Source organism: Trichocoleus sp. ST-U1, from assembly GCF_039961835.1.
In the GTDB taxonomy this organism is placed as follows: Bacteria; Cyanobacteriota; Cyanobacteriia; order Cyanobacteriales; family FACHB-T130; genus FACHB-T130.
Window position 1 is genome coordinate 1 of the sequence record NZ_JAMPJZ010000022.1, and the last position, 57,671, is coordinate 57,671.

The 57,671-nt window shown below is 46.0% G+C and carries 49 protein-coding genes, 1 tRNA gene and 1 pseudogene; 17 read left to right on the top strand and 34 right to left on the bottom strand.

From position 1 onward, the window contains the following. The coding region (locus NDA06_RS10580; RefSeq protein WP_348251724.1) for an ATP-dependent metallopeptidase FtsH/Yme1/Tma family protein at positions 1 to 1,033 on the bottom strand (1,033 nt) is incomplete at its 3' end. 231 nt (positions 1,034 to 1,264) lie between these two features. Here NDA06_RS10580 and NDA06_RS10585 point away from each other — a divergent pair. The 3 genes from NDA06_RS10585 (at position 1,265) to NDA06_RS10595 (ending at position 4,330) form a co-directional block, all read left to right on the top strand. Beyond that, a complete protein-coding gene (locus NDA06_RS10585; RefSeq protein WP_190675915.1) occupies positions 1,265 to 1,459 on the top strand; it encodes a hypothetical protein in 195 nt (64 codons plus the stop codon). 183 nt (positions 1,460 to 1,642) lie between these two features. Next, a complete protein-coding gene (locus NDA06_RS10590) occupies positions 1,643 to 2,836 on the top strand; it encodes an AI-2E family transporter (protein WP_190985104.1) in 1,194 nt (397 codons plus the stop codon). A 294-nt stretch (positions 2,837 to 3,130) separates the two neighbouring features. Further along, positions 3,131 to 4,330, top strand: coding sequence for a homocysteine biosynthesis protein (locus tag NDA06_RS10595; RefSeq protein ID WP_190412013.1), 1,200 nt, complete (start codon positions 3,131 to 3,133; stop codon positions 4,328 to 4,330). A gap of 66 nt (positions 4,331 to 4,396) precedes the next feature. Here the strand turns inward: NDA06_RS10595 and NDA06_RS10600 are convergent, their stop codons facing one another. Beyond that, on the bottom strand, positions 4,397 to 5,347 hold the full coding sequence (locus NDA06_RS10600; protein WP_190528036.1) for a hypothetical protein: 951 nt from the start codon (positions 5,345 to 5,347) through the stop codon (positions 4,397 to 4,399). 192 nt (positions 5,348 to 5,539) lie between these two features. Here NDA06_RS10600 and NDA06_RS10605 point away from each other — a divergent pair, with 192 nt between their 5' ends. Beyond that, complete coding sequence (locus NDA06_RS10605; RefSeq protein ID WP_348251725.1) at positions 5,540 to 6,478, top strand: tetratricopeptide repeat protein; 939 nt, start codon at positions 5,540 to 5,542, stop codon at positions 6,476 to 6,478. Positions 6,479 to 6,546: 68 nt separating this feature from the next. Here NDA06_RS10605 and NDA06_RS10610 read toward each other — a convergent pair whose 3' ends face one another. Together NDA06_RS10610 and NDA06_RS10615 are read right to left on the bottom strand one after the other, a co-directional pair. After that, positions 6,547 to 7,164 carry a TMEM165/GDT1 family protein gene (locus NDA06_RS10610; protein ID WP_190428985.1) on the bottom strand — a complete coding sequence of 206 codons (618 nt, stop codon included), beginning with the start codon at positions 7,162 to 7,164 and terminating at the stop codon, positions 6,547 to 6,549. Positions 7,165 to 7,590: 426 nt separating this feature from the next. Next, a complete protein-coding gene (locus tag NDA06_RS10615; protein WP_190528030.1) occupies positions 7,591 to 9,318 on the bottom strand; it encodes a succinate dehydrogenase/fumarate reductase flavoprotein subunit in 1,728 nt (575 codons plus the stop codon). Positions 9,319 to 9,351: 33 nt separating this feature from the next. Here NDA06_RS10615 and NDA06_RS10620 point away from each other — a divergent pair, with 33 nt between their 5' ends. Next, positions 9,352 to 9,519, top strand: a complete 168-nt coding sequence (locus NDA06_RS10620) for a hypothetical protein (protein WP_190985105.1) — start codon at positions 9,352 to 9,354, stop codon at positions 9,517 to 9,519. 38 nt (positions 9,520 to 9,557) lie between these two features. On the opposite strand, the gene NDA06_RS10625 is transcribed toward NDA06_RS10620, so the two are convergent. Further along, positions 9,558 to 9,869, bottom strand: a complete 312-nt coding sequence (locus tag NDA06_RS10625) for a hypothetical protein (protein ID WP_190412006.1) — start codon at positions 9,867 to 9,869, stop codon at positions 9,558 to 9,560. A gap of 685 nt (positions 9,870 to 10,554) precedes the next feature. Here NDA06_RS10625 and NDA06_RS10630 point away from each other — a divergent pair. Together NDA06_RS10630 and NDA06_RS10635 are read left to right on the top strand one after the other, a co-directional pair. After that, complete coding sequence (locus NDA06_RS10630; RefSeq protein WP_190985106.1) at positions 10,555 to 14,538, top strand: PAS domain S-box protein; 3,984 nt, start codon at positions 10,555 to 10,557, stop codon at positions 14,536 to 14,538. Between the two features lie 159 nt (positions 14,539 to 14,697). Beyond that, entirely contained in the window at positions 14,698 to 15,240 is a 543-nt protein-coding gene (locus tag NDA06_RS10635) for a GAF domain-containing protein (RefSeq protein WP_190985107.1), read from the top strand. A gap of 241 nt (positions 15,241 to 15,481) precedes the next feature. Here the strand turns inward: NDA06_RS10635 and NDA06_RS10640 are convergent, their stop codons facing one another. The 5 genes from NDA06_RS10640 to NDA06_RS10660 all read right to left on the bottom strand — a co-directional run bounded on the left by NDA06_RS10640 (position 15,482) and on the right by NDA06_RS10660 (position 18,880). Then, positions 15,482 to 17,206 (bottom strand): metallophosphoesterase, encoded by a 1,725-nt coding sequence (locus NDA06_RS10640; protein ID WP_347277013.1) that lies wholly within the window; start codon positions 17,204 to 17,206, stop codon positions 15,482 to 15,484. Positions 17,207 to 17,461: 255 nt separating this feature from the next. Beyond that, positions 17,462 to 17,535, bottom strand: a tRNA-Pro gene (locus NDA06_RS10645). A 49-nt stretch (positions 17,536 to 17,584) separates the two neighbouring features. Then, positions 17,585 to 17,950, bottom strand: coding sequence for a DUF1818 family protein (locus NDA06_RS10650; protein WP_190416142.1), 366 nt, complete (start codon positions 17,948 to 17,950; stop codon positions 17,585 to 17,587). Between the two features lie 62 nt (positions 17,951 to 18,012). Next, positions 18,013 to 18,633 carry a hypothetical protein gene (locus NDA06_RS10655; RefSeq protein WP_242031395.1) on the bottom strand — a complete coding sequence of 207 codons (621 nt, stop codon included), beginning with the start codon at positions 18,631 to 18,633 and terminating at the stop codon, positions 18,013 to 18,015. A 19-nt stretch (positions 18,634 to 18,652) separates the two neighbouring features. Continuing rightward, positions 18,653 to 18,880: a DNA-directed RNA polymerase subunit omega gene (locus tag NDA06_RS10660; RefSeq protein ID WP_190416141.1), complete on the bottom strand. Its 228-nt coding sequence runs from the start codon at positions 18,878 to 18,880 to the stop codon at positions 18,653 to 18,655. Between the two features lie 230 nt (positions 18,881 to 19,110). On the opposite strand from NDA06_RS10660, the gene NDA06_RS10665 reads away from it, so the two are divergent. Then, a complete protein-coding gene (locus NDA06_RS10665) occupies positions 19,111 to 19,848 on the top strand; it encodes a GDSL-type esterase/lipase family protein (protein WP_190439564.1) in 738 nt (245 codons plus the stop codon). Here NDA06_RS10665 and NDA06_RS10670 read toward each other — a convergent pair. Together NDA06_RS10670 and NDA06_RS10675 are read right to left on the bottom strand one after the other, a co-directional pair. Then, positions 19,834 to 20,340, bottom strand: coding sequence for a pentapeptide repeat-containing protein (locus tag NDA06_RS10670; protein WP_190427732.1), 507 nt, complete (start codon positions 20,338 to 20,340; stop codon positions 19,834 to 19,836). The two genes, NDA06_RS10665 and NDA06_RS10670, sit on opposite strands and share 15 nt — an antisense overlap. 120 nt (positions 20,341 to 20,460) lie before the next feature. Further along, a complete protein-coding gene (locus NDA06_RS10675; protein WP_347277011.1) occupies positions 20,461 to 21,900 on the bottom strand; it encodes an LCP family protein in 1,440 nt (479 codons plus the stop codon). A gap of 262 nt (positions 21,901 to 22,162) precedes the next feature. Between NDA06_RS10675 and NDA06_RS10680 the strand changes: the two genes are divergently transcribed. From NDA06_RS10680 to NDA06_RS10695, 4 genes are all read left to right on the top strand, one after another. Further along, entirely contained in the window at positions 22,163 to 23,224 is a 1,062-nt protein-coding gene (locus NDA06_RS10680) for a mannose-1-phosphate guanylyltransferase (RefSeq protein ID WP_190985109.1), read from the top strand. A gap of 135 nt (positions 23,225 to 23,359) precedes the next feature. After that, positions 23,360 to 25,012 carry an AarF/ABC1/UbiB kinase family protein gene (locus tag NDA06_RS10685; RefSeq protein ID WP_347277012.1) on the top strand — a complete coding sequence of 551 codons (1,653 nt, stop codon included), beginning with the start codon at positions 23,360 to 23,362 and terminating at the stop codon, positions 25,010 to 25,012. Between the two features lie 239 nt (positions 25,013 to 25,251). Next, positions 25,252 to 27,375: a glycosyltransferase family 39 protein gene (locus tag NDA06_RS10690; protein WP_199324010.1), complete on the top strand. Its 2,124-nt coding sequence runs from the start codon at positions 25,252 to 25,254 to the stop codon at positions 27,373 to 27,375. Between the two features lie 291 nt (positions 27,376 to 27,666). After that, positions 27,667 to 29,139: a glycosyltransferase family 39 protein gene (locus NDA06_RS10695; protein ID WP_190985110.1), complete on the top strand. Its 1,473-nt coding sequence runs from the start codon at positions 27,667 to 27,669 to the stop codon at positions 29,137 to 29,139. Here the strand turns inward: NDA06_RS10695 and NDA06_RS10700 are convergent. Both NDA06_RS10700 and NDA06_RS10705 read right to left on the bottom strand, forming a co-directional pair. Beyond that, positions 29,119 to 29,370: a glutathione S-transferase N-terminal domain-containing protein gene (locus tag NDA06_RS10700; RefSeq protein WP_190985111.1), complete on the bottom strand. Its 252-nt coding sequence runs from the start codon at positions 29,368 to 29,370 to the stop codon at positions 29,119 to 29,121. The two genes, NDA06_RS10695 and NDA06_RS10700, sit on opposite strands and share 21 nt — an antisense overlap. Positions 29,371 to 29,469: 99 nt before the next feature. Next, entirely contained in the window at positions 29,470 to 30,789 is a 1,320-nt protein-coding gene (locus tag NDA06_RS10705; RefSeq protein WP_190429460.1) for a tetratricopeptide repeat protein, read from the bottom strand. 156 nt (positions 30,790 to 30,945) lie between these two features. On the opposite strand from NDA06_RS10705, the gene NDA06_RS10710 reads away from it, so the two are divergent. Beyond that, positions 30,946 to 31,698, top strand: a complete 753-nt coding sequence (locus NDA06_RS10710; RefSeq protein ID WP_190429461.1) for a hypothetical protein — start codon at positions 30,946 to 30,948, stop codon at positions 31,696 to 31,698. A 14-nt stretch (positions 31,699 to 31,712) separates the two neighbouring features. On the opposite strand, the gene NDA06_RS10715 is transcribed toward NDA06_RS10710, so the two are convergent. Further along, the gene (locus NDA06_RS10715) at positions 31,713 to 31,916 is read right to left on the bottom strand and encodes a hypothetical protein (RefSeq protein ID WP_190985112.1); all 204 of its coding nucleotides are present in this window, start codon (positions 31,914 to 31,916) and stop codon (positions 31,713 to 31,715) included. 539 nt (positions 31,917 to 32,455) lie between these two features. On the opposite strand from NDA06_RS10715, the gene NDA06_RS10720 reads away from it, so the two are divergent. Together NDA06_RS10720 and NDA06_RS10725 are read left to right on the top strand one after the other, a co-directional pair. Continuing rightward, positions 32,456 to 33,181 (top strand): hypothetical protein, encoded by a 726-nt coding sequence (locus NDA06_RS10720; RefSeq protein ID WP_190985113.1) that lies wholly within the window; start codon positions 32,456 to 32,458, stop codon positions 33,179 to 33,181. 356 nt (positions 33,182 to 33,537) lie between these two features. Then, entirely contained in the window at positions 33,538 to 34,143 is a 606-nt protein-coding gene (locus NDA06_RS10725) for a hypothetical protein (RefSeq protein ID WP_190985114.1), read from the top strand. Positions 34,144 to 34,171: 28 nt separating this feature from the next. Here the strand turns inward: NDA06_RS10725 and NDA06_RS10730 are convergent, their stop codons facing one another. From NDA06_RS10730 to NDA06_RS10740, 3 genes are all read right to left on the bottom strand, one after another. Beyond that, on the bottom strand, positions 34,172 to 35,140 hold the full coding sequence (locus tag NDA06_RS10730) for a protochlorophyllide reductase (protein WP_190985115.1): 969 nt from the start codon (positions 35,138 to 35,140) through the stop codon (positions 34,172 to 34,174). 115 nt (positions 35,141 to 35,255) lie between these two features. Further along, positions 35,256 to 36,119, bottom strand: coding sequence for an S-formylglutathione hydrolase (gene fghA / locus NDA06_RS10735; RefSeq protein WP_190985116.1), 864 nt, complete (start codon positions 36,117 to 36,119; stop codon positions 35,256 to 35,258). Between the two features lie 125 nt (positions 36,120 to 36,244). Beyond that, positions 36,245 to 37,357, bottom strand: a complete 1,113-nt coding sequence (locus tag NDA06_RS10740; protein ID WP_190985117.1) for an S-(hydroxymethyl)glutathione dehydrogenase/class III alcohol dehydrogenase — start codon at positions 37,355 to 37,357, stop codon at positions 36,245 to 36,247. Positions 37,358 to 37,592: 235 nt separating this feature from the next. Between NDA06_RS10740 and NDA06_RS10745 the strand changes: the two genes are divergently transcribed. Further along, the gene (locus tag NDA06_RS10745) at positions 37,593 to 38,681 is read left to right on the top strand and encodes a pentapeptide repeat-containing protein (RefSeq protein WP_190985118.1); all 1,089 of its coding nucleotides are present in this window, start codon (positions 37,593 to 37,595) and stop codon (positions 38,679 to 38,681) included. 413 nt (positions 38,682 to 39,094) lie between these two features. Here NDA06_RS10745 and NDA06_RS10750 read toward each other — a convergent pair whose 3' ends face one another. The 9 genes and pseudogenes from NDA06_RS10750 to NDA06_RS10790 form a co-directional block, all read right to left on the bottom strand. Continuing rightward, the gene (locus NDA06_RS10750) at positions 39,095 to 40,810 is read right to left on the bottom strand and encodes a CHASE3 domain-containing protein (RefSeq protein ID WP_190536678.1); all 1,716 of its coding nucleotides are present in this window, start codon (positions 40,808 to 40,810) and stop codon (positions 39,095 to 39,097) included. Between the two features lie 994 nt (positions 40,811 to 41,804). Continuing rightward, the gene (locus tag NDA06_RS10755; RefSeq protein ID WP_190416125.1) at positions 41,805 to 42,143 is read right to left on the bottom strand and encodes a DUF5615 family PIN-like protein; all 339 of its coding nucleotides are present in this window, start codon (positions 42,141 to 42,143) and stop codon (positions 41,805 to 41,807) included. Continuing rightward, a complete protein-coding gene (locus NDA06_RS10760) occupies positions 42,140 to 42,364 on the bottom strand; it encodes a DUF433 domain-containing protein (protein ID WP_190985119.1) in 225 nt (74 codons plus the stop codon). Before NDA06_RS10760 ends, NDA06_RS10755 begins: the two co-directional genes overlap by 4 nt. A 200-nt stretch (positions 42,365 to 42,564) precedes the next feature. Then, positions 42,565 to 42,762, bottom strand: a complete 198-nt coding sequence (locus tag NDA06_RS10765; RefSeq protein WP_190820343.1) for a hypothetical protein — start codon at positions 42,760 to 42,762, stop codon at positions 42,565 to 42,567. Next, positions 42,749 to 42,937: a hypothetical protein gene (locus NDA06_RS10770; RefSeq protein WP_190985120.1), complete on the bottom strand. Its 189-nt coding sequence runs from the start codon at positions 42,935 to 42,937 to the stop codon at positions 42,749 to 42,751. Before NDA06_RS10770 ends, NDA06_RS10765 begins: the two co-directional genes overlap by 14 nt. A gap of 178 nt (positions 42,938 to 43,115) precedes the next feature. After that, the gene (locus NDA06_RS10775) at positions 43,116 to 43,391 is read right to left on the bottom strand and encodes a hypothetical protein (RefSeq protein ID WP_190985121.1); all 276 of its coding nucleotides are present in this window, start codon (positions 43,389 to 43,391) and stop codon (positions 43,116 to 43,118) included. Between the two features lie 304 nt (positions 43,392 to 43,695). Beyond that, positions 43,696 to 44,853, bottom strand: a complete 1,158-nt coding sequence (locus NDA06_RS10780) for a hypothetical protein (RefSeq protein WP_190985122.1) — start codon at positions 44,851 to 44,853, stop codon at positions 43,696 to 43,698. 295 nt (positions 44,854 to 45,148) lie between these two features. Then, positions 45,149 to 45,247 (bottom strand): annotated as a pseudogene (locus tag NDA06_RS10785) (BrnT family toxin); the annotation flags it as partial. Then, positions 45,241 to 47,493 carry an FdhF/YdeP family oxidoreductase gene (locus NDA06_RS10790; protein WP_190985123.1) on the bottom strand — a complete coding sequence of 751 codons (2,253 nt, stop codon included), beginning with the start codon at positions 47,491 to 47,493 and terminating at the stop codon, positions 45,241 to 45,243. The pseudogene NDA06_RS10785 and the gene NDA06_RS10790, both read right to left, overlap by 7 nt. A gap of 313 nt (positions 47,494 to 47,806) precedes the next feature. On the opposite strand from NDA06_RS10790, the gene NDA06_RS10795 reads away from it, so the two are divergent. Next, complete coding sequence (locus tag NDA06_RS10795; RefSeq protein ID WP_190429137.1) at positions 47,807 to 48,106, top strand: hypothetical protein; 300 nt, start codon at positions 47,807 to 47,809, stop codon at positions 48,104 to 48,106. Positions 48,107 to 48,350: 244 nt separating this feature from the next. Here the strand turns inward: NDA06_RS10795 and NDA06_RS10800 are convergent, their stop codons facing one another. The 7 genes from NDA06_RS10800 to NDA06_RS10830 form a co-directional block, all read right to left on the bottom strand. Next, positions 48,351 to 50,621, bottom strand: coding sequence for a KAP family NTPase (locus NDA06_RS10800; RefSeq protein WP_190985124.1), 2,271 nt, complete (start codon positions 50,619 to 50,621; stop codon positions 48,351 to 48,353). A 268-nt stretch (positions 50,622 to 50,889) separates the two neighbouring features. After that, positions 50,890 to 51,234 carry a XisI protein gene (locus NDA06_RS10805; protein ID WP_190985125.1) on the bottom strand — a complete coding sequence of 115 codons (345 nt, stop codon included), beginning with the start codon at positions 51,232 to 51,234 and terminating at the stop codon, positions 50,890 to 50,892. Next, positions 51,222 to 51,638: an element excision factor XisH family protein gene (locus NDA06_RS10810; protein WP_190985126.1), complete on the bottom strand. Its 417-nt coding sequence runs from the start codon at positions 51,636 to 51,638 to the stop codon at positions 51,222 to 51,224. Before NDA06_RS10810 ends, NDA06_RS10805 begins: the two co-directional genes overlap by 13 nt. A gap of 242 nt (positions 51,639 to 51,880) precedes the next feature. Beyond that, positions 51,881 to 52,411, bottom strand: a complete 531-nt coding sequence (locus NDA06_RS10815) for a methylated-DNA--[protein]-cysteine S-methyltransferase (RefSeq protein ID WP_190985127.1) — start codon at positions 52,409 to 52,411, stop codon at positions 51,881 to 51,883. 389 nt (positions 52,412 to 52,800) lie between these two features. After that, positions 52,801 to 55,281, bottom strand: a complete 2,481-nt coding sequence (locus NDA06_RS10820) for an ATP-dependent Clp protease ATP-binding subunit (protein ID WP_190985128.1) — start codon at positions 55,279 to 55,281, stop codon at positions 52,801 to 52,803. 1,387 nt (positions 55,282 to 56,668) lie between these two features. Beyond that, on the bottom strand, positions 56,669 to 56,872 hold the full coding sequence (locus NDA06_RS10825) for a flavodoxin domain-containing protein (protein ID WP_190416112.1): 204 nt from the start codon (positions 56,870 to 56,872) through the stop codon (positions 56,669 to 56,671). A gap of 73 nt (positions 56,873 to 56,945) precedes the next feature. Further along, entirely contained in the window at positions 56,946 to 57,647 is a 702-nt protein-coding gene (locus tag NDA06_RS10830; RefSeq protein ID WP_190416111.1) for a dienelactone hydrolase family protein, read from the bottom strand. Positions 57,648 to 57,671: the final 24 nt, after the last annotated feature.

Below are 57,671 nucleotides of genomic sequence, written 5' to 3' on the forward strand. Positions count from 1 at the left end.
CCACGACCACCTGACGGTCAAAGCGACCCGGACGCAGCAGTGCCGCATCTAACACATCAGGACGGTTGGTTGCCGCAATGATAATAATTCCGGTGTTGCCCTCGAAACCATCCATCTCGGTGAGCAACTGGTTAAGGGTTTGTTCGCGCTCATCGTTTCCACCGACAAAGCCTCCAGCACCGCCGCGAGATTTACCTAGCGCGTCTAGTTCGTCGATGAAGACGATGCAAGGGGCTTGTTTTTTGGCTTGTTCAAATAAGTCGCGGACTCGTGCAGCGCCGACACCGACGAATAGCTCGATGAATTCGGAGCCAGAGATACTGAAGAAAGGAACGCCCGCTTCACCCGCGATCGCTTTTGCTAAGAGTGTCTTTCCAGTTCCCGGAGGTCCCACCAGCAGCACGCCTTTGGGAATTTTGGCTCCCAATCGGGTGTACTTCCCGGCATTTTTCAAGAAATCCACAATCTCTAGCAGTTCTAACTTGGCTTCATCGACACCCGCCACATCACTAAACTTGATGCCGGTGCTGCCTTCTGAGTAAATCCGTGCCTTGCTTTTCCCAACCGTCAGCGCTGCGCCACCTGCGCCTCCACCCCGGTTCATCAACCATCCCCAAATTCCAAAGAAAATCAGGGGAGGAACAACCCAACTGAGGAGGGTTCCAATCCAGCCATTGTTGTTGGGTGCAGGTGCAGCAAACTTTACGTTATGTTCGCGCAGGATCTTGGGTAGATCCAGATCGATTGCCACTGGCGTGGTGACGAATACCTGATCTGGTGCGGCTTGCTCTCCCGTGGCATCGGATTTAAGCGCATACTCGATCCGGTCATTGCTCACAACTGCCTGCTCAACTTTACCGCTTTCTACCTGATTGATAAAGTCGCTGTAGGGTACCTGCGGCAATTGAGAGCCAAAACTCGGAATGATAAAGTTTAGCAGTAGAAGGATAGTGAACAAAATCAGGAAGCTGCCGCCAAACTGCTTTGTTCTAGAGGCTTTGGGCGATCGCTTATTATTATTTTCAACAGGCATTGTAGATACGAACCTCTTAAAAGTTATAAAGTTTGAAAGGTTGCTTTCAGATGTCTACTGAGTGAAAGCTAAATGTACTCTTGGCTTTAGTAAGCTTTTAGAGCATCGAAATTGGTAACAGGGTGAGGCTCTAAAAGCTATTGTAAAAAAGGGGATGCGATCGCCTGGGTTCGGTGTCTACCCCTACAAGCATCCGTATAGCCGTACTTTAGTCTTTGTTTATTAAGTTGTATGACAACTCAGGTTGGATTCATTCTTAAAGTGCTACTCGCCTCAGCGGCACTGTCAATCTTAATTAAGTATGGTGGTCCCTATTTATCAATTCCAGCATCCCCAGCCCTAGTGCTGATGGTTGTGTTTCTGCCAACGCTGATTATGGCTGTGACCTTCTGGCAGCGATCGCGACAATATCGCCAACTGGACTAAGTTGTATTTTAAGTATCAATGAATACTTATCTGAGTAGAGCGGCTTACATAAAAACACTGAAACAGTTGACGCTTGGCAGCTATTCAAACCTTACTTTCAACCCATGCGAAAGTTGCCAAAATCGGCTAATCTAGCTGCATTAAACGGCAATTACAGCCTATGTCAGCTCGGAGTCAACACCTGTGAATCTAGGTCAGTGGATTGGCTTATTCGTCTTAGTCGTTTCTCTTTATGTTTTGTGGCAAATTCGGCAGGTGTTGCTGTTGGTGTTTGCCGCCGTTGTGTTGGCGACTGCCTTAAACCGATTGGCGCGGCGGCTGCAACGATCGGGAATGAAACATGGCATCGCGATCCTGGCGTCGATTGTCTTATTATTAGCTCTGATTGTCGGGTTTTTTTGGCTGATTGTGCCGCCCTTTACCGTCCAGTTTCAAGAACTCACAGAACGGGTTCCTAGAGGGTTTGAGCGCTTGAATCTTTGGGTAGATCGCCTCAGAACGGGTCTTCCTAGCCAGCTGACACCGTACCTACCCGATGTGGAGAGCATAAGCCAACAAGTACAGCCCTTAATCAATCGGCTATTGGGCAGTTCGGTCGCCTTTTTCTCCAGCTCTTTAGGGATTATCCTCAACGTTTTGCTGGTGCTGGTTTTAACCGGAATGTTCTTAGCAAATCCCCAAGCTTACCGCAAGGGATTTGTGCGGCTATTTCCTTCTTTTTATCGGCGGCGCGTGGATGGGATTTTGGACCAATGCGAGGTGTCATTAGGGCGATGGCTTGGAGGCGCTCTCATCAGCATGAGTGTAGTCGCGCTGATGAGTATGATTGGCTTGTCGGTTTTGCGAATCCCGTCGCCGCTGGCTCAAGGGATTTTGGCGGGGGTGCTAAATTTGATTCCCAATCTTGGCCCGACGATTAGTGTCATCCCACCAATGGCGATCGCGCTGTTGGAGGCTCCTTGGAAATGCTTGGCTGTGTTCGGTCTTTACTTTTTTATTCAGCAGGTTGAAAGCAATTTCTTAACACCCTACGTTATGGCTCAACAGGTGTCGCTGTTGCCAGCCGTAACGTTACTTGCTCAAGTATTTTTCGCCACATTCTTTGGATTTTTAGGGTTGGTCTTGGCGTTACCGCTAACCGTTGTTGGTCAGATTTGGTTCAAAGAAGTCTTATTCAAAGATGTTCTCGATCAATGGCGCAGTCAGCGCGAAGCAGATTTTGATCCAGAGGGTATAGCAACGTCTCATGAAGCTGCTGAATTTGAGCGAGAAACTGTGGTGTTGCCGGAAGGGAAGTCATCCATTAATGACAAGCCTAATTTTGATAACGAGAATCAGCCGAATGTTGATGATGTGGCTGGCAAAGAGAAGAAGTAGCCATCAGTAGGCGTCAATACATCAATAGCGATCGCGATTAGTTAGTAACCTCCGATGAGAAAATAATCAGACTTTCGCCAATTGCCCTTTTGGAATACGACAACACTTGCAAGTATCTCGCTGAGAACTACCCAGATGAATTTGCCAAGTGGCTACTGTCATCTGAAGCGCGATAGACTCATCGGCAATCTGAACAGCAGCACACACCGTTAACCTCCCAAAAGCGTCGCCCCACGAGGCATCGCAATAGTGGAAACTAGGGATGAGCAAAAGTCCGACCCTTCAACCTTCCCTATGCGAACCCTTGCCGAAATTAACGACAAAATCAGCCACCAGCGTGCAGTGGTGTGGACAATAGAAGAATTAAAAGCACGGGTGGCAGAAGTGGGAGTCACCCAAGCTGCGAAGCAAGTAGATGTCATTACCACCGGCACTTTCGAGCCGATGGAGTCTTCGGGGGCGATTATTAACCTGGGACACACCGATCCCCCAATTAAAATTCGCTCCTGTTGGTTAGATGGGGTTTTAGCCTACTCTGGCTTTGGGGCAGTGGATCTGTATCTGGGAGCAACCCAGATGGTGGAATATCGGAGTACGGGCGAACCCCTAGACGGCGAGGAATCTAGAGAACGCGGCGGCGGTCATGTGATTGAAGATTTAATTGCTGGGAAAACGGTGCAACTACGCGCCATTGGGCAAGGGACGGACTGCTACCCTCGTGCTTCCTTTGAGACAACCATCACCCGCGACACGATTAACCAGTTTTATCTATATAATCCCCGCAATCTATACCAAAATTTTATCGTCGGGGTGAATGGAGGCGATCGCCCGCTTTATACTTACCTCGGCCCGCTGCAACCCCGCCTCGCCAATGCCGTCTACTCAAACGCTGGGGCAATTTCTCCCCTCCTGAACGATCCAGACCTGCAAACGATTGGGATTGGCACTCGGATTTTCTTAGGCGGCGGCGTTGGCTATGTAGCGTGGGAAGGCACCCAACACTTCCCCTTACAAAAGCGGTTGCCAAATCGAACGCCTGTTGGTCCGGCGGCTACCCTTGCCTTAATGGGAGACGCCAAACAAATGAATTCTCGCTGGGTGCGCGGCTGTTACTTCAAAAATTATGGCCCTTCTATGATGCTCGGCGTTGGTATCCCACTGCCCGTTTTACAAGAGCAAGTCGTCGCCAATTGTGCCGTGCAAGACAAGGAGATCGTTGCGCCGGTTGTTGATTTCTCGATTCCTCGGCGCGTCCGTCCCACTTTTGGGCTTGTGAGTTACGCCCAGCTGAAGACGGGACGCATCACAATAGAGGGCAAACCCGTGCGGGTTGCCCCCTTAGTCAGCCTATTTTTTTCTAATCAAGTAGCGCTGGAGTTGAAGCAATGGATTGAGGCGGGGACATTTACCCTCACCGAACCTGTTGCCCCCATTCCACTGGATCGCTCATTTTTACCCCAAGACCGATGGGGTTCTCAAATTTCCCTAGATTAGTCATTTGTCATTCGTTATTCGTTATTAGGTGTAACTCATCACAGTGACTCATGACTAATAGCCAGTTTATTCTGGCGGCGGGGAAGAGCGCTTAACCGGCTTTGGCAAGGGTTCCTTGCGTTTGGGGGATGGGGGCGCGATCGCTGCGGGTCTTTCTCCGCTTGGACGCACGGGACGCTCCCGGCTTCCTCCTCCTGGCTTTCTGCTGGGAGGACGCCCACCTCCACCTCCTCGGAATGGCTTCTTGCCCGGAATCTTTCTAGGAGGCAGGCGACCAATATCCTGGCTCTCCTGAATTACCAAGGAGTTCCCCTGTCGTTGCACCTGCAAATCCATGAAATGACCGACTGCCTTTTCTTGAACCACACCATTGAGTTTCAACTTGAAAAACTTAGGTGTGTCTTCCTGCTTGCGAGGAGACTGCTTAATCTTGACGATGATGCCTTCTTCTTCTTCTCGCGACTGAAAAATCACTTCCCCGCGAATCGAAAAATAGCCATCGTTCGCCGCCGACTCGCTTTGAATATCCGTAGGTTCGGACGATTCTGCTGCTTCCGCTTCTGGGTCAGACGACGGCTGGTTCAGCCTTTCCGGCTCCCAAACGCCCACAATCTGGACGTGCAAGTTGCCGTCTTCTTGTCGCATCCGGGGATAGACAACCCATAAATGTTCCTGCTCTAAGTTCAGGTGATTTTTGACTAAACTCATCACCCGACCTAATAGCACGGCATCGATGGCTGTTCCATCGCTTGCCAGCAGCATTCCTCGCGTAAATTGCTCGTCGGAGGACGTGTACTTACCCTTTACTAGGCCGATGGCCCGGTATTGCATGGGTTCGCTAGGGGGAGGAATGGGTTGCTGTCGTGTGACAGCAGGATTCTCTTCAGTTGTTTGTTCCAAATCGCTGTTTGACGCTGTATCCGCTGGCGTTGGCGGACTGGATAGGGGTGGTGGTTCTGGCTTAGGATCGCCAGAAGACTGGGATAATTCGGAGAACCGATTCACAGAAGGACTCATAATACTCCTCGCGGCGGAGACACATCCCCTTGGGGGGAGTCAGTCAGCTCATTGTACTGAATGCGGTGATACGACTGGTAGATCCGTAATGTTTTTGCACTCAGCAAAAACACTTACACCTTATCAAGTTCGGTTCGATGCTGCCACTATTTTAAAATGTGGAGACAGTGATGCGGTTTGCCAAGTGTGACAGTGGAAAATAAGATTGTGTTTGATAATGGCAATAGAGTTCAGAGCAGTCGTGTGTCCCAAAAGCGCAATCGCTGGTTTATTAATCTAGTCCTAGGGCTAGGCGTGTTAATCTTTGTCGGATTATCCATCATTCCGTTGGTGGGTATTGTTTTTGACGGCAAAGAGCCTACTACTGGGGCAACCCCAACACCGACTCAGACGGCAGGGGTAGCTAATCAAGCGGAACTGGAAGCGCAAGCGAAAGGTTACGAACTGGTTTTGCAGCGAGAACCACAGAATCAAACGGCGCTGCGGGGGTTGTTAGAAGCACGGCTAAAAATGCGCGATATCAAAGGCGCGATCGCACCTTTGGACAAACTGGCAAAGCTGAATCCCGATCAAAGTGAATACGCAGTTTTACTTGCACAAGCTAAACAGCAAACAGGAGATCGCGAAGGGGCTGCCCAAACTTATCGCTCGATTTTGACTTCTAAACCGGGAGATATGAACGCCCTGCAAGGTCTTGTGAGTCTTCTGGTACAACAAAACCGTCCGGAAGCAGCGATTGGCTTGCTGCAAGACACGTTGAAAACTGCTCCCCAAGTGAATCAAGTTCAACCTGGTAGCGTCGATGTCACTTCGGTGCAGTTGGAGTTGGGCAAGGTTTACGTTGAGCAAAAGCGCTATCCGGAAGCGATCGCTATCTACGATGACGCCATCAAAGGCAATCGACAGGATTTTCGTCCGGTGCTAGCGAAGGCACTGGTGCTGCGAGAACAAGGCAAAATCGCCGAAGCTAAACCCCTATTCAATACGGCGATCGCTCTAGCTCCAGCTAGAGTCAAAGACCAAATTAAACAACTGGCGGCTGACGCACCCGCACCCACGGCTGCGCCCACGACTGCGCCCACGACTTCACCTACGACTTCGCCTTCTGTATCTCCCAGCCCTACGCCTTAACCTGGGTCTTAAGAATTAAAAATGCTTTCATCAAAAAACAGAATTTTTAATGCAGGCATTTTTAATTTTTAATTTCCTTCCAATAAGGCGATCGCTCCAAACAGCAAAAACAAGCCGCCCCCAATTGCTGTAATTAATCGCTCGGAAATTCGTCCGGCGATCATCCGACCCCCCAAAACAGCGATCGCTGCACAAATACTATGCCCCGCAATAGCCCCAGCCGTAACCCCTACAGCCGACTGGGACGCAGCTAGAGCAATTGTGGCAATCTGAGTGCGATCGCCCCACTCTGCTACAAATGTCAGCATAAAGGCTTCGAGTACAATCGCCCAAGGAGTTTTCTTTTTTGGCATTTTCGACTCAGCTTCTTTAACCGTGGCGATCGCTTCTTCGGCTTCTTCACAGTCTGGTCCCGCTGGCATCTGGCTTGCTTCGTACAATAACTTCACCCCGAAGCCAACAAAAAAAATAATTTCCGCAAAATGAAGATAATGCTTGGGGAGTAGAGACGCCACTTGTCCCAAGAGAACCGACAGAACCGTCATTGCTGCCAATGCCGCCACAACTCCTGCAAATACCAGTCGTCGGGAGTGGCGCATTGCCAGAATTACCGCAATGAAAAAGGTTTTATCGCCTAATTCGGAAAAAGTGATGAATAATAAACCGGCAGTAAAAGCTGTCAGCATCCTCTCAAGCTCCTCAGAATGTTCTACCTATCGCATCTGAGTGAGCTTTCTGGAGGGTACATGGGACTTCACCAGCAGCTCACATCGGATGTGAACTCGGTGAAGGTCTCGCTCCCAAGGTTTGAAACAATTAGTTCAGCGACTAGGCGCTTATTTTTAGTTTCTTTCGCTTGTCACCTGAACCAGGCTCATCGCCAGTATGTTGATTCAGATGGGCTAGCATCATTCTTCGCTAGCAGCTACTCCCCTTCATTGTTAAGTAATTATACATCTAACTGTGGGTAGAAGAAATTAATAAATCTACATAAATTTATTTGGGGAGTGTTGTGGCAGGAGATCGCAATATATCCCCATTCGCAGCCAGCACGCCTGTGGGCAGGTGGAAAGTCGGCAGGTTATGAACTTGCAAACTTTCCACCTAATCACTTAATACTTCCGTTCCTTTGGCTCAAACATAGTAATGTTTACCGGGCGATCGCGCAAATCGATCCCGGCTGGAGAATAGAAAGCCATCGTGTGCTTGAGGAAATTCTCATCGTCACGCTCAGGATAATCTTCGCGGTAATGAGCGCCTCGACTTTCTTGACGGTTGAGCGCCGATGTCAGAATCATTTGTCCGACAATAATCAAGCTGCGGAGTTCCAGTGCCTCGATGACTTCAGTATTCCAGAGTTTACCTTTGTCATCCAGGTAAATATCCTGGGATTGCTGCTGAATCTGTTGCAGCTTGTTCAAACCTTCGCGCATCAATTCCTCGCTGCGGAAGACACCACAATACTCAGTCATGCAGTCTTGGAAGGCTTGACGCACTTGGTTAATCCGGTACTGTCCCGATTGTTCTAGTTGCGCTTGGATTTTGCAGTGAGCTTCTAGCAGATAGGGTTGCTCATCCAGTTCGGGCAACTTGCGGTTTTGGACAAATTGCGCGATCGTTGCCCCCGTTTTTCTGCCATAAACCACACACTCCAACAGGGAATTACTGCCCAATCGATTTGCCCCGTGAACCGAGACACAAGCAGCTTCTCCAGCGGCAAAGAAAGCGTCAATTAAACCATCTGGGCCACTTTTCACCTGACCGCTGGTATTGACGGGGATGCCGCCCATTGAATAGTGAGCCGTAGGGCGCACGGGCATCGGTTGATCTACGGCATCGATGCTGAGTAATCGGTGAGCTTCTTCCCAAGCAAAGGGAACCCGACTCATAATTTTTTCTCGCCCCATGTGGCGCAAGTCGAGATAGACAAAGGGACCACCGGCGCTGCCATCGGGATGAACGCCCCTTCCGGCACGAATTTCTCGCGCGATCGCTCGTGAAGTAATATCGCGGGGAGCGAGTTCCATGCGACTGGGGGCATAAGTCGCCATGAAGCGATCGCCCTCAGCGTTGATCAAATACGCGCCTTCACCCCGCACAGCTTCCGAAATCAGCACTCCCACCGGATACAAGCCCGTCGGGTGAAACTGCACAAACTCCATATCTTCCAACGGCACCCCGGCGAGGGCAGACATCGCCAACCCATCCCCCGTCGAGGCGTAGTCATTCGAGGTGGTGTTAAATACCCTGCCATAGCCGCCCGTGGCGAACATCACCGCCTTCGCCCGTACAACCTCAATTCGCCCGTCCAGAATCTGGTACATCACCACACCCTTCGCCTGGGCGTCTTCCAGAATCAGCTGCATCACGTACCACTCATCGTAGATGCGGACGCCGTGACGCCTGAGATTATTCACCAGTTCGTGCAGAATCGCGTGACCCGTCTTATCCGCTGCATAGCAAGTGCGCCGGTGAGAATGCCCCCCAAAAGCCCGCTGGGCAATCCGACCATCCGGCAATCGGGAAAACAATACTCCCATGTGTTCCAGGTCGATGATCGTGTCTGGAGCCTCGCGGGTGAGGATTTCCACCGCATCCTGATCCGCCAAGTAGTCAGATCCCTTTACGGTGTCAAAAGCGTGGTCTTTCCAAGTGTCTTCAGGGTCTACATTCTTCAGCGTTGCCGCCATACCCCCCTGCGCGGCGACCGAATGGGAACGAATCGGGTGAGTTTTGGCAATCAGCGCCACATCTAAGCTGGGTTCTGTGCGGGCAATCTCTAAGGCGGCGCGACACCCCGCTAATCCACCTCCCACAATCACGACATCGTGTTCAAGCATCTTTAAGATCCGCTCTTTGGAATTCTTACATCCATGCTGACGCAAATAAAAACTTCCCCACCACAAAGCGGGGAAGTTCTTCATAAATTTCTTTTTAGTCCTAATACCAGTTCTGGCGTCTCAGTCCTCAGTCCTCAGTCCTTAGCCCTCAGTCCTCAGTCCTCAGTCCTCAGTCCTCAGTCCTCAGTCCTCAGTCCTTAGCCCTCAGTTCTCAGTGTTGACCAAAGACTGATGGCTCTTCAACTGGTTACTTGGGCAGGGTTTTGGTTGGGTAAACTGCCACCAACGGTCTCAGTGGTGTCCTGGATATCCATTGCAGAAACCTCAATGTGGTTAAACAACGTAGTCACGAAGGCAAAGAGCAAGAACGGCAGAGACAGCACGAGGATGAGTCCAACAGTCATTAGGGCGTAAATTTGCCGAGTGGTACTCCACAGCGCTAGTGCAGAGGCGAGACTAATGAAGATGACAATCAGCCAAACGATGATTTGCCCATAGATATCGCCAAAGGAGAGAGTACAGACGAAGCGATACTTTTGCATTTTATCCATGACGTTTCCCTTGCAACATTCCTTTAAAGTTCTAGGTTAAGGTTCTGACACGGGCTTGGCAGATTTCTAAATCTTTTTACAAGAGTTGCAATATAGCTTTACAATCTACCCCAGTGTGCCGAACGGTTGCTACTCACTGCGTTCCAGCCATAGCGATCGCTCTCGAATTTAAAATCATTATCCTTCCTAGCCGCATTCTAAGAATGATTATCGGAAGGTGATTCTTCTTTTTATAGCAAGAAAGCCCAGTTTTGAGTGTTTTAGTGCCGCAGCGACTCCGATTGAGCATTTTGTCGGTAATTTTCTAGCTAATTTTCAGCGATCGCTCTCTTGACAAATGAACTCTCGTTTAATTTATTAATTTTCTACATTAACGCCAGAGACCTTTTTTAACACAACAATTGCGTAGAAAAACCTATCAATCGTTAAACATTGATATTCATTTCCAGTTGGCATACGTAATATTACGGCGATCGCTATGCGAATTGAGTATGTTTTCTAGAAAAATTACAGTTGTCGTGGCTCTCGGCTGGGATTAAAAATTTTAATTACTAAACATAATTTTCTAGAATTTTGGCTTCTCAACTTCTCTCGTTGAGAAAAAATGTAAAGGCTAACTGTATGTTTTTATACTCTACAAATTTACAAAGTTGAGCAAAAATTAGGAACACGTAGTAGGAGCTATATGCTGCAATTTTTGCAGATTTTTTTGGGTTCAAACTCTTTTATTCCACATGGACATTGTTACTTGTGGAAACCAGAGTTAGTAGGGCTGCATATCATATCAGATGTGCTAATCGCTCTTGCCTATGACTCTATTCCTATCACGCTCTTTTACTTCGTTCACCAGCGAAAAGATTTACCCTACGCAGGGATATTTCTATTATTTGGAACCTTTATTATTTCTTGTGGTACCACTCATCTAATCGAAGTGTGGACGCTTTGGCATCCGATTTATTGGATAGCTGGTTTCATCAAAGCGCTAACGGCTGGAATATCAGTTTATACAGCAGCCAGCTTAGTCCCACTAATTCCCAAAGCCCTCGCGTTACCCAGCCCAGCTCAATTGGAGGCAGCAAATCGCAATCTAGAAAACGAAATTATTGAGCGCTATTGCGTTGAAGAACAACTGCGGAAGTCGCAACAAATGCTGCAATTGGTGATGGATAATATTCCCCAATTCATCTTTTGGAAAGACAAGAATTTAGTTTATTTAGGGTGTAATCAGAACTTTGCCCAATTAGTAGGGATTGGCAAGCCAGAAAATATTGTTGGGAAAACCGACGACGATTTGCCGTGCAGACAAGAAAAGGCGAACTTCTTTCGGGATGGCGAACGACGAATTATGGAAACAAATACGCCAGAATATCACAGCATTGAATCGGCTCTTAAGGCAGATGGTAAAGCGTCTTGGATAGACAGTAACAAAGTTCCACTCCATGATGGTGAAGAAAACGTGGTCGGCATCCTTTGCACTTTTGAAGATATTACCGAACGGAAAGCTGCTGAAGAAGAGTTACGTAAGAGCCGAGAACGGTTTGATTTAGCAGTTCAAGGTTCTAAAGATGGATTATGGGATTGGGATATAGCAACCAACGAGACCTATTTTTCACCTCAATGGAAGAAGATGCTGGGCTATGAAGAGCATGAGTTGCCCAATCAGATTGAAGAGTGGGAAAAACGATTGCATCCCGATGACCGCGATCGCGCGATCGCGACCGTCCAAGCTTATCTCATGAATAGCCAAGCTTCTAATTACGAATTAGAGCATCGCTTGCAGCACAAAGATGGCTCCTATCGGTGGATTTTAGCGCGGGGAGCAGCGCTGCGAGATGGCAATGGCAAAGCGATTCGGATGGCGGGATCGCACACGGACATCACCCAGCGCCAGCGAGCCGAGGAAACTGCGAAAAAAGCCAAAGAAGAACTAGAATTCAGCTACAGCCTTGTGTGTGCGGTGATTGAAGGCACCCCGGATGCTATTTATGTGAAGGATCTTCAGGGTCGCTATTTGATGATCAACTCGGCGGGTGCCGCTGTTTTTGGCAGACCGGAAGGGAAAATTATCGGCAAGGATGATACCGAGTTACTGCCTCTAGAGTTGGCACATCCAGTCATGGAGACTGACCGCCAAATCATGACGACGGGCGTGACTCAAGTTGTCGAGGAAACGATACTCACCACAGGGATTACCCGGACATTTCTTTCCACAAAAAGCGTCTACCGCGACCCCAAAGGAAAGGTTATCGGTTTAGTTGGCGTAGCACGGGAAATCACCCAGCGCAAACAAGCAGAGGAAGCACTCAAGAAAGCCAAAGAAGAGCTAGAAATCCGCGTTGAGGAGCGTACCCGCGAATTAAGGGCTGCCATTAGGCAATTGCAAAGCGAAATTGCCAACCGGGAAGAGGCAGAGGCAGCGCTGAAGGCGAGTGAGAAAAGATACCGCCATTTAGTCGAGACTTCCCAGGATTTGATTTGGTCGGTGGATAGACAGGGGCGATTTACATTTGTGAACTCTGCGGTCAAACAAATGCATGGATACGATCCCCAAGAAATGATCGGGCGTTTGTTCACCGATTTCCAGCCACCGGAACAAGTGGAGCAGAACTGGCAGATACATCTGCGCCTGCTGGAGGGTGAGCCGTATTTCCAATACGAAACGGTGCATCTGCGTAAAGATGGAACGCCGATTCAGATGAGCTTCAACGCGATCGCATCTAAGGACGACGCCGGAAACATCCTCGGCACCACGGGCACTGCGAGGAACATCACAAGTGCCAAACAGGCTGAAGCCGCTCTGAGGGAGAGCGAACAGCAGCTTCAAGCAATTCTGGCTTACTCTCCAGCCGCTATCTACGTCAAGGATATTCAAGGTCGTAATATTTTGATGAACCGGAAGTGTGCCAACTTGCTCAACGTGGATGCAGAGGCAGTCAAAGGGAAGACAGAGTTCGAGTACTTACCTTATGAGGTCGCTGAGGCATTGCAAACCAACGATCAAAAGGTACTTGCGGCAGGGATTCCTTTAGAAAGTGAGGAAGTGATTCCTCAAGACGACGGCTTACACACCTACATTTCGATGAAGTTTCCGCTTTACGACGACAATGGTATGCCTTATGCAGTTTGCGGCATTTCCACCGACATCACCGAACGCAAACAGGCTGAAGTCGCTCTGCAACTATCGGAAACTCGATTTAGACAACTCGCTCAGCAGGAAGAACTACTCAACCGTCTAGCTAACCAGATCCGGAACACCCTCGATCTAGATACGATTCTAGAAACCGCTGTCGGGGCGATCCAAAGGCGGATGGGGATTGAGTCATGCACCTTCGCTTGGTATCGCCCCCATTCGTCACCCCCCGGATGGGAGGTTGTTAAGGAAGCGAGAACTTCCACCGAAGCGAACTGGCTTGGCTTCTATCCGGTGGGATTTTTTCCAAAGTTTGAGGAAAAAATGCTGAATTTAGAAATGTTCCGCCTGGATGAAGTGCAAACTCCGGACGATCCAGTCATTCCGCAAACATTACTCGTTGCAGGCACTCGGTCAGCGCTGGCGCTGCCAATACAGACACCGAGTGGCGAACTGGGTGCCTTGGCTTGTCATCGCCGGAACCAAGTGCAACCTTGGACGGACAGCGAGGTGGAATTACTCTCGGCGGTTGTCAACCAGCTAGCGATCGCGATTAACCAAGCCGAACTTTACAACCAGCAGCTCGATGCTGCCAGCACTGCCCAAACTAAAGCCGCTCAGCTTGAACACGCCTTGCGCGAACTGAAGCAAACTCAAGCTCAACTGATTCAAAGTGAAAAAATGTCCTCTTTAGGACAGTTGGTTGCGGGGGTTGCTCACGAAATTAACAATCCCGTTAACTTCATCTCCGGCAATCTCTCTTACGCTAATGCATACGCTCTCGATTTACTACGCCTGCTTCAGCTCTACCAGGAACACTATCCCCAGCCACCCGCCGCCATTCAAGCTCAGGCGGAAGAAATCGACCTGGTTTTCCTACTCGAAGACCTGCCTAAAATCCTATCTTCTATGAAGGTAGGAGCTGACCGCATCCGCGAAATAGTCCTGAGTTTACGAAACTTCTCTCGTCTTGATGAGGCAGAGATGAAGACTGTCGATATTCATGAAGGCATCGATAGCACGCTGCTAATCCTGCAAAATCGTCTGAAAGCCAAACCGGATCGTTCGGGTATTCAGATCGTCAAAGAATATGGCAACCTACCCAAAGTTGAATGCTATGCGGGACAGATTAATCAAGTATTTATGAATATTTTGACGAATGCGATTGATGCCCTCGAAGCAGTTCATTGCTCGCCGTTCGCCGTTCGCGGCAATAAACCATCAACGATGAACCCCGAAGAATCTCCAACAATTTGGATTCGGACTTCTACGGTGCAACCCAATCAAGTCAGGATTCAGATTGCTGACAATGGCCCAGGAATGACGGAGGAAGTCAGCAGTCGGTTATTCGATCCGTTTTTTACAACTAAGCCGGTCGGTTCTGGGACAGGTTTGGGGATGTCAATTAGCTACCAAATTGTAGATAAGCATAACGGTCAACTGAAATGTATTTCAGCACCGGGACAGGGTGCAGAGTTCTTAATTGAGATTCCAATTGAGCAACAAAAAAGTCAATTACTGGTGAATCAAGAAGTATAAAGTGTGAATTTCTGCTGTATAGGACATTGCACTCCCCCAAAAAATAAGAGCGATCGCTGTTTGCATCAATCTCTTAGCTTTTAGAGTGGATGCTATTTGGACTATAGCGTTATCATAAAAAACATTCAATTGTCATAACTCAGTCGGATTTGTCTTCCCGTGCAAAGTAACTTCAACAGAGATTCTGACTCTAGTCCTGCTATACAAGATAGCGATCCGGGTTTGCGAGCATTTGCTAACCGTCTTGCCAATAGTATCGAGCGAGATGTTTTAGTTCAAAAGACGACCGACGAGCTAAGAGATTTGCTTCAAGTCGATCGCGTCGTTTTATATTACTTTTATCGCCAATGGAAAGGGCAGGTTACGTTTGAGTCCTTGAGGTCTAGAGAATACTCGATCTTCGGCTCAACAGGCCCCGATGATTGTTTTAATGATGAATATGCTGCCTTGTACCAAGCAGGAAGGGTACGAGCGATCGCAGATATTGAATTAGAACCGATTAACCCTTGCCACCGCGATTTTCTCCGCACGATGAAGGTACGCGCTAATTTAGTGGTGCCAATTCTCAATTCTGTTCGGTTGTGGGGATTGCTAGTTGCTCATAATTGTCAGGATGCTCGTACCTGGATATCTTCGGATCTTGAAGCAATGCAAAAAGCAGCAGAAACTTTGGCAACGGCTCCTTCCATCCGAGATAGCTAAGTTGTGCTATTTCTTCAATGATTCGTGAAGGCGAAATCCCCGATTTCGAGCGGGAAATCGGGGATATAAACCACTGGCATCTCAAAACTCATATCGGATTCTTATAAAAGTAAGTGTAAAGGGGATTTTTTCACATAATTTTAGGCAATTTATGCTTGCAAAATGGTGGGGTGACAACTTTTTAGAATGATTGAGCGATCGCGCTCATTGCCTACTCGATAACTTGCCGGGTAAATTTCCTTTATTTCAGCTTAAATTCATCAAACTTTACCACCTCTGAGTCCGGTTTTCGCGTATCAAAACGGTAACTGCTCACTATACCCGTACCCGTGTTGAAGATACTAAATGCCGTCATCTCATTACTTGCCACATACGGTAATGGCTTGCCATCTTCACCCACCAGTGGCGCAATGGTCGGTACCACTGCCCCTAACCCATTTGGATCGCCCGTTACGACATCATTCTCTTGATACTCTTCTGGTACAGGTCGCTTCTTTTCGCCCAACGCCGCACCATAGGAGTTGCCGACATTCGAGGTTTCTAAAAAGTGCATCCCGCTAGAACTGACAAAGCGATTCCACAGGTGCGAGTGCCCATAAAATACTAACTGCACATTAGCAGCTTCTAGCAGTGGTAATACATCTCGGATAATGTAATCTGCTTCTCTAGGGTACTTGTAACGCACCGATTTAATATTGCCATTCCCATCTCGGTCGATCGTCTGCACCGGATCAGTATAAGGAGGGACAACGTTATCCCCCAGTGAATGTGGTGGGTGATGAAACATCACAACTTTGTACTTTGCTTGCTTAAACTCCGGGCTATTCAGTTCTTTTTCGAGCCAGGTGTATTGTTCGCTACCCTTGGCAATTGGCTCAAAGATGTGCTGCCCATATCCCCACTTTTCCGGGTTATTTAAGTGTTTTTCTCGTTCGCGGTATCTTCCCTTTGTCTTCTCCTCCAATCCCCAGTAACGCCACGCATTGGTCGCGTAAAGTACCACCAACCGCACATCACCAAATGTGAAGGCATAATATTTTTTTCCACCCTCCCTACTTTCGGGTAAAGTAAAAATTTCTTCGTAAGTATCGGTATTAAAAGAATTATCTTTTAACTGTTGAAGAGACGCGAAATTGCGCTTCGTGTCCTCACCGGGGTTTAGTTGCTCTGCCTTTTTTTCTTCTGCCTTTTGTGCATAAATTTCCTGAGCAGCCCAACGAGGATAGGAGTCATCGAACTGGTCGTTTAAGCTACTTTCCATCGAGAAGCGTCCCATCACCTCATGATTGCCAATCGCTGCAAACATGGGGGCGTTTTGAATTATCTGTCCACCCCGATAAACCGTCTTGACACCGTTGTGTTCAAGTTCATTGTGTTCAAGTTCGTAGTTGCTGCGACCTTGGAGGCAAGGAAAGAAGGCACCCCCCCGATTATCATCAAACCACTCGGAGGCACGGTCGGGAATGTTGACTAAGTCACCGACAAAGAAGACAGCGTCTACTTGCCCGACTGTCTCAACGACCTTCTGAAGATTGGCAGATGTCATCGGCTTGAGCTGGTGGTCGGAAGTCAGCAAAATTTTCAGTGATGTGCCCGGTGTGGGTTTGGGGGCGAGCGTGAATACCTTACTGCTAACGCTCGTACGATCTTCCCGCAGGCTGGTGACGCGATAAGAAACTCGCGTGCCAGGAGTTAACCCAGTCACCTCTGCTTCGTGCCGCCAGATGTCTCGGCTGGTCGGCTGCTGGTAAATCTGACCGTCTTGAGTCTGATTTCCTACCCGCGATTGACTATCCTCACGAGTGCGGCTGAGTTTGGTGGTACTGGCGACAACACTGCGAGCAAGATTCTCACCGTAGGCGACAAGATGCTCACCAGCAAACTCAGTAAACCACACGACTCGCACGCTTGTTTCGGTCGGCAGTTGTAGAAAGGGATCGGTTAGCAGCTGGGGTTGAGATGTCATAACTGGCTGCTTAGTTAATAGGACAATTATTAGGGTAAGCGATGTCACAACCAGAAAAATAGCTGCCGTCAGCAGAGAGCGGCTGGTTAAACGTCTGAGCATAAGCGATCGCTCCACAGCAATAACCGCGATACAGGCTCCCTACACACTAAGCCATGAGCTTCTATGACTTAGCTTCTATGACAATGATGAGCGATTTTTTATCTCCCTCAGGAGAACTCGCCCCTTTCAACTTAACGGATTCTGCCGGACTAATCGGAGTGGCGGGATTCGAACCCACGACCTCAGCTACCCCAAAGCTGCGCGCTACCAACCTGCGCTACACCCCGGCACAGTCTTATATTCTATATCAGCTTTTTTAAAGCTGTCAAGATGCAATCAGAAAACCTTTAACATTTGAGCCGCTTGCATCAAACCCGGTACTGCTGCCTCATTCCAGCTACCCTCACCCCGCCGTCCCGTGTGGAGAATGAAACGAAGGCTGTAAGCATGGGGGTAGCCCTCTACTTCCATCCAAAGTAAGTCGCTTTCGGTTTCGCAGGCGATTTTCTCCTCATCCATCAACTCAGTCGCTATCTGGCTCATACTTTCTGCCAATTGTGCCAGCAAGCGACAAAACTCATTTAACTCTGCCTCTGTCAGCTCTATCGCCCAATCATCCCCACCAACTAACCCTTTAAACTCAGTCGTGTTAGGGTTCCAGCCAATGCGCCAGCCAACTCCACTTTTGATGAGACGTTCCATAAAAGTCATTAAAAATCAAAAACTAAAGCGCTTTTCTTACATTTTTAGTTTTTAATTTTTCCTTACTTGAGTAACTGAGCATCTCCTGGCTGAGGCAGTGCTAGCCCTCCACTGGGTTTGGGTGCTGCCTGTGGCTGAGGTGAAGCGCTGGGAGAAGGTACGGGTGCCTGCTGCTGAGAATTGGGAGTGAATAGACTCACGAGGACTTGAACTAAGGCGTCTCGTTGCGCTCGATTCAGGCGTTCAATGACCGCGCGATCGCTCTGCATGGGATTTTTCTGCAACGTATCATAACCCGGATATAGCGACTCCTGGATTAGTTCGTTTGCGCCCAGATAGTCCGCCAAGGTCAGTTTCCAATCCAGCCGATAGTTGGGTGGACGTGACTTTACATAAACGTGATAGCGGATGATGCGACCTACTAGGGTATTTTCCGATGCCTGCTTGCCAGTTTCCTTGCTGATGTATTGATTTTCTAGCGGCAAATCCGGTAGGCGTTGATAAACTTGCCGCCAGACATCCTGAGTTCCGTACATCTGGGCAATCGCAGGCTGTTCGGAAAGATGAAAAAGCGAGGATGAAGGATCAAAGATGCTTCCCCAAGGAAATAAAAACAGCGCCGTTAGAGAGGCAACGGCAAAACGTAGCATTCGCTTGGGAAATTTTTTGGTTTGTCGCTTCATCTTGCTTGTTATTTTTTATCTAATCGCCAATAATTTCCGGTTGCGTTAGCTCATCGGACATTTCCAGAATCGCCCGCAGCACTGGCTTCATCATCGGATCGTCAACATTATCAAAGTCTTCATAGCGACGGCGCTTAGCGCGATTCGCTACTTGAACGGTAATCCGGTAGCGATTGGAAGCAGCACTCACCAGCTCTTCAGCCCGGAGTAAAACTTCGGTTGTATCAAACTTGAAACGCTTTTGCATCACGTTGGATTAGTTGTTAATTGTTGTTCGTGAGTAGCGGCGCACAGTCGCGCGACCCTCCTGTCACCTTGCACCCTTCAGTCTAGCAGGAGTCCCCAGTTTTTGTGGCTGTTAGCACCGCCCGGAGATTCACTGAAGAATTTCTTTCAAGACAAAGAATCGTTTAATATTATGTAGATTCTTATCAATCTATCTATATCATTCTGAAAATAAGTTCGAGATTACAGTCCATGCAAACCCTTGTCCCTCCTACGATTAAGCCGTTTCCTGAAAGCGATCGCCATCCTCTGAAGCTTGTAGCACTGGGAGACAGTCTTGTTTATGGATTCGGCGATCCGGAAGGTGGCGGGTGGGTAGAGCGGCTGCGGCGTCGCTGGATGCTGCCGGATAGTCCGGGACACGTTCTCTACAATTTGGGTGTCCGGGGTGACGGCATCAGCCAAGTGCAACAGCGGTTAGAGCAGGAGTTTCGCCATCGCGGTGAGCTGAGAAATCGCGTACCCGATGCAATTATTCTATCAGTCGGGGTCAATGATTCGGCTCGGTTGGCTCGACCGACTGGGCGGAATTTTACCGATTTTGAAGTTTTCAAAGCAGAAATGGATTTGTTGCTGGAGCGATGTACTCAGAGCGCTACCGCAACGCTAACCCAAAGATTCTGTCCGGTACTCTTTGTGGGGATGGTGCCGGTAGATGAGGCGAAAATGCCATTTTTGGACTGTTTTTACTACAATCACGGCGATCAATATCGGTATAAAGAAGCAACGCGGCTAGCGTGTCAGGCGCGACAGATTCCCTATCTGGATATTTTCGAGCTGTGGATGAATCGGGGTGAAGATTGGTGGCGATCGCATCTTACCGAAGACGGACTCCACCCAAATGTCGCAGGCTATCAGGCATTGCTCCAAGATGTCCTCAACTGGGAGCCTATGCAACAATTGGCGAACGACCGTTTAGCGACAGCCTAAGCTGTCTCGCGTAGCAATACCCGTTACTGGGTTCACACCTTCTGCTCGCTGACAGAGTTGAGCCACTTCGTAGCGGTCAATTAGTGCATCCGTAAAATCAGCGCCCGTAATGATGGTGTCGTAAAAGCGAGTCCGCGTCAACGTTGCTTCCGCTAAAATCGCGTTGGTTAAATTAGCTTCATCCAACGTTACTCGGTCTACCAAAGCCCCAGTCAGGTTTGCTCCTTCCAGATTTGCTTTTAATAACACTCCCTTGGTCAGAATCGCATTGGTAAGGTCAGCTCCCTGGAAGTTTGTTCCTCGCATTTCAGCTGCGACAAATACACCACCAACTAAATCAGCATTCGAGAAATCCCGATTTTCCAAATTAATATTGGTGTAATTAATTGTCCCTGCCTGAGCAAAAGCAGGAGTAGCGCTCAACATCACCCACAGCCATGCCAAAGCTAATAGCAAGATACCGCTAAGCACGCGCACCACAAAATTTTTAATAGCTTTTGAAGTTAAAGGTTGCATAGGATTAATCAAAAATTTAAAAAGCAAGTTGTTCTTTTTAAGGCTCTCCAGCTTCGTCTGCAATCAAAGATAAAAATAAGGCAGCTTTTCAATTTTTTATTGTACATTTTTCATTGTATCGAGCCAGTCTTCACCCACTCGTAGGGTAATCTCAGATTCCAAATCACCGATAGAAGCCGCTTCAATATGACCGACGCCCAGCACTCTTTTCAAAGCCGCTGCTTTTGTTAAGTCGCCTTGCTGGACAATAATTTGAGTTTGGCGTTCGCGGTCGGGCCAATCATTGACAACATAAACATTTACAAATCCTTTCGCCGCCAGATATTCAGAAACGCGATAAGCGATACCAGGCTGCTCGGTGGCATTTTGGATTGCGATTCTCAGGGTGCTAAGAGAACGGCTTTCCTCTACAGAGGCAAGAGTCGTTTCTTGCCCAAAATATTGGCGCATGATGCGATCTCTCCCCTCGGAATCCAGAATCCAATAGCTGGCAATGTACTCCTGGGGGTCGCTGAATCGACCGGGCAACAACACCATTTTGAAATCATCTTGCTCCAAGTTGATGCCAAAATTTGCCAGCGCTAGGGTTTCTTCTAAGCTGAGATTCGTGTCAACGTACTTCCACATCACCCGGATCAGTTGAGGCAAGCGAGGCAATACGGCTGGGTTCGTCAGACGCTGCCGCAACGACTTGAGAAGGGCTTGCTGTCGCTGCACCCGACCAATATCGCCGTTCTTGTCATTCCGGAACCGCGCAAACTGTTCTGCTTGGTCGCCATTGAGAGTTTGCCAGCCTGGGGAAAGATCGATTTTGAGTTTTTGGGTTTCGTCTACATAGGACATCTGGCGAGGAACAAATACCTCAATGCCGCCCACCAAATCCACCAACTCCCGAAAGGCATCGGTGGTGACTCGCACGTATCGATCGATCTGGACATTGTTTAGGGTACGGCTGACAACTCGTGCGGATAAGGCTGCGCCCCCGTTGACATTCGCCTGGTTGATCTTGTTAAAACCAACGCCCGGAATTTCCACTCGCGTATCTCGTGGAATGGAAAGCATTTTTACTGAATGGTCAGTCGGGTCTAACCGTAACAGCAGCATCGTATCGCTGTTGCCGGTGAAATTATCCGGCGAATTATCTGGTGAGTTGTGGAGGCGGTCAATTCCCATAACCAGGATATTGACGGGTCGCGCCAGACGGTACTGAAAACCTCTACCCCATCCATCTGTCGCAGTTTTTTCTCCTGAAGTCTGGGAGGCAACGATCGGCGACAAAGGGGTAATCAGTGCTAAAGTTGCTCCCACTGTGGCAGAAACGGTTGCTGTGATGATAAAGACAGCGATCCATAACAAGCGCCGCCCCAAGTTGTTTTTTTGGGGCGAAACCTCATTTGCCACATCGCTTGTCTGCGATTGGGGTGAGGTGTCGGAATCGTCATCAACGGCATCTGTACGGGGTGCCTGCTGATTGCTAGAACCTTTAGACGTTTCGTGGTCTGGACTGGTTTGAGACTGTTTGATACCTTCTTCCACGTTTACCTCATCACCACAACCGCAGACTATATGTATCTTTCTGGAGACTTATTTCCAAGGTGGATTATAACTTTAGGTTCTCCATCTCCCAAAGGAAATGACATTGCAGCGGTGCCTTAAGCTTGTTTCTACAGGTTGGTTTCTACAGAAAGTGAGGAGAAGTTGCACGAGGCGTTTGATCGGGAGCAAGCACAAAGGTTAAACAGCGATCGCGATCGCGTCAAGGTTAACATAGAGCCGAAAAGAATCGCTAAAGCCAAAAATGAACCAATCGCTAATACCTGTCATTCTCGCCGGTGGTAAAGGGGAACGCTTCTGGCCTCTCAGCCGCAAGCACCGACCCAAGCAGTTTTTAAGTTTGGATGGCAGCGGTAAGAGTTTACTGCAAGCAACTGCCGACCGGCTGTTATCTCTGGCTGGAGGCTGGGAGAAGCTATGGGTCGTTACTTCGGCTTTGCTGGCAGATGGGGTGAAAGAACAACTGCCCCAGCTACCCGTAGAAAATTTGCTGGTAGAACCAGAGGGGCGCGATACTGCCCCAGCGGTCGCTTGGACAACACTGGAAATTGCCAAGCGGTATGGAGAAAACGCGGTTGTCGGCTTTTTCCCCGCCGACCATTGGATTGCAGACGAGAAGGCTTTTCAACAAACGCTGGAAGCCGGTGCTACTTTGGCAGCAACTCAGCCGTCGATTGTGACATTGGGGATTAAGCCGAATTATCCATCTACGGGCTACGGTTACATTGAGCAAGGAGAAGAAACTGGCAAGGTTGGGGAGTTTCCCACCTACCGCGTCAGCCGATTCACGGAAAAACCCGACCGCCCGACGGCGGAGGAGTTTCTGGCAACAGGTCAATTCAGCTGGAACAGCGGAATGTTCATCTTCCAAGCTGGGGTAGTGCTAGATGAACTTCGCACTTACGCGCCGGAAATTATTAGTCTTCTCGAAGAGAAAGGTGTCGCAGCTTACTCTCAGATGCCGAAGAAGAGTATCGACTATGCGCTGATGGAGAAGACGCAGCTCGCTTATGTGCTGCCAGTGTCTTTCGGGTGGGACGATTTAGGAGATTGGAACGCCATCGAACGGTTGCTGAAAGGGGACAAACCAAACGTGGAACTGGCGACTCACGTGGGAATGGATACCCAAGGGGCGATTCTCTACGCCGAGGGTGAGGATGAGGTAATCGTGACGATTGGGATGGAGGATGTAGTGATTGTGCGCGATCGCAATGTCACGCTGATTGTCCAAAAAGACCGCACCCAAGAAATCAAAAAGGTTCTTGAGTTGCTACGAACCGATCCGAAGCTTGAAAAGTTGCTGTAATCTACCCTCCAACGGAAGGCAGAAGTTGGAAGTATGAAGTATTAATAAGAGGGATGATGGCTAATGGCGAATTGCGAATTGTTCAAGACCCATTAGCCAGACTTCCATGATTCCATTAGCTATCCCTTAAAACCCGTGTTTTCCTTAACCCAAACCACTTCTCGCCAAAGAGAAATCCTTGAGGTCGTCTTCCGCAACGGTTGGGACTACATGAGACGGCTCTTGACCGGCGGCAAAGCTGATGAACCGAGGCTGCCGACTCCCGCCGTCCTTCGCAACATCTTAGTGGATTTGGGTCCCGTCTATGTCAAGCTGGGGCAACTGCTCTCGACTCGCCCTGACTTACTCTCGGCGGACTACATTGAAAAACTGTCAACGCTTCAATCTGAGGTACCGCCCGTGCCTTGGTCAGAGGTTGAAGTAGTGATTCGGAAGCAATTGGATCGTCCGATGGAGGAGGTTTTCAGCACCATCAACCCGGTGGCGGTTGCTGCTGGTTCAATTGCTCAGACGCATCGCGCCACCTTAGCAGATGGGCGGGAAGTGGCTCTGAAGGTGCAGCGACCGGGAATTGATGCGATTATCTCTCAAGATATTTCCATCATTAAAGGTTTAGCCGATTTAGTTGCTCGCACCGATATTGGGCCAGATATCGATATTGTCGCTTTAGCGAACGAATTTTCTAATGCTTTGCTGGCTGAGCTTGATTTTACCCAAGAAGCCAATTTCACCAACCAGCTACGCCGCAATTTATCGACCAGCCGCTGGTTTGACCCGAAGCAGGTGGTGATTCCGGAAATTATTTGGCAGTTAACCACCCAAAAGCTATTGGTACTGGAATGGCTAGATGGGGTACCGTTGCTAGAGGCAAATTTCGAGCAAATCAACGACGGTAAAAGCCCCAGCGACCAGCGGCGAGACATCACTCGGCTACTGTGTCGCGTTTTCTTTCAACAGTTGTATCTTGACGGCTTCTTTCACGCTGACCCGCATCCAGGCAATATTTTTTATCTGAGAGATGGTCGCGTAGCGCTGCTTGACTTTGGGATGATCGGGCGACTAGACCCCCGGACTCAGCAGATTTTAACGGAGATGCTGTTAGCGATCGCAAATATTGATGCCCGTCGCTGTAGTCAGTTGACTTTGCAATTAGCTGAATCGGCTCAACCAGCAAATTTAGCGAAGTTAGAAAGCGACTTTGAAAAGTTGTTACGAAAGTATTACAACCTGAGTCTGTCGCAAATCAATTTGAGTCAAGTTTTTTATGAAGTGTTGCAAGTCGCCCGCGACAATAAAATCCGGTTGCCTAGCAATATGGGATTATATTCAAAAACGCTAGCAAATTTGGAGGGCACAGGCCATTTATTTGACCCAGACTTGAATCTCATTGAGGAAATTAAGCCTTTGATGACCGATTTATTCCGGCGTCAACTATTTGGAGACGACCCGTTACAAGCTTTGCTGAGAACAGCTTTAGATATTAAAAGTTTATCTTTAGAATCTCCCCGCCAAGTGGAGTTGCTACTCGAAAGAATCACTTCTGAAACTTTGAAGTGGAATATCAAGATGCCAGATATCATCCCATTTCGCCGAAGTTTGGAGAACTCTGCTAACCGCCTTTCCTTTAGTGTTGTCGTGGGTTCGCTAATCATCGGGGCGGCGATTATCTCCAGTAATGCTCAAACAGGCGGGGGGCTATCATTGTTAAGCAATGGTCTATTTGCTGCTGCTAGCTTCCTGGGTTTGTGGCTAATTGTAAGCATCCTACGTTCTGGGCGTTTGAAGTGATAGAGTTACTGTTGTCTGGGAAGTAAACTTTTTTTATCACGAATCAAGCTTAATAGGGCAATCCTATTTAAGGTATGAGAGCCTAACAGTTTTAAATCCCCGAATTCTTGAAGAATCCGGGGATTTCGCATTTCGGAATTATATAGAACTGCTAGATCAAGGCTATCTGCTCACCGATGTTTACAAACAGCCTCTAAAAGTCGGAGAATGGGCTATTAATTTAAAGTCACATACTTCTATTGATCAAAATAAAAGGCTCTCCTCTTTTGCTCGGCATCTTTCTGGTGTCGCTGACGCTACGCATCCTGGCAATTACCGTTCCCATCAATTCTGATGAAGTGCTGTGGATGACTCGCGGTAGCACCTTTATACAGAACTTGCTGGAGGGAGATTTAACTGGCACCTATCGCCGTCATCATCCAGGCGTCACCAATATGTGGGTGATTGGCAGCAGTATGTTAGCGAATTGTCGGTTGCAAAAGCACTTCCCAAGTTTGCTAGGTCTGAATCAGCCACTAGACCTGGATGCCTGTTTCAACCAAGTTCAGTTCCCCATTTTCTTCTACGTGCTGCCGCGCTTGCTACAGGGTGCGATCGCTTCAGCGTGTATGGTGGGTTTTTATATCCTCTCGAAGCGGCTGTTGGGGCAATCCGTCTCGCTATGCTCTCTTAGCCTACTGCTACTCGAACCCTTCTTTTTGGCTTATCAGCGCTACCTCACGACTGACGCGCTGATGGCGGATTTTAGTATTTTGGCGTTGCTGCTGTTTTTACTGTATCTGCGGAGCGATCGCTACCGCTATCGTCGCCAGTTGCTTGTCGCCTCTGGGGTATTTATGGGACTGGCGACAGCGACAAAAGTGACAGCTTTATTTATCTTGCCTGCTGTTGCCCTCTGGATAGCGCTAATTGAGTCGGGAATCTGGCGACCCAGCTTTCCTCAAAGGGGTTGGAAGCAGCAGTTGGCGGATCTCAGGTGGTGGGGATTGAGCATTTTAGGGACAATCGTTCTAATTTGGCCTGCGATGTGGGTGTCCCCCTCCTATGTTGTGGCGCAGATTTATAAAGGTCTGTTGAAAGAGTCAGCCAGAGGCGTACTTTTCTTTTTAGGGCAAATCACTGATTCGCCGGGACTACTTTTTTATCCGCTAGTGCTGGCGTATCGTCTCTCTCCCGTGCTGCAAGTGGGGTTGCTGGCATTTTTAGCGATATTGCTAATCCCCAAGCTGCGGCGTCATCAAAAGAAGATGCCGGAAGTAACAGCACTCGCTTTAGTTCCCTTGTGCGTGCTGCTGATCCTCTCAGTCAGCGACAGTAAGATTGACCGTTACATTAATCTTTTCTTGCCAGTGCTAGCACTGCTATCTGCGGTTGGCTGGCTAGAAATGGTGGTTTGGGTCGGACGCGGTGCGGAGGCACTGCGGCGTCGCTTCGGGAAGCATCACATCGGTAAACGGGGAATCAACCGAGGCGTAATGACAGCGATCGCGCTTTTCGGATTACAACTTATCGTCCTTATCCCCTACTATCCTTATTACCTAAGCTATTACAACCCTCTGATAGGTGGTTCGGGTGCTGCCAAACAGATATTTATGATCGGTCAAGGCGAGGGTCTCGACTTAGCGGCTAAATGGTTGAATCAGTTACCGAATGCAAAAGAAATCAAAGTCGCCAGTTGGTATAGTTCCTCATTTGCCGCCTATTTTCACGGTCAAACTTTACCGATCGAAAAAGATATTCTGCCCGATCCTCAACCTTGGACGACAGCGAATCGCGTGGTATTGTACTACAACCAATTTCAGCGTCAGTTGCCAGAACCAAAAGCGATCGCTTACTTTGACCCTCAGCAACCGTTGTATGCGGCACGATTGCACGATATTGACTATGCACGAGTGTATCCTGGCCCGGTGCCTTTACCGGAGGATTTAGAACGCATTCAGGTTCCGCTTTCTTTGTCTTTTAGCAAGCAGGTACAATTGCTCGGTTATGACCTGAATACTTCTAAACTCTTGCCCGATGAAGCGCTGGTAGTGACATTCTATTGGAAATTTTTAGCACCGATGCCCCCTGATATGACCATTAACATCAGTCTGCGCGACACGCAAGGAAACCTGCAAAACCGTTCCGATGCACGTCCGCTGGATGGTTATTTTTTCACAGATAAAGTAACTTCAGGGACAGTCCTACGGGATGTTCATAAACTTACAGTTACACCCGGTACACCACCTAATCGCTACCGTCTTGAGGTAGGGTGGTATTCGCCCAGCAACGGACAAGCATTGGAAGTCCGCGATGCGGTCGGAAATTCCCCAGGAACCCAAGCAATCATTGGTGAGGTCGAGGTAATAAGGTCAGATACATAATACAGACCCTTGATTAATTTCACCGATTACCTAAAAATCCACATAAGGTTTATCTGCTAGTTATTTAATTAGGCACATCTCACTTGTGAAAATTTATATAAACCACCCTTAACTAGGATTTCTCCCTTTCTCTTTTCTCCCTCCCCGTAAACGGGGAGGGTTGGGGTGGGGTTCCGAAGTGCAATTAGTTTTTAAAATGTATTAAAAATATCCTCTTCATTTACCATTAGCCGCTCATAAATTACCAACTTTAGGCTTTCGCTGCCTATAAACTTAAAATTTTTATTAAACATGACCTATTTAAAAACTATCTTTTTTCACATATTCATCCTATTTCTCTATGTTGGCTTTGTACTTGCCATCAGACCAGTTCAACAAGCCTTTGAATTCGATTATGACGAGGGATTAAATTTAATAAAAGCGTTTTTATACTCGCAAGGCTTTTCTCTATACACGCAGATATGGAACGATCAACCACCTCTATTCACTGTCTTTTTATCCTATTGGTTTAATATATTTGGATATTCAGTCTTTGCGGCACGGGTGTTGGTTATACTCTTTTCAGCACTTCTAATTTGGTCTTTTTATCAAATTCTACGCTTCTCTTTAGGAAAAATACCTGCTCTTGTTGCTACACTATTACTCTTCACCTCATGGCTATTTCTTAGACTCAGCATTTCCGTGATGATTGGGATTCCCTCTTTATCTCTGGCAATGCTCTCTGTTTATTTGCTAACTCTCTACAAATGGCAGCGTCGTAAACGTTTCATTATTTTATCAGGAGCCGTTTTAGCAGTATCTTTGCAAACGAAACTATTTACTATATTTCTGGTTCCTTTAATGATTTTTTATCTGCTGGATTTTAAACTCCGAGAACCGGAGGGAAGTAAATCAAAAAACTTCTTTCCGTCCTCTGTTTTATCTCCTCTGCTTTTATGGTTAATTTTTATTGCAGTTATCTATCTAGGAGTTAGCTTAATTTTTCAAGCTTTTAATTATGAACAGCTAGTTCAAGCACACTTTGGGGATAGAATTCAAGGTCAATCAACCTTTAATAATATTGAAAATTTACCTTACTTTATTCAGCAAGACTATGACTATGTATTTTTTGCGTTTATTGGTTGCTTAGCAATTTTATTTAAAAAACAAAGAGAGGGAATTTTTCCTATAACATGGCTAGTGACTGCTAGCCTAATTCTCCTCAAGCATAAACCTGTTTGGTATCACTACTATCCTTTACTGGCGATTCCCATCTGCTGGTTAGCTGGCTATGGAGTTGCTTTAGTCATTAATTTTTTTCCAGAAGGGTGGAATTGTAATCCAAAATCTTTAAACTTCAAAAAGCTAATTTTTCCCCTCTTAGCCACAGCACTTTTGATTGTCTCTATGATTGCGATTCCTGCTAAGCCTAAAGGAAGACCACCCAAAAGTCTTGAAGTTATGAATCTAGTGTTGAAACACAAGGATTCCACTCAATGGATATTCACGGATCGTCCCATATACGCTTTTTATGCGGGTTTGCCGGTTCCTCCAGAACTTGCCGTCATGTCAGATAAACGATTAAAATCGGGAAATTTGACTTTCGATGATATTATTGCTGTTTTGAAAAAGTATCGTCCCGAACAAATTGTCCTAGCAAGATGGATTGAAACATTTAAGAGTAACAGTCAATTCAACACTTACCTCGACGAAAATTACTCAAAGACTTATCAAGATGACAAAGGGACGGTAGAACATTATTTATTAAAGAAATCTTCCAGTTAGGGAAATTGCGACTGTTGCTCGAAAAGAGATGATAGTGGATTCCCAGATGCGATCGCTACCGTATTTAATTACTGGAACTTTGCCATAAGGCGAGACATCCGCGAACCACTCCGGCTTATTGTGCAAGTCAATCTCGGTCAGTTTAAACTCTACACCTTTCTCAAGCAGCGCCAACCGCGTCCGATGGGCATAGGGACACACGCTTGCGCTATAGATTTCTACTTCAGCCATGACTTTATCCTTTGCTAGTTATAGCTTGATTGTCACTTTTTCTGCTGAGTTTGTGGGTGGTAGGGGAGGATGCTTTGAGTTTGAGGAGGAAACGAGCGCTCAATCCTCGTCATCATGGATGCTTTCAGAAAGAGCCTGAATCGCATTCTTGCAATCCTCTGCTTCTGCATCAAATCCCCTTTCTTTAAAGAGTGCATAAGCATTTTTATAAGCAAGGATAGCTTCTGACTCTTGATCTAGATTTTCTAAAGTAAGTCCCAAATTAAACCAACCATTAGCTTCAAATTCGTGATGACCGTTCTGGCGTGCAATTTTTATTCCCTGTGGAAGGAATTCAAGCGCCTGCTGGTATTCCCCCAAATTTCGGTAAGCGTTGCCTATATTAATTAAAGAACTCGCATCCTCCTGCTCGTTGCCTAAGTTCTGTTTAATTTCTAGAGAGTGGTAATAGTAGTCAATAGCTAGATGGTAATGCTCTAGGGAGTTGTGAATAGAACCTAGATTATGCAGCGCATTGGCTGCAAATTCTCTATTACCAATCTTTCGTGCCATATATAGCCCTCGATAGCTGTACTCAATTGCTTCCTGGTATTGCTCTAGGGAATCATAGACCAAACCTAGATTCACTAGAGAACCAGCTACACCGTTTATATCGTCGATCTCCAGTGCGATTTCCAAAGAATGCTCGTAGTAATCAATTGCCCTCTGGTATTCTCCTAAGCGATGGTAAGCACCACCCAAACAAGTAAGAGCAATCTCAAATTCCCACTTTTCTGACTTTCTTGGTTGCCATGACTGCAACAACCGCTCATACAGACTCACTATAAGAGCGTTGTAGCCATGCAACCACAAAAACTTATATACACAGTTGTCATAATTATCACCATCAAAAATTGTGTATAAAGCCTTGATATACTCTTCTTGCTCACAGTGCTGAAAAAATTTTTCTATATATAGCGTGACATCTTCTATGGTTTGCCAAGTTGGATTATCTGAAGAAGTAGTGGCTAGCTGCTCATTTTGCTCTGTTTCTTGAGAACATTCCGAAATATGAGTTACTTGAAAGTGATTCTGTAGCTGATTCTTGTTCCTCAAAGAGTATTCATTAAGGAGAAAAGGAAGCTTGTTATAAACTATGCGCGTTTCACTCGGGATATTGTACAGAGTTTTTATGAGTTGATAAACTGGTTGTAAAGTCTGTTTAACTGACTCAGCAGGATTCTTCCCTCCATAGCCACATATCTTGGCTATCTCACTAGGACTGTTGTATAGAAGGATTCCCTTTAACAAATATTTCTGCTTTGGAGTAATCGGTTTTCCACCGTTGACTCTAGCTAAATCTATATACAGTTTTTCTAAATTCCAGTAGTTAGGCGCTTCTAAAAATTTATCTTCAGGCGGGTTTGAGATAGATCGCATGGATCACAGTCTCCGCAAAGTTCTTAAATCTGACTTTAACAAGACTGCTGTAAAGAGACTACTCACGATATTACTCACGGTCGTGAGGAGACTGCAACCAGGTGAGCCAGATACGCTATGAAGCATCCCACTTAAAGCGAAGGAGTTAATCTCTAAATGGTGTTAGCCAATTTTCCTTTTGAGGAACATCCAGAATTATGTGACTTAGCAGACTTCCGGGCAGAGCTGCATAGCGATGTTTTCTCGGTTATCAGACAGCTAGCCGACCTGCGACAGCGTTCAGAGCAAGTAATGTTGTCAGTTGCAGCACTCTACAACAATGTGGATCGAAAAGTTGCTGCAACTTACCAGCGACTTTTGGAAGATCAACCTGATGAGTCAAGGGTAGTGATTGGTCATTCGGGTCATCGAAACCAGTGCCTAAAAGTCTTGAAGGAAGCTAGAAAGCAGGTGATTATCGTCAATCCCTGGATTACTCGGTACGGCATCAATGATGAGATGATTCAAGGGATGATAGATTGCTTAGAGCGAGAAGTTCATATAGACATGGGTTGGGGCTTTCAACGAGACATAGGCAGCATAATTAAACCTGGAAATGGATATTGGAGTTTCAGTACGCCGATGCCTTGGCAATACAACGCCATAAATGAGTTGCAAAAACTACGAAAAAGCTATCCTAATACATTTAGGCTTAAGCTTATTGGCACTCATGCAAAAGTGTTTTTATGTGAAAATTTTGCTGTAGTGGGAAGTTGTAATGTTCTTTGCTCCAAGCCTCGTAAGTCGGATGATTACCGCGAAGAACTTGGACTGTTGACTACAGAGCGTCGTGATATTGCAACTTTGATAGACTGGTTTAAAAAGGCTCCCAATTTGGCAGAACACAAGGCAAAGACACATATTGCCTAATGTCGATTACTAATTTATTTATCCTTTTGAAAGAATATTGTCTTCGGTGTGTCGGTGTCTTGAATAGCGAAAGAGTGCGATCGCTCTCCCGGATTGCTTGGCATCAATAGCGATTTGGGGAATACTTCATCTAGATTCTCGTTGACGATAGTGGATTCCCAGACGCGATCGCTACCGTTGCTGGTTACGGCTTGATTTTTACCTTTAGTATGAGTCACTGACTTAAGCCTGAACCTCGTAGGCTGGATTTCCTTCGACGAACCCAGCCAAACCCTTTGAAATGTTGGGTAACGCTTAGTCGCACGGAACAAACTTACGAATTCTCGCATTTCTCCTTATGTCAGTGCCATTTCTCTATAAACGCTCACCGCTACAAATGGCTTAATACTCAGCATAACTGGTTGTTTTTATCTATAAATATTTAGTAAAGATTGCCCATAAAAAAATAAAGATTTAGTAAAGATACTTTTTTAATTGAAAGTAGTTTCCCTTGACTAAGCTTGCTCTATATCTATCAGCTTTCGCTAATAGCTTATAGCAGTTATTGAAACAGTCAGTCCTTTGATAGAAGTAAGAATACGCTCTTGAGATAGAGCCATTCGTGCGTTTGCAAAAGTTATTCTGAAAACAATTCAAGCAGAAGTAGCGAATTAAACTACAACAAAGCTAAGAATTCTTTTTTGAAAGAAAGTGCGTCACGCCGACAGACTTTCAAGGTTCTATTTTATCTACATTTTTTTGGAGTTTATCAACAGCTATGACTAATCCAAAGGATTACCAAACTTATAACCGTGAAGTTCGTCAGGATTCTTACAATGACGCTAACGGTCATACTCACACCAACGTAACGCGAACAGAAACAGTTAATAATGGCGTTGTTAAACCTAACGCTGACTCCTACCGGGATGGTTACGTTAGCGGGCGAGTCTCCGAGCGCAGCTACCAAGAAGAGAATTTAGCGGTTCGGGATAACAACAATGCCGCGAGTGGCTTGGTAATTGGCTTGCTCCTGACTTCGCTGGTCGGCTTGGCCGCTGGTACTTGGTTCTTTTTAAACCAACGGAATGACGCACCCGCTCCGGTTATCCCAAATATTGTGGTTCCTAGACAACCAGATGCCAAGCCAGCTCCTGAAGCGAAGCCAGCTCCTGAAGCAAAGCAAGCTCCTAGAAAAGAAACCACGATCATTGAAAGAACTAGGGATGTTTTGGTTCCAGTTCCTCAACAGCAAGCTCCAGCACCTCAACAGCAGGCTCCGGCACCTCAACAGCAAGCTCCGGCACCTAACATCAACATTACTGTGCCCAATGCTGAGCCAAAGCAGCCTGAGGCTCAACAAGCACCTTCGACACAAACTGCTCCCACACAGTCCGAAAGTGAGAGCGATCGCACTCCGGCTCAAGATGAATCGAGTGCAACAGATCCCACATCCAGCAGTCAACAAAACCCTGCTGCCGATAGTCCGGAGGCTTCTGGTCAATAACTAGCGATAAAAAAGCCGCGATCGTCCTACTTCAATTAACAGTTTGGATGAAAATAGCCTCAAAGCGAATAACTTTGAGGCTATTTCCTGTGTTGGGTAAAATACCCACCGAAAGAATGACAGTCAGCTTTACTCCACCCCTTAAATCACTTTGCATCCTGACCCGTTAAGCTTCAGACCCTACTGTTGAGTTCAAGCACTCTTATAGAAAGCTTGAAATCAGTATTTCTGCCTGGTTCCATGACAATTCATTGCGGGCACCTGAAATTTGGCAAATGAGCGAATAAATTTGTACTTTACACCTGCATCAGATGGAACCCAGCTAAAATCCAAATCTTAATTTTTTATAAAAGTTTATGAATAAATCCTCTAATTTACTAACGCAAAAGACAATGGACTGGAAGTTTTGGGTTGGTTGGATTGCTCTATCTACTATAGGTAGTTTGCTTGGAATTGTTGCTGGCATTTTCGTATCACTTTTGACGGGAGGTTTGGGCAGCAACGGTTTTCCCCTTGGCTGGACTGTTGTATGGGCTGTTTTGGGGTTCTTCCAATGGTTGTTGTTAAAGCGGCGAATTAAGAGAGCTAGTTTGTGGATTGCAGCGTCTACTTTAGGCGGTGCGATAGCTTTACCTGTATCTGTGTTAGCGAGTTACTCTGCATCTGCAAACGCACTATCTTATTTTTTTGAGGCATTTTTTGAGGCATTTATAACATCTGGTATTAATAGTTGGGAAGAGTTTTTTAACCTATCTATGATAGGTGCAATCGATGGAGCAATAGTTGGATTTGCACAATGGTTGTTGCTGCGGCAAATTTCGAGATCGGGTTGGTGGATTGCAGCGTCTGCCTTGGGCGGGGCAACGATTCTACCTCCTATGAGTGCTGCTATTACAGGTTTAGCGTTGGTTTTGATGTTGTCTGCCGAAACATCAAAACCAGAGAGCTATATTGAACAATGACAAACAAATCAGTAACGCCCAGCCTACGTTACGCGACTCCAACTAACTTGGCGCTTAAATCCCACAGCTTTTGCGCTTTGTTATCATCGCTAGCTTCGTCAGAAACCTCTTGCACAAAAGATTGACGACCGGGTTTCTGGCGATTTCCCCAACTCCAATACATCCCAGATTCCTTGTATTCAGGATCGGCAACGATCGCGCCAACCCTCTCCCCTGCTAGCTCCTGAGACACATATCCCCCGGTGATGTTCTTTTGGAACAGCGGGAATATTTTCCGAAATAGAGGATAGTGGTTGCGGAACAAAGGCGTATCTGCAACGCATCCCGGATAGAGAGAATTGAAGGTGATGCCAGTTTCAGAGTGATAGCGCCGATGCAGTTCCCGCATTGTCAAAACGTTGCAAAGCTTGCTGTCTTTGTACGCTTTTCCGGGTTTAAACTTCTTGCCGTTAATCATTGAAATTGGCTCTTTGAAACCAGCTTCAAAGCCTTGGAGATTTCCTAAATCTGGAGGCGCTGGAATCGGAATCTTGCCTCCCAACTCCTTCGGATTTGCCGTTACGGTTCCCAAAATCACGAGTCTGCGATCGCCATAAGAGGACTTTTTCAGATCCTCCAACATCAGGTTGCACAGCAGGAAATGACCGAGGTGATTTGTCGCCACGCTCAGTTCGTAGCCTTCGGCACTGCGTAATGGTTCTTTTAATAAAGGTAGATAAACTGCGGCGTTACACACCAAAGCATCCAGGGACTTGCCGCTGGCTCTGAAGTTATTCACAAACTGGCGAACGCTCTCCAAAGACGCTAGGTCGAGGTGCATCAGGGTGTAGCTGTCTTGGGGAATTTCCACGGTTTCGGCAGCTTTTTGCCCCTTGTCCAAATCCCGACAAGCCATGACTACGTGCCATCCCCGTTTCGCAAGCGCTTTTGCAGCGTACAAACCAACCCCTGAGGAGGCACCCGTGATTACAACTGTTGGCTTACGATTCTGTTCCATTCTGGTGAGACTCTATTGACCATATTTACTTTCTCTAGGATCTCACGTCCCTGAACAAGTTAAAAACATAGGCGCAGCGAAAGACAAGACTGGGCGAGTCGCGGATGTATCGGCATCAGCCTGGTTGAGCCAAAGCCGCCGCGTGGTGAGCGAAATGATCGCCAATAAATGAGGCAATGAAATAGTAACTGTGATCGTAACCGGGTTGTATGCGAAGAGTCTGGGGATGATTGACTTCTGCACAAGCTTGTGCAAAAGTTTCGGGTTGCAATTGTTCGCCTAGAAATTGATCTGCATCTCCCTGATCGATCAAAATGGGTAATCTTTCTGGAGCAGATTTAATTAAATGCATCGGATCGTAAGCTAGCCAGTCAGATTTATCGGTGCCCAAATAATTCTGAAACGCTTTTTGTCCCCAGGGGACGAGGCTGGGGGTAACAATCGGAGAAAAGGCGGAGACACTTTTAAACATTCCGGGATTTTTTAGGGCGATCGCTAAAGCACCATATCCACCCATCGAATGTCCGAAAATGCCGCGAATTGGCATTACAGGGAAGTTGGCAGCGATCGCATCCGGTAATTCTGAAACTACATAGTCATACATCCGGTAATGCTTTGCCCAAGGCATTTGCGTGGCATTAACATAGAATCCCGCACCCGTTCCCAAGTCCCAGCTATCTTCCTCTCCAGGGACATTACAGCCGCGCGGACTGGTATCGGGAGCAATCACAATGACACCGTATTGCGCTGCAAATTGCTGTGCGCCTGCCTTACTGATGAAATTTTGTTCGGTGCAGGTTAATCCACTGAGCCAATAGAGTACCGGACAAGATTGCGATTCAGCTTGCGGAGGAAGATACACGCCAAAATTCATCTCGCAGTCGAGGACGGTGGAGTAATGGCGGTAGACAGATTGCGAGCCACCAAAACTCCGGTTGCGGCTGACTAAGGTGAGGTTTGTCGGGACGGGTTGGTTCATGACTGATAATGCTGCATACCAAATTCTGCGCGATAGACAAGAACCCCACCCCCAGCCCCTCCCCGCAGGCGAGGAGGGGAGCAAAAATTGGGGTTCTCTTAATTATGGGCAAGCCGGACATGATATTACGAATAGAGAATCACGGAACGAATGCTCTTACCCGCGTGCATCAAATCGAACGCTGTGTTAATTTCCTCTAGTGGCATCGTCTGAGTGATGAATTCATCCAGCTTAATTTCGCCTGCGAGATACCTATCTACATAGCCGGGAAGTTGCGATCGCCCTTTCACTCCTCCAAAGGCAGAACCCCGCCACACGCGCCCCGTAACCAGTTGGAAGGGACGAGTGCTAATTTCTTCTCCTGCACCCGCAACCCCAATAATCGTTGATTCTCCCCAACCTTTATGACAAGCTTCAAGGGCAGCTCGCATCAAATTGACATTTCCGATGCACTCAAAGGTGTAGTCAGCACCGCCATCCGTAAGTTCGACAATCACTTGCTGAATTGGATGCTCGTAGTCTTTGGGATTGATGCATTCCGTCGCGCCTAACTGCATCGCCAGTTCAAACTTGCTGGGATTGACATCTATGCCAATAATCCGCCCTGCTTGAGCCATTACGGCTCCCTGAACGACGCTTAACCCAATTCCTCCCAAACCAAACACCGCAACCGTTGAGCCGGGTTCCACTTTCGCCGTGTTCAATACAGCACCAATGCCTGTGGTAACCCCACATCCCAAGAGACAGACTTTTTCTAACGGCGCGGCTTTGTTGATTTTGGCGATCGCAATTTCGGGCAATACGGTGTATTCGCTGAACGTACTGGTACCCATATAGTGATAGATAGTTTCACCGTTCTTGCTGAATCGGCTAGTTCCATCGGGCATCAATCCTTTGCCTTGCGTGGCGCGAATTGCCTGACACAGATTCGTTTTTCCAGACAGACAAAACTTGCATTGCCCGCACTCTGGCGTATACAGCGGAATTACATGGTCGCCTGGTTGCACGCTGGTGACGCCAGCACCCACTTCTTCCACAATCCCGCCGCCTTCATGCCCCAAAATCGTTGGGAAAATGCCCTCTGGATCTTTACCAGACAGCGTAAATGCATCTGTGTGGCAAACGCCTGTGGCAACAATCCGAACCAAAACCTCTCCAGCTTTTGGCCCTTCTAGGTCAATTTCTTCAATTTCTAAGGGCTTTCCAGTTTCCCAAGCGATCGCCGCGCGTGTTTTCATCGTGACTTCCTGCCAATTTTGTTCAGCACTACATCATCCCGAACTTTGTCCTAGATAGCGAGCGCTGTAATTCTTACTTTAGCGATCGCGGTTCGTTTCGCGGGTGAAAGTGACCCAGAAGCTATAAAAATACGTTTGTAAACGCCCCCTCGATCCATACGTTGGTTGAATAAGCCGACTTTCTCACTTGTGGCTTAGGATAGGCTTGCAAAATTCCTACTTCGGGTAATTAAGGATGTGGCACAAAAAAAGTTTGTGGTGGATCTTGGGAGGATTGGGAGGAAGTGCGATCGCTATCTTTGCCTTAGTGAACTTCTCCCACTGGCATCGTCTGCGTAGCTATGAGAAGATTCCTGACTTGAGGGCTGTGCAATGGAATGGTAAAAACTTAGCCGGTACCGATTTTTCCCGCCAAATTTTCCGAGAGGCAGATTTATCGGAGGCGAATCTGCGACGGGCAAACCTCCAAGGGGCAGACTTCTCTGGTGCGGCTACTCGCCTGGTTGACACCGACCTGCGCCAAGCAAATTTAACCAATGCTTTGCTCTCCGGTACTCAGGCTACCAGAGCCAATTTCTCTGGCACAATCCTCCGGGAGGCCGACTTAAGCAACGCTAGCCTGAATGGTGCCCGTTTTAGAGATGCTGATTTGCAGGGAGCAAATTTGATTGGGGCAAAACTGGTAGGGGCTGACTTCAGCGAACTGAAGCACGATCCGGCTTATCTCGATCGAGCGGATTTGACCGATACGGGGATTACGGGATTTCGCGATGCACGGCTTTGCAACGCCACTATGACAAATGGTGCAATTTCTAAACAGGGTTGCTTTTGGCCTTCCTACGATTTGAAGCAAGCAGCACAAGCTCAGGATTGGCGCTGGATGGATTCGGCAACCAGTTATCTATTTAAAGAGGCGGTGATTCCTGGGGATGCCAAGGCACTTGAGCAGACTGTAGACGAGATTACACCCGAACAAATCCGGGCGATGCCTTGCAAACATCTCAAAACGCTAGATCAACTTTGGCGACAAGCAAGTGGCGATCGCTTTGGGTTCGGCATTCAGCGGCAAATTTGGGAAAGTTCTCAAGTGAATCGAGATTATACCAAGTTCGGAGAAGCTGTGGGATGGAAGCAAAACGGAACTTGGCTCAAATTTAATGATTTAACCGCCAAAGAGTCCGCTTCTAATGGCAGTGTTCTCCCAATCGGTCATTTTCCCTGGCACTCTTGGCAAGTTCTGGAACCTACTAAAACCCAGCCTACTCGCTTTCGCCGTGTGGGATTTGGGGAATGGATGGCACAGCTTAAAGCCTGTAGAATTTGAGCTGCTCCCAGTCGTTAATCTCAAACGCCTTCAAGTGATGTTCCGACGAGTCCCTAATGGTTCCGAAATTGCCAAAACTTGCTCTTGTCAATTCGGAGTCGTTATGAGCGTGGTTAATTTAACGAAGTCATTAAGAGTTTGACTTAAACAAGGTTAAGTAAGGATATCTATGAGCGATCGCGAAAAGTTGACCACAGCCACAGGTTGCCCAATTGCTGATAACTAGAATTCCCTAACGGCTGACCCGCGTGGTTTTCTGTTGATGCAGGATGTGCAGCTTCTAGAACAGATGCAGCAGTTCTATATCGATATTGTTACTCATCACAGCACTCTCTCGGCTTTATTTTGTCATCGCAGTCGCGACCCTCTTACTGAGGATGACTTAAACGTATAGCAGTTTATAATCTGTCCAACTAAACCACCGCATTGAGATTAAGCGCTGATTGATTCACCATTTGCATCCCAATTTTAGTTTGCTCTAAACCACTTGCTGTTTCTACCGATCCTTGTTTCAAATTATTCATCACTTCTACCACTTGCTCAATCGCCAGAGCTTGCTGCTTAGCAGTGAGAGAAATTTGCTGACTGCGTAACACAACATCATTAATTGCTGCTATTGAGTCCTGTTGATTGTTTAAAACAACTTCCTCAATTGCTTGAATTACGCTGCCATACGCTTCCAACACAATATCATTAATTGCCTGGGTAACATTTGTGGAGGATTCTAAGACCACATCATTAATTGCTTGAGCCACTTTAGCAAAAGCATCGGCTGTTTCTCTGGACATTTCAATAGTTTCATCGGCATTTTTTTTGCCCCGTTCTGTCACTACCACTGTTAAATTTATTGCTTTTTGAATATCGGAAATCAACGTATTGATTTTTTCCGCTGACTTTTTGCTTTGATCGGCTAATTTGCGAATTTCGCTAGCAATAACTGTAAAACCTTTACTGTTTTCTCCTGCACGTACAGCTTCTACTGCGGCATTTAATGCCAGCATATTTGTCTGATTAGATATGCCTGTAACTAAGGCGCTAATGTTGCCAATCTGATTAGCTTGTTCGCTTAAACTCACAATATGGTCTGCGATCGCGACAACTTTTTCTTTCAATTCTGACATTCCATTTACAGTTTTTATGACAGATTGATTGCCTGATGCAGCTAAGGATAGTACCTGCCGCGAACCTGTTGCTGATGATTCTGCTAAAGCTAATACTTGATTTGCACCTTTGGTTGATGATTCTGCTAAAGCTAATACTTGATTTGCACCTTTGGTTGATGATTCTGCTAAGACTAATAGTTGTCTTGCACTTTCTAGCGATGCCTCTGCTTGTTCTGATGCTTGCCGAGCTGATGCATTTAATTCATTCATCGTTGCACAGGCTTGATTAACGGCAACAGCTTGGTTGGTTGCTATACGTTCTTGTTCTTCTACAGCAGTAGAAATTTCTGTAGAAGAACTAGCCAGCGCACTAGTCACGTCATTAATCGGTCGGACAACCTTTTTAGAAATAAACCATAAAGTAAAACAAGCTAAACCTATTGCAGCAGCAGTGCCGCCTAAAGAAATAAAATTTGATATTTCTTCGGCTCGTTTAGCTTCTTCTTTCCTTTTATCCAGTAGTTCATTTTCTATGGCAATCATTTCGCCAATCTCTTCGCGAAGATGATCCATAACTTGCTTCCCTTTACCAGAAAGCACTAAAGCTCTTAATTCTGTTTCTTTACCTGCTTTCTTTAAAGAAATAGTTTCCGCTAATTCTGAAATTTTTTCTTGAGACAAATCTTCAACATTAGCCAAATTTTCCAATTGTTTGGGGTTGTCTTGTATAAGTTTTTGTATTTCCTTGAAATCTTTATTTATTATTTCAAGAGCTTTATTATAAGGTTCCAAAAAAGTGTCTTTCCCCGTAATAATGAAACCTCTTTGCCCTGTTTCTGCATCAACTAGATTTTTTTCCAACCCCCCCAGTTTATCTTTAACTTCATAAGTGTGTGTTACCCAATCTACTGCTTCTACCAAAGTATTTGTACTGATTTTGGAAGTAATACCTATACCAACCATCAGTGCCATAATTGTCCCAAAGCCGACTTGGGTAACTTGACCGAGCTTAATTTTATTTTCCATATCTAGCTATCTCAATTAATTGCTTATTGATATATTAACAATCAGCAAGTTATTGACAACAACCGCAAAACTACGGTATTCCCTTGTTAATCTAAATTAGTCCTTAATAATTTTTAATGAGCAATATTTTTTTATAAACAGATTCAGGTTTGAGCGAGTCGAGATTAGTTTGTTTAAATTTGAGCGAACAAGTCATAGCATTTTTTTTTGCTTTACAGTAAAGTTAGTAAAAAAATTAACAATTACTAAGCAAACACGCGAATCAGCAAAGTATTTCTGTAGTTAATTGATGGGCTGAAAACTTGAGATGTAAGAGACAGTTGGTAAATAGATATGAAGCGAGTATATAGCAGGAGATCAAATAATCGATACAAGATGTAATAAATGAGTCAACCCTTTTACGACAGTGACTTTAACGATGAGGAACCGCAACAGATTGAACCTTTGTTACTTTGTGCCAAGCCTTTTGGTAAACACTGATTTGTAAACACTGAGAGGTTAACTTACGAGAGATTTTGAATGCTATTGTCTACCGAGCAGATAATGGAATTAAATGGCGCAATTTGCCCCGCGATTTTCCAGGGTGCCAAACAGCCTATGGCTACTATCGTTTATGTAAAATTGGACATCTGGGAGCTTTCTCAATCCAGCCCTGGTGCAGCAAGTACGAGTTAGCAAGGGACGGCAGGCTCAAGCCAGTTTAGCCATAATTATCCATTTAAGAAGAGCCTCTGTCATACTCCGACGCAGGCAAGAGCCTTTTCGGCGGTAGGCATAGGCTGTTATTGACATGATACCGAGTATCACCATACCGTAAAAGATGTATTTGACTGGCTTGAATTGAATAATTATCCTACAGACATCGCGCGATCGCACTCAAGCAGCGAGAGGGTCAAAGTTGCGATCGCCTATTTCTGCTTTAGACTAACTGCCATCTAACTGGTTTGTGCGAATAAAATATCACCTAGCGATCGCTAGTCCTTCCGTTGATGGACTAATCCCCGCTAATCTCCACTAACATCTCGCCTGAGCGCAAAAGCTCCAAAGCGTCTGGCAATGTTGCACTCAAAATCTCTCGCAATCGCGTATTTGATGTATTGCCACACGTCAGCCAGATAATTTGTGGAGGTACCCCGTAGCGAGCGACCAAATCAACAAAATCTCTGTCCTTGGTTATAACGATCGCTCCTTGCGCTTTTGCTGCCTCAAAAATCTCATAATCTTCAGCATCTCTCAGACCAATATCGCGCAAGGCTACTGCTGTCACCCCAAATGTATTCGCGATCCAGGGTGCAATTCCAGGCGACAGTTGTGCATCTACCCAAATCGTCATGCCACCAGAACTGGATGATCGACTTTACGCGCCGCGTAGGTGAGTGCTGCTTTCAGATCCTCCATTTCCAGATCGGGCATTTCCTCCAATATTTCTTCGGCACTTAAACCAGCCGCAAACAAGTCCAGCACATCTGATACCCGAATTCTCATACCCCGAATGCAGGGACGACCTCCACACTGCTTCGGATTAACTGTAATTCTGTCAATCAAATTTGGCATCCGATTTCGCTCCGAAATGAATCCTTATCTCAGTCTGGATCGCGTTTGCCCAAGTTGCAAATTCAAAAAATCTGAAGATGCGATCGCTTATTTCTGCTTCAAACTAACTGTCCTCTAACTGGTTTGTGCGTTCTTTTCGCCTGGTCAAGGACTCAATAAAATCAAAATATTCAATTTTAAAGCAAGTGTTAAAAAGCTTCTCAACTGCTACCCAGTTTTCCCTTTAGGATCTCTTCCATTTCCCTCAAATCTTCTTCCGTCTTAGGAAATCGATATTTTTGGCTATTAGGATTCCTGCGTTTAATCAGAGCCTCAATTGCTTCATCATCCTCTCGGTGAGCCAAAACATAGGCTCTCAGTTCTTGACGGGTCATTTTGCTAAAGTCAGGCTTCATCATTAAAGCGACCTTGACCATCGGAAAAAATTAGAATTTTCAAACTCTCAGTTACACCAGCAAGGATAAACACTATCTTGGTGTTCTGGTTATACCGAAATACATGAATAGGCTGATATCCATTTGAGAGCATCTGGCATACTCTGACACAGGCAAGAGCCTGTTCTGCGGTAGGCATACGCTGTTATTCACATGATAGCGAGTATCACCATACCGTAAAAGATGTACTTTACTGGCTTGAATTGACTGAATAATCATCCTACAGACATCGCGCGAGCGCACTCAAGCGGCCAGAGAGTCAAAGTTGCGATCGCTAAGGCGCAACAGGGCATTCGTCTCTACGAGATAGATCAACGTTATGGATGCTCCTCGTAGATTCCTACACGGCTGACCGCATAATCGAATAATAAAGGTACATTCGTTCCAACACTTCTGGCTAGTTCGTCAGCTAGCTGATCTGCAATATTTTCAAAGGTAGAGCCGTAAATTCCTGCTATAAACTCACCAACATCTAACTGATTTGAGCGTTCTTCTTGCCAGGACAAAAATTTAATAAAATTAAGCACATAATGTAATTTGGATTGAGACAGATGATGTAATTTCTTAACAATTCTGTCAACTAAGGGTTCCATAGCCTACCGGAACTGGTAATTGGACTTCTCTTATGTTACAAAATTCGCCAACTCGCCAACCGATAAAAATACCTAAAGTATCACTACTCCTTGCGCCGATGTCCTCAGCAAGTTTGACATAAATTTGTCGAGTAAGCAGATTGTCTGGATTCTAACTCAGCATAAACTGTATTAAGAGAGGTGAAAGAAGCGATTTCCTTTTGGTTGTTTAACGACCCAGTTCAGCGGTAGCTGATAGCCTTGAACTCCACACCAAGGACTTTCGGCTGCAACCGAATTGTTATGCCGCGATTTACACAGTAGATTACTCTTCTACACTGCCAAATGTATACTGACTAAGTTCTACAGCTCGTACTTCGCCAAATGGATTGTTCTGTCGCAGCCTATTTTCCATCTCAGGATCTTCTTGCCACGGACACTCTATATAGCACCACTCTACTGAATACCATCCATCTTCTTCTGGCGCGAAAGAAACACCGATACACTTTGGTAGTCTTTGATCATATTTGTGTGCATAGGTAAAATTTTGGAGAAATTGTAGACGATGCTCAATGAAGTCATCTGTTAAAGGAATAAACACAAACCCGCAGCCTGTACGTGGTATTGCCATCCTGTACGGCAACACAAATTCATTAGCGCTTGCTTTCTCCATTGATAGCTGGAATCGTGTTTTTAACTCTCGTAATTCATTTCTCATCAATTTGGCAATTTCTTTCACAATGTAATAGTAGTCAGTTGAAACATTATCAGTTGTCACACGTTCAGGAAAAACATTTATCACTCCTGTCATATCCCACTCATCAGCTCTGTGTTGAAGTTTCCGAAGATACTCAACAAATACAAATTTAGGCTTTTCATTCGAGATACCAGATAAATACTGACCAACTAATGCCTGTTCGGGCAGATTTAAAACATCCTCCTCCCAATTGGTTATCAGTTTTTCTCGAAACGCAAGATAATCTGAAACTTCAGCAGGTGTAAGCAACGTCCGAAGTGTCCCCAAATAATCATCCGCTGGAATTAGATGTATTAAACCTGCCGTCTGGCTTCTATAGTGTTTCTGCTTTCTACAGCTTTCTGGAAGAGCTTCGTGAGCTTTATACAAAACGAGCTTATGTACAGACTCTAACGACGAGACTGTAACATTGAAAGCATGTCCTCGGTGATTCTGAAGGTAAATATCTTTATGGTTCTTGAGATAATTGAGAGTATCGCGTATTTGTCGCGTTGCTTTGCCTAAAACTTTCTGCTCAAACCACCGTTGTTCCTTGTCAGGACTTGTGTTGCTGGGGGCTTGGCGCTCTTTTAATTGGTAGATGTTCAGAATATCGTCTAGCCAGATAACATTATCAGCGAGTTCAACTTCTTCCGTTGGTGTTGGACGAAAAGTGTTCTTAGAGAAAGTGAATTCTCGAAAGAAATAGTATTGGTTGAGTTTGGCTATATCTTCTTCAAAGCTCATACGCAAGGACAACTTTTAATTATTAATCCAGTCTAAATCAAGTTTAAACTGTTAATTGGCTCCCTGGCAATCTCAATCGCTACATAACTGTCATTTTTTGTCGTGGTTTCACTTCATAATTTTCATTAAAAACTGTAGAGCTTCATTCACTGAATTGGACTTGGTAAGCATCTCTTTTGTCTCAGGTTTTTAGCGAACAATTATCCCTCTAAAACTCTTTCTTTTAGAACCTAAATTTCTGACTCGTAGGCTCTGTAAGTCATATTCTGATCGCATCTCATCTTCCATCTCTGGCTCAACCCTCTTCATAGACTTCTCGCTCGGAGCGTGTAACAACTCTTGCGCTAATGAGACGAATCGAGTCTCCTCTTTCCATATAAGACACAATTAGTAAACTACAACCGGAACGCGCTTAAACGCAGGTATCCCAGACTGCTTATCTATACGCGCTTTGAAGATGATGTTAACTTCGGGATAGAACATCATTGCTGCTCCCTGACGCACAGCACCAAAGATAATTTCAACATTCTCTAACTTGCCTGCATCGCCTTGCACCGTCACTCGTTGATGCTCTTGCCATCCTGCTTGTTTTGCATCAGATGGGTTCATTAAAATGCAATTTCGGTGCGGCATTCCGCGATATTTGTCGCCTTGTTTATAAACTACCGTGTTATGTTGCGAGTAGCTGCGTCCCGTCATCAATGCTAATACAATGCTCTGGGTAGATTCCGTTACTCCAAACTCTTTTGCTTCCGGTAAATGCAATTCTGGTAATGGCGTGACAAACATATTCGCTTTACCGGACGGTGTAGCAAATTTAGGTTCATTGAAAATGCGTCCGGCGATGGTGAATTCTTCCTTGGTTTCATCAATCGTTGCCATCTGCTCAAAGCCAGGAATCGTTTTGGCAATCAGTTGACGGACATATTTGGTATCTTGAAGTTTGCGCCAATCAACCGGATCGCTGCCAAGAATGCAATGCGCCAATTGTGTGAGAAATTCCACCTCGGAAATCAAATATGCATCCTTGAGATGGGTTTTACCAACATCATTCAGCCGCACAAAGTTGTTGCCCGATTCAGTCGTAGTTTGGTGCGGATTTTCAAAGCGGTTAAATACGGGAATGATGATGGTATTTTTCTTCGCTAATCCGTGAAACTGTCCTAAATTCGGTTTGGTGGCGAGGTAGATAATGGTTTCAATATTGCTTAAAGCTCGCTTTGCTTGATTTAAATCCGGGTTCGCCGCATACAGATTGCCACCAAGGCAAATCAAGGTGTCTACTTTGCCTGCATCAGCCGCATCAATTAAGTCGCGATCGCGATATCCAGGGTTGCGGTTGAGCGATCGCCCCAGCAATTTCTCTAACGCTTCTTGAATCTCTTTTTTGAGTTGGACTGTCACTCCCATCGAGCCAAAACCCTGGACGTTGGAGTGTCCCCGGATGGGCATCGTACCGCCGCCGTCTTTGCCTGCATTGCCTGTCAGCAGAGCAGTGTTAGCGATCGCATAGATGTTATCCACGCCGTTTTCTTGCTGCGTTGCACCCATCGCCCAAGCAAACACCACACCTTTTGAAGAGGCGATTATTTCTGCGGAGACTTCGATCTCCTCTTGGGAAACACCGCAAGTTTGAGCGATCGCATCCCAGGAAATAGAGTTAGCATAATCGACAACCGCTTCCCAACCCTCAGCATGGGCGCAAAGATAATCTGTTTGAATTAAGTTGCGTTCAATTAGCGCTTTTTGGATGCCGATAAATAGCGCCACATCGCTACCGGGAATCGGTTGCAGATAAAGTGAGGAAATCTCCGATCCGGTAAATAGCGACTTGAGGGGAAATGCTGGGGAAGCAAACTTAACCAACCCCACTTCAATAACTGGATTAACAACAATAACTTTGCCACCGCGATCGCGCAACTCGATCAGTTCGTTCATCAAGCGCGGATGGTTAGCAGGTGCATTCGACCCGATCAGCACCACGCATTCTGCCTTTTTCAGGCTATCCAGACTCACCATTGACGTGCCAGAGCCAAACATCTGCTTCAGTCCCACTGTCGAGGGGACGTGGCACAAATCCGAGCAATCTGCCAAATGATTCGACCCTAGCGATCGCATCATCAGTTGCAGCAGATAAGCCGCTTCATTCGACGATCTCCCAGAACTATAGGAGGCGACTCGTTCCGGGGACTTGCGAAAACCAGCTTCGCTAATCTCGTAAATCTCATCCCAGGAAATCCGCTCGTAATGAGATTTTCCCTCGCGCAGAATGACGGGAAAGCTGAGACGACCGAGGCGATCCGCTTCTAAGGAAGTTAACTCTTGAAGTTCGGTGATACTGTGGCTGTCGAAGAAATGATTTGAGACGGCTGGTTGCAACTCGGCGGAAATTGCCTCTACGCTTTTGGCGCAGCGTTGCATCGTTTCCCCCAACTCGTTCGCGAAGCCGCCTTTTTGTCCCCCCGTTCCCCAAGCACAGGACAAGCAAGCACTTTTATGCAACAACGTTTGCCAGAGTTTTGGCCCTTCGGGTGATAGGGTATGCTCTGCCCAATATTGCACGACGGGCAAACCGCCGCCCATTTCTGGAGCATTGCTGGTTGCTTTGGTTGCGTCTTCTGGTTTAATTTCTGCGTCCATACAGCTTCCTCTTGAATGCAGCGCCACTCATCTGTCAGCCTGGAATGCGTTCTATCCCTCTGAATTTATCTTGAGCAAAATACTATCTAGAGGGACTTGAAATCAGGTTAACTCATCTAAAGTTTTCTCGCACGATTGTATGGATGTGCGATCGCTGAGAGTTTTTTCCCTAGAAAACTAGCTTCTCAAACATCCTCTAACTATTTCAATCGTAGCGCTGGGATCTCAGCCCTTAAGTAGATTTTCAGATGCCTGCCCCCAGCCTGCAACTGCGCCGTGGAATAATGAGTACACAACTGTTCCTAAAATTTTTATGACCACTTCTCAAAGCCAGGGCTATCTCGTCACGATCATTTGCGAAACGGTATTGCAAGATCGCCTAGTTAAGCTGCTCAGCGGATTGGGTGCTTCTGGCTACACCATTATTCCAGCCAAGGGCGCTGGTAGTCACGGTAAACGTATGGGAGATATCGCTGGCTATAACACCAACATTGAAGTCAAAACCATTGTGTCAAAAGAGATATCAGACCAATTACTAGAAGACCTGAAGGAGTTTTCGAGCAATCATGCCTTGATTGCCTTTCGTCAAAAGGTAGATGGCTTGTTTGATTAAGTAGTTGAATCTAAACTCTGACTGGGGCGATCGATTTCCACTTGCCGAGTTTTAGGAGCGATTAATCAGCCTAAGCGATCGCAAAAACCCAACACGATATTCTTAAACTAACGTCGTTTGCGGAATATTCAAGATTGCGATCGCTCATTTCTGCTTCAGGATAACTACCATCTAAAGTTAATCCCAACTGCTTGATAAATGGAGATAAAAATGATCTGCTGACTGCGCTTCCTTTGGCATTATCTTACAGGTTCTGTTGATTTTCGCCGTTTCCTGTATTTTTTGTGACAATTTGATGAATTAAAGCAAATTGATTTACAACTTTTTGCTCCAACGAACGCTTAGGATTATCAGAATCATATTCAGGATTATCTAAAGCTGAGCCATAGATGTTGCGAATAAGCTCGTAGATGAGGTTAGGAGCTACAAGTCTAGCTAAATCATCGTATTGAGTTCGTTCAAAGTTACCTTTACGTGTTCCATAATATGCTGTACTCCATAGGTTCGGCAGATAACATTTAAGAAATTCAACAGCATTCTGAGGATTGCTACTTAATGTTTCTACAAGATGCTGCTTAACTTCATCTTCGGAACCCCAGCAAGACCATACATAGATGAGGCTATGAGCATCTTCGGGAAATTGAAGGTAGAGAGGAGATGCTTGTGAAAGTTGTTTAATCCTTTGAGCAAAAGCTTCACCTATAACACGACCTTGATCGCTAGAAAGAGGTCGTTCTATTCTCTCGCCTTCCTCTCTTGGTATCAACCATTTAAAGCACTCAAACGCAAAGGAAATAGGATTTGCTTGCAAAACTATTTGCCTCGCAATATCCATCTTGATATCATCATTCTCAATATTATTGACGAGTTGACTAATGAGTATCCCAGCACCTGAGAAAGCGTTAGCTATAAGCGTCCTATCCTTTGGAAAGGTATCTCCCAATAGGGAAATTGCTAAAGCGAGATTCTGAGAAGCTAAAGAAGAAAGTTCTCTTATCTTATTTTTAAGTTTTATTACAAAAATATTACTTTTTTGATCTCCATTAAAGCTCTTTATATTTGATATAATTTCTTGAATAGATATATTTTCCAAATTAGATAAAAAAGCAATAAGCTCTTGATCGGAGATATCATTTTCGGATATTGCATAGGAGAAAAATCGGTCAAAGTAGTGAACTGAACAGACACGCTGCTCTATATCCCATTCTTCTCTCCAATTAGAAAAATAATCGGTGATACCAAGAATTCCAGTCTGATTTAGGCGTGGAAACAAAGCTTTTAATAAACTCTTAGCAGCTTCTGCCTCCTCAACTGTTAAACTTTGAACACCCCTGTTAATAAGCTCAAGACTACGCTGTTTAAATTGTTCAGAGTTATCGTAACTCAATGGTGAACCTGAAAAATAATCACGCTTATTTTTCACAATATTGTATAGCGCCGGATAGAAAATTCTCAAACCTTCAACTAACATTAAATCTGGTAAATTTACTTCTCCCTTCAAAATAGGTAGAGAAAACGCAAGAGCATTTACATATCGTTTAGTCATTCTTGGTGTTTTTAGTCGAATTTCTAGACCGTTAACAAAGTTTTCAAGGAAGTAATACCGAAATTCTTCCTCGGAAATTTGAATACCTGTATCGCTAAGAACCTCTTCAATTCCCTCAATACAATATTCGAGTAAAGCTACCCGATCTGCTTTAGGTAAATTTAATGGAACCTGAATTATCTTCTCTAGAAAATTTCTTCCTGCTTGAATATCTCCGGAGCCATATTTTTCGCTTAGTGCAGTAGCTACCATTTCCTCATCAAAGGCTAAAATATAAGCTGTGTTATCGAAATCTGCTGATAACTTAACAAGCTTAAATACAGCTTGTATTTCATTCTTATCAATTCTGTCAATATCGTCTATTAATACAACTACACGCTTGCCTTCCTTTTTTAAAAAGGATTCGAGCCTTTTCTTTAAAATTTCTAATTCAACAGATGAGAGAGTTTTACCTAGACTCTGAATGCCTTGACCAGGAGTGAATCGCAATGAATCAAAAAGAGTTAAGTTGAAGCCAGTTAAACCACTTGAATATTTATCGAGCAATTCACCAACTTTTTCTGAAGGAGAGGTTATTGATTTTCCGATTGCTTCTGCTAAAGCTTTGAAAAATCCCTTAATCAGATTAACTTCGTCTGTGAATCGCCAAGGGTTAAATTTAACACAAATGATATTTGGAGATTCTTTGAGAGATTGTTCAATAAAATTGAGAACAGTTGTTTTACCGTCGCCCCAAGGACCATAAATTCCGATGACGATGCTGCTTGGATCGCTTCGAGAGTCAATGGTTTGTGCAACTCTTTCGGCAAAAGACCAGCGCTTGAACCTATCTTTCTCCGGGTTGTTTATAGGAGAATCGGCGAAGTAGCGATCCTTTAGCTCCACAACACTATCATTAGCTACAGTAACAGTTTCATCATTTTGCTGCTGGAGATTTTTTGTAAAAAAGAAGTTAAAAAACCGTCTCATACCGCTTTAGCATCTGAAAATTAGGACTGATTCCTGGTATAGCATTTTTCTTTTGCAGAAAGACTGGCTAACTGGTGCTAATCCTAGGATCGATAGCACCGGACATTAAGCTGTCGCTGAGCATCCGTAGATAAAGCTCTTCCATTTTTGCCAGTTGATGCACTTGCGCTGAGAAAAGAAGACATAGCGATGAGCAAACGCAATCGCGTCTTTGCAACCCCACCGATATGTCTCGTTCGCTCCATCAATTTATTAGCCTGCGCCGTCGCTACGATGCAACTGCAAAATCTGTGTACTCTCGCATCTTAGGCTCGTGGAATGCTAACACAATATCTTCTTTGGGGACACCTGCACGAACTAAGTCAGTGGCAATGCCATCTTCAGTCCAATCTTCTTCGATCCAAAACTTACTATCACGAATACGAACATAGACGGTCATGCCAGCAATGCGATCGCCTTTCTGCCAACCAAGACTCATCCAGATATAATGTCCCTTTGGTTCATCCATAATCAAGAATGTCTCGATGTCTCGATTCGGACGGCGGTTGCACAATTCTACATACTCAGACAATATCTGTTTAATCAACTTGGGATACTCAATTAATTTATCCATTGCGTAATTTCCTCTGCTTCTATATTTACGACAATGAGTGGAAGCTGATGTCTATTGAGAATGAGTTGAATTACATCTTGCTTGAAAAAGGTGTTATGAGCAACTGTACTGACAGCAACATAAAGTTTACGGTCAGGTGCTGTTTCCTCCAGAAGATAACGGTAGATATCGTACTGACCAAGAGCCTCTTTCAAGTCTTGTATTTTTGATGCACCAAGAAAGCTTTTCACTTCAACCACAAGCTTTTGGCTATCCCGTTCAGCTGCGATCGGACGTTCAGCACCTAGATCGGCGTATAACGTTGTTCTTCGATACTGAATGACATAGGGATCGTCTGTAATTGTCCAGCCATCCTTCATCAGCGCATTTTTTACAGCGTCATGGATGATGTCTAATCTAGGCATAAGCTAATTGTAGGCTATAAACAATAGCCCCTCTACCTACTGATGCAAGCTAGACAAATTCTACAAAATAAGTTCTAATTCCAAATTAGTTCTCAATATATCTAGTTTCAGAGTAACCTGCCTGTCATAAGTAGTTAAGCTGGTTCGCATTGGCGATCGCAAAGCGTCTACAAAGTAGAATCGCATCATTAAAGACAGCATCAAAAAAGGTCTTCCAGAAACAAAAAAATGCGATCGCGTCTTTAACTGTTGCTTAAAGCCATTGTCAATTGCCGATTAGATTTTGCGCTATGTCTGCGCTCAAGCTCTAGTAAACCTTCTTTAAGACGGACTCCACCTCTAAAACCTGTAAGTGTGCCGTTGCTGCCAATGACACGATGACAAGGCACAATAATACACAGAGGATTTTTACCGTTGGCGGCTCCGACAGCACGCGCTGCTGTTGGCAATCCTATTTTTCTGGCTATTTCTCCATAAGATATCGTTTGACCGTAAGGAATCGACTGGAGTGCTTTCCAAACCTGCTGTTGAAACACCGTACCTATGGGGGCAAGTGGTAGCGTGAATTGATACAATTCGCCATTGAAATATGCCTGAAGTTGCTCAACGGCGTCACCGTCTAGCTTCTTTTGGAAATGCCAAGTGGCTTCTGGAGACTTTGCAGCTAGCCCTTCTTGAAAGTCTATTGCCACCAGCCCAACTGAGTTTTGCGCGATTAAGATACGTCCCAGAGGGCTATCTATGAAGGTATAGAAAATTGAATCAGAAATCATAAAAATTCCTTTTTGCTTAGATTTTCCAGAACGCGATCGCCTGCAATTCTAGATAGAATTTTGGCATGGATTTACATCTGTGCATTATGGGAATGCGTTGGCGAAGCCCACTGAAAGTATCGCTTGTCAGCAACCCATACCATCGGTCAACCCAACAAATATTTATAAGAGTTGGATTGGTTTCCTTAAACGCCACGACGCAAGGACGCGGAAACTCCCGCTTGTGACTCGCCAACCTCTGTGGATTTTAAATTTTTAGCTCTAATTGCTACATCTCGCCAGCAGCCTTTTTTGAGCAGAAATGGACGGTTGCAAAAAAAATCCCCTGGCAGAAATGCCAGGGGATGAAAGTGCTAAATCTTAGCTAATGAATTGCGGAACTTATGCTCTTAGGCGACAGGAAGTAACTCACGCTGTTCGGATTTGACTACCTGAATCTGACCGTCATCGTCAACATCAATGATGGCAGTGTCTCCATCTTGAATGGTGCCAGATAGCATGGCTTCAGCCAAGTTGTCTTCCAGGAGTCGCATAATCGCCCGACGCAGCGGTCTTGCACCGTAAGCAGGACTATAGCCTTCGGTTACGACACGGTCTTTGAAGCGATCGCTGACTTCCAGCGTAATTCCCTGTTCGGTCAAGCGTTCGGCAATTTCGCGCAGCATGATTACAGAAATTTGCTTCACTTCGTCCTTCGTCAATTGACGGAAGACAATGATTTCGTCGAGACGATTGAGAAACTCAGGACGGAAGTATTGCTTGAGTTCTTCATTCACCAAAGCGCGAACGTGGTTGTATTGCGCTTCAGATTGATTGTCAGTAACCTCGAAGCCTAGACCGCCGCCGCCTTTCTCAATGACTTTAGAACCGACGTTGGAAGTCATGATAATCAAGGTGTTCTTGAAGTCTACTGTGCGACCTTGAGCATCGGTCAGGCGACCGTCATCCAAGAGTTGCAGCAGCATATTGAACACATCGGGGTGAGCTTTTTCGATTTCGTCGAATAATACCACCGTGTAAGGCTTGCGACGCACCGCTTCAGTTAACTGACCGCCTTCGTCGTATCCCACGTATCCAGGAGGCGAACCAATCAGCTTGGAAACCGTGTGGCTTTCCATGAATTCCGACATATCTAGACGGATCATGGCTTCTTCGGAACCGAAGAAGTAAGCAGCTAAGGATTTCGCAAGTTCCGTCTTACCGACTCCGGTGGGTCCAGAGAAGATAAAGCTGGCGATGGGTCGGTTGGGGTCTTTTAACCCAACACGAGCGCGGCGAATCGCCTTAGAGGCGGCAGTGACGGCTTCCTCTTGACCAATGAGACGCTGGTGCAAGGTATCTTCTAAGTGCAGCAGCAATTCCGATTCGGATTCGGTGAGTTTGCTGACAGGAACTCCAGTCCAGGAAGCAACGATTTGAGCGATGTCTTCCTCGTTCACAACTGGGGCGTCTTCGGCGTTAATCACTTCTGCCTTTTTGTTGTCAGAAATCGCCTTCAATTGTGCCTCAAGTTCCAACTCGCGATCGCGCAGTTGTCCCGCTTTATCAAAGTCTTGAGCCTTCACAACCGCTTCTTTCTCTTTGGTCACTTCACGCAGTTCGCGCTTCAGTTGTCCACTACCAGAAGACTTGCTGTTTCTCAAATGGACGCGAGAACCCGCTTCATCAATCAGGTCAATTGCCTTATCCGGCAAGTAACGGTCTGAGATATAGCGATCGCTCAAGCTGGCGGCTGCAACCAGAGCAACATCAGAGATTTTAACTTTATGGTGCTGCTCGTAGCGATCGCGCAGACCAAATAAAATTTCGATGGTTTCACTGACGCTGGGTGCGCCTACCATAATCGGCTGGAAGCGACGTTCTAAGGCAGCATCTCGCTCAATATGCTTGCGGTATTCATCCAGGGTGGTCATTCCCATGCACTGCAACTCGCCTCGCGCTAATGCTGGCTTGAGGATATTCGCGGCATCCATGCCACCTTCGGTTGACCCCGTACCAATCAGCGTATGCACTTCGTCAATGACCAGAATGACGTTCCCCGATGTCCGAACTTCATCCACAATTTTCTTAAGGCGTTCTTCAAATTCGCCCCGGAATTTAGTACCCGCGATCAGCGAACCCATATCCAGACCGATCACTTGCTTATCTTCCAAGAAGCCAGGAACGTCTTTATTCACAATCCGCTGAGCTAAACCTTCCGCGATCGCAGTTTTACCAACTCCTGGCTCTCCAATCAACACCGGGTTGCTCTTGGTGCGGCGAGCTAAAATCTGGATAGCGCGTTCGATTTCTTTAGCGCGACCGACGACCGGATCGAGCTTGCCTTGTGCGGCGAGTGCGGTCAGATTCGTGCCAAACTCATCTAACGTTGCAGTTTTGCGATCGCCACGTCCGGATGTCGAACGATCTTCTCCACTGCCAGCAGAGACAGCTGTGACATCTCCCAGCATCCGAATCACGGCGGTACGGATGTTATCGGGGTCAGCGTTCAGGTTTTGCAGCACTTTGGCGGCAACCCCTTCCCCTTCTTGAATCAGCCCGAGCAGCAGGTGTTCCGGGCCTACATAGTTATGTCCGAAAGCCTTTGCTTCCAGAAAGGCTTGCTCGAAAACACGCTTCACCTTAGGAGTGAAGGGAATTTCAGAGGGTACAAAGCGAGACCCCCGACCAATAATTTTTTCTACCTCAATCCGGCATGCTTGGAGGGTGATGCCTTGATCGATCAGAACTTTAGCCGCCACACCCGTGCCTTCTGCAATTAATCCTAAAAGGAGTTGCTCGGTGCCCACGAGGTTGTGTCCCAGGCGACGTGCTTCTTCCTGGGATAGCATAATTACCCTAACGGCTTTGTCTGTGAAATGTTGAAACATAGCAACTTTCCTCTACCGAGCTGTTTAGGCTATGGGTGAAGTGGCATTTCCCCATGCATAAACTTTTATGTACTTGCTTAATTAACAATGTATCTCCACCCTGATAGCGATCGCAGTGGGCACAACCGTATGAAATCAGGTGTAGTTGCCGCCTATGCATGGGAATAGAAGCGCAATGCATATATGGCGGAAAAAAATATACCTCGGTAGTTAGAAATTTAGGTATATAAATGGAGGGATAATTTTAAAATTCTTCCCTACCGTCGCCAACATTCAACCAGAAGCAGCTTCATCAATTCTTATAAACTTAATAATCCTTATTATTAAGTCCCCATACATCGCTCCCTGTATTCGTAGCTTAAGATACCAATCAGAGTTTCATCCACTAAAAATGTCGGAAAACCTTATATTTCTACCTGGCGGTATATTTATATCTCCTGCATGAATCATGAGGTCTAATGATTCTGGCGTGTGCAACGGCAGGACTAGACATGAGATCGTAAAGCTATCATGTAATCGACAGCCGTTCTCATTGGGATCTCCCTCCTTTAGTTTTGAAGCCCAGTGAGCGATAAAGACATTGCCCTAGTATTTCACTATCGCTCCGGCTTGATATCCTTCAGGCTTTTCCACTCAGCCAGGAACGAGTGAATCATCTTGAGAAAATCCCCTGATTGAACTCTTTCGGTAGATGTAAATGGGGTGTAAAGTATGGGCGAAGCAAGTGCATCCCAAGGTAAGCAAAAATACCGGAATCCGACTGCCAACTTCTGATTTTCAGATGAAAAACGGCTGAATCATTCGCTCATCGTGTTCGCAATTCGAGCATTAGAGAATAACACCCTCTCTTAGGATTCAACTTTTCCTACAAGCTCGCTGCATCAAGATCCGGTTGTTTTTATACACCTCTAAAGTTCCAGCCTGCGGATTATCTAACGTACCATCCCACACCCAATATTCATAGTTTCTATTCCGAAACTTATACACTCAAACGCCTTCTGTCCTTTGGCTAGTTCCTCTGCCCAAACTTAAATTCCCGTTGGGATTAGTTGCACGATAGAGTAGTTCACCAGAAGTATGTTTCTGCCAAATATTGATGTTATAACCACCCTGGCAGTTCATGCTTAGGATGATGCCAGCAGTAGAATCAGCAGAGGCTCTTAAGGAAAAATTAGCTAAGCTACTGATTGGCAGTAAACAATCTGTTGAAGTAGCACTGTCAAGCTAGTTAACTTAGCAGGGTTTGTTGATGGGACAAGGATTGTAGATAACAATCCTTGTCCCATCAACATTGTTTCCGAGGCGACATTATTTCCTGCTGAGGGCTAGTCCTGAGTTTTTTACTTGGCAAACAATTCTTTGCCTGCTAAGGCAGCAGCCACTCGTGTTACATTCGCACCATGATACTTGGCAGCTTCCAGCCTCTCTTCAGTAAACCATCACTGGCGATTACATCATCTTCAGTAACATCCTCAACAAACTTTACCGCCACTTCAGTACCTGGAACTGATGTCACACCAGATGCTACCGCTTCTGCCATCTTCTGGGTATTGCCGTAATCAGTTGCGTAAACGATTAAAACTTTTGTCATCTTTTACCTCACACTTGTTGAAGTTGATAGCTGTTTGTGCGCCAAATCTCAATCGCTTTGCGTTTAAGTCCCGCTACCCTAAATGCTGTTTTAAAAACGCCAACGTGCGATCGCGTGCTAATTCTGCGGCTTCTTGGCGATAAGCGGAACTATTCATGCGGCTAAACCCGTGACTCACTCCTTCATAGCGATAGATTGTGACCAGAGGGTTGTCTTTCAGTCCTTGCTGAATGGTTGTTTGAGCGCTTGGGGACACATACTCATCATTTCCACCTATATGCAATATCAGCGGTTTCTGAATCTTTGTCGCCTCGGCTAAATTCTTGTCAATCTCAACACCGTAGTAACTGACGTTGGCATCCGCATCGGTGCGTGTTGCCATGAAATATGCCAGTTTGCCGCCCAAACAAAAGCCCACACTGCCGACCTTGCCTGTGCTGCTGGGATACTGCCGCAGAAAAGATAGACTGGCCTTGAGGTCTTCTACGCCGCTATCCACATCAAATGCTCGAAGTAGCTCAAAGGCTTTAGCCCAATGCTCCTCCTTGCCAGGATCGAGTTGCACATCGGGTTCCAGTCGCCAATACAGATCCGGCACCAGTACCAAATAGCCTGCCTTAGCATAATCATCGGCAGTCTGTCGCATATTCGGATTGACCCCAAGAATTTCTTGAATCAGCACAATCCCTGCACGAGGCTGAGTATCGGGTGCTGATAGATAGGCGTTAAAACTGCCGCCTGAAAAGGCTGGAATGGTTACATTTTGAGTTGTCATGATGCCTTCATTCTTCCTGATTAC

Coding starts and splice junctions, on each gene's coding strand:
- NDA06_RS10830 (WP_190416111.1), bottom strand. CDS start 57,647: ATGACAACTCAAAATGTAACCATTCCAGCCTTTTCAGGCGGCAGTTTT.
- NDA06_RS10660 (WP_190416141.1), bottom strand. CDS start 18,880: ATGCAAAAGCGTTTCAAGTTTGATACAACCGAAGTTTTACTCCGGGCT.
- NDA06_RS10765 (WP_190820343.1), bottom strand. CDS start 42,762: ATGATGAAGCCTGACTTTAGCAAAATGACCCGTCAAGAACTGAGAGCC.
- NDA06_RS10640 (WP_347277013.1), bottom strand. CDS start 17,206: ATGACATCTCAACCCCAGCTGCTAACCGATCCCTTTCTACAACTGCCG.
- NDA06_RS10705 (WP_190429460.1), bottom strand. CDS start 30,789: ATGCGATCTATCTCAAACCCGCCTGAAGATAAATTTTTAGAAGCGCCT.
- NDA06_RS10665 (WP_190439564.1), top strand. CDS start 19,111: ATGCAAACCCTTGTCCCTCCTACGATTAAGCCGTTTCCTGAAAGCGAT.
- NDA06_RS10755 (WP_190416125.1), bottom strand. CDS start 42,143: ATGACGATTTGGGTAGATGCACAACTGTCGCCTGGAATTGCACCCTGG.
- NDA06_RS10700 (WP_190985111.1), bottom strand. CDS start 29,370: ATGGCTGAAGTAGAAATCTATAGCGCAAGCGTGTGTCCCTATGCCCAT.
- NDA06_RS10600 (WP_190528036.1), bottom strand. CDS start 5,347: ATGAGTCCTTCTGTGAATCGGTTCTCCGAATTATCCCAGTCTTCTGGC.
- NDA06_RS10610 (WP_190428985.1), bottom strand. CDS start 7,164: ATGCTGACAGCTTTTACTGCCGGTTTATTATTCATCACTTTTTCCGAA.
- NDA06_RS10750 (WP_190536678.1), bottom strand. CDS start 40,810: ATGGAAAATAAAATTAAGCTCGGTCAAGTTACCCAAGTCGGCTTTGGG.
- NDA06_RS10620 (WP_190985105.1), top strand. CDS start 9,352: ATGCTGACGCAAATAAAAACTTCCCCACCACAAAGCGGGGAAGTTCTT.
- NDA06_RS10720 (WP_190985113.1), top strand. CDS start 32,456: ATGACTAATCCAAAGGATTACCAAACTTATAACCGTGAAGTTCGTCAG.
- NDA06_RS10650 (WP_190416142.1), bottom strand. CDS start 17,950: ATGGAACGTCTCATCAAAAGTGGAGTTGGCTGGCGCATTGGCTGGAAC.
- NDA06_RS10810 (WP_190985126.1), bottom strand. CDS start 51,638: ATGCCTAGATTAGACATCATCCATGACGCTGTAAAAAATGCGCTGATG.
- NDA06_RS10805 (WP_190985125.1), bottom strand. CDS start 51,234: ATGGATAAATTAATTGAGTATCCCAAGTTGATTAAACAGATATTGTCT.
- NDA06_RS10815 (WP_190985127.1), bottom strand. CDS start 52,411: ATGATTTCTGATTCAATTTTCTATACCTTCATAGATAGCCCTCTGGGA.
- NDA06_RS10790 (WP_190985123.1), bottom strand. CDS start 47,493: ATGGACGCAGAAATTAAACCAGAAGACGCAACCAAAGCAACCAGCAAT.
- NDA06_RS10775 (WP_190985121.1), bottom strand. CDS start 43,391: ATGGAACCCTTAGTTGACAGAATTGTTAAGAAATTACATCATCTGTCT.
- NDA06_RS10695 (WP_190985110.1), top strand. CDS start 27,667: ATGACCTATTTAAAAACTATCTTTTTTCACATATTCATCCTATTTCTC.
- NDA06_RS10630 (WP_190985106.1), top strand. CDS start 10,555: ATGCTGCAATTTTTGCAGATTTTTTTGGGTTCAAACTCTTTTATTCCA.
- NDA06_RS10725 (WP_190985114.1), top strand. CDS start 33,538: ATGAATAAATCCTCTAATTTACTAACGCAAAAGACAATGGACTGGAAG.
- NDA06_RS10710 (WP_190429461.1), top strand. CDS start 30,946: ATGGTGTTAGCCAATTTTCCTTTTGAGGAACATCCAGAATTATGTGAC.
- NDA06_RS10740 (WP_190985117.1), bottom strand. CDS start 37,357: ATGAAAACACGCGCGGCGATCGCTTGGGAAACTGGAAAGCCCTTAGAA.
- NDA06_RS10585 (WP_190675915.1), top strand. CDS start 1,265: ATGACAACTCAGGTTGGATTCATTCTTAAAGTGCTACTCGCCTCAGCG.
- NDA06_RS10770 (WP_190985120.1), bottom strand. CDS start 42,937: ATGCCTACCGCAGAACAGGCTCTTGCCTGTGTCAGAGTATGCCAGATG.
- NDA06_RS10680 (WP_190985109.1), top strand. CDS start 22,163: ATGAACCAATCGCTAATACCTGTCATTCTCGCCGGTGGTAAAGGGGAA.
- NDA06_RS10595 (WP_190412013.1), top strand. CDS start 3,131: ATGCGAACCCTTGCCGAAATTAACGACAAAATCAGCCACCAGCGTGCA.
- NDA06_RS10820 (WP_190985128.1), bottom strand. CDS start 55,281: ATGTTTCAACATTTCACAGACAAAGCCGTTAGGGTAATTATGCTATCC.
- fghA (WP_190985116.1), bottom strand. CDS start 36,119: ATGAACCAACCCGTCCCGACAAACCTCACCTTAGTCAGCCGCAACCGG.
- NDA06_RS10625 (WP_190412006.1), bottom strand. CDS start 9,869: ATGGATAAAATGCAAAAGTATCGCTTCGTCTGTACTCTCTCCTTTGGC.
- NDA06_RS10655 (WP_242031395.1), bottom strand. CDS start 18,633: ATGAAGCGACAAACCAAAAAATTTCCCAAGCGAATGCTACGTTTTGCC.
- NDA06_RS10780 (WP_190985122.1), bottom strand. CDS start 44,853: ATGAGCTTTGAAGAAGATATAGCCAAACTCAACCAATACTATTTCTTT.
- NDA06_RS10745 (WP_190985118.1), top strand. CDS start 37,593: ATGTGGCACAAAAAAAGTTTGTGGTGGATCTTGGGAGGATTGGGAGGA.
- NDA06_RS10795 (WP_190429137.1), top strand. CDS start 47,807: ATGACCACTTCTCAAAGCCAGGGCTATCTCGTCACGATCATTTGCGAA.
- NDA06_RS10760 (WP_190985119.1), bottom strand. CDS start 42,364: ATGCCAAATTTGATTGACAGAATTACAGTTAATCCGAAGCAGTGTGGA.
- NDA06_RS10800 (WP_190985124.1), bottom strand. CDS start 50,621: ATGAGACGGTTTTTTAACTTCTTTTTTACAAAAAATCTCCAGCAGCAA.
- NDA06_RS10615 (WP_190528030.1), bottom strand. CDS start 9,318: ATGCTTGAACACGATGTCGTGATTGTGGGAGGTGGATTAGCGGGGTGT.
- NDA06_RS10730 (WP_190985115.1), bottom strand. CDS start 35,140: ATGGAACAGAATCGTAAGCCAACAGTTGTAATCACGGGTGCCTCCTCA.
- NDA06_RS10825 (WP_190416112.1), bottom strand. CDS start 56,872: ATGACAAAAGTTTTAATCGTTTACGCAACTGATTACGGCAATACCCAG.